Source organism: Halobacteriovorax sp. RZ-2, from assembly GCF_043196685.1.
Taxonomy (GTDB): domain Bacteria; phylum Bdellovibrionota; class Bacteriovoracia; order Bacteriovoracales; family Bacteriovoracaceae; genus Halobacteriovorax_A.
The window spans coordinates 346,029-403,166 of record NZ_JBEBMR010000003.1 but is presented as its reverse complement, the minus strand read 5'-3'; the positions used below and the strand labels follow the sequence as shown (position 1 = coordinate 403,166).

Below are 57,138 nucleotides of genomic sequence, written 5' to 3'. Positions count from 1 at the left end.
GAATTTCCATATCTTCACGGATTTGATAAGGCCGAACAAGATCGACTGCGAGCTCAGGCCCGCTTTGCAGAACAAACTGTTTACAAAGATGTGAATCTTTCAAGAGTAAAAGAATTAATTGAGATTGGTAGTGGCGTTGGTGCTCAAACAGAAATCCTTTTAAGAAGATTTCCTGATATGCATATTACTTGTGTTGATCGAAGTGAACATCAGCTTGCCTCGGCCAAAGAGTTTCTTGGAAACACTCTTAATGGTGCATTTAAAGATCGATTTGAACTTCATCAAATGGATGCGACAAATCTTACTTTTGATTCACGAAAATTTGATGGAGCATTTCTTTGCTGGATTCTTGAGCACGTGCCAGAGCCGGCCAAAGTTCTGTCTGAAGCAAGAAGAGTTCTAAGACCTGGTGGGCGCATTTATATCACAGAGGTTATGAACTCAAGTTTCCTACTTGATCCATACTCACCTAGTACTTGGAAGTATTGGCAGGCCTTTAACGACTACCAATACGATATGGGCGGAGATCCTTTTATTGGTGCAAAACTTGGAAACCTACTTATGCAACAAGGCTTTAGAAATATAAAGGTGGAATCTAAAACATGGCACCTTGATAATCGCAGGCCTGATAAGAGAAAAGAATTTATCGATTATTGGTGCGAGCTTCTTTTGTCTGCGGCCCCTCAGCTTGTAAAAGAAGGACGAGTGGAGCAGGAAACTGTTGATGAGATGAGGGTTGAACTTAGAAAGGTTTCTAATGATCCTAACGCTGTATTCTACTATAGCTTTGTTCAGGCCAGTGCCAACGCTAATTAATTCAATACTTTATGGCCGTCTACTTAATAGTCGGCCATAACATTCTTTCATTTCTTAACTCTACTGACTTAATTTAGCGTAATTTTATAAAATATGAAATTACGTTTATGTGCCAAACTATTCACAACACTCTTGGTGAGCTTATTTATAAGTTCTGCTCTTGCTAGTAATGAAGCAGGTGCTCTTGAGTTTCGTCAATTAAGTAAGGCCCATAGGGATCAATTTCTTTCTCTGACTAATTGGAAGAGAAGTATTCGAACGATTCGCTACGGCGATGTCAGAAAGAGGCAAGTCATCTATAAGTCTCTTAATCTCGAATCAGATTTTAAATCACCTGCTATGGAATTTACTTCCGTTTTAAAAAGTTTCTATCTTGATGGAAATTTCAAGTGTGAGCGTTTTGCTGTTTATGAATTTATGGCAGACGTTACAGGTATGAGGCCTGCGCCAAGTAAATGTGACAATCATTTCTCGACATTTATTTTTAATCAAACAGGCCTTGTGGAAATAAGTTTTTATACGAATCGTATTACGAAGCTTTCGTATTTAATGGCCTCTAATGGAAGAAGTGCCATGAGCCGTTTTGGTCACAGCATGTTCTATGTAGCTGCTTGTAAGGTTGATAAAGAGAATTGTCCGCTAAGACAACAAGTTGAGTTTGTTCTAGGTGTGGCCGCAGATGTCGATGATTTATCTCCTGGCCTCTTTAAGGGAATCTTTGGCGGATACGCTGCAAAGATTGATTTCATGTCTTTGTCACAAGTGAAACAAAAATATAATTATGAAGAATTTAGAGACCTTTATCAGTATGACTTAAAAATTGATGGGATAGAAAGAAGGAAGTTTATTTCTCACGCCCTCTCTTTATATGAGACAAAAGATATGGGACGCTATAAATTCTTTTCAGCAAATTGTGCAACTGAGTCCTATAAAATTCTAAGGGCAGCTCTTGGCCATAAGGATTTACGTGACAAGATCTCAACACCTAAGGGACTCCTAAAAGAACTTCTTGATGCTGGGCTTATCAATGAAAAAGAAAACCGAGTCTTGAAAGAGAAATCAAATAGAGTTCAAGAAAATTTAAGACAGCTTTCTGTCGAAAGCTTTGAAGACTACCTTCAGATAGATCCAGACAAGAGATCAGCGATGGCCAATCTGTATCACCATAAGGCATCACGAAAAAATCGTGAAGATACAGCTGTGTTGCATGCATTTGTTTTCTTAGAGTCTATGGCCTTTTCAAAAGAGAATATGAATCTTTTAAATATTGCTGCAAAGAATAAGGATGCATCAATTGCAAAAGAATTTAGCAACCTAGCAACTGAGTACAAAGGTTGGTACAGGACGAATAATTCTCTTATTAGGGAGGGAAAAGCTCCTATTGAGAGTCGTATTTTAAATCGTATTGATAGTTTTTATCGCCAAAATTTTTCTTTAGAAATTGAGCGTATTAACTCAATTGCTATGAATATCAAATCAACAAAAGACTTAATCAAAGAAATCAATAAACGAAATCGTTTGGAAAAGGAGAGTTTATGAAAAATATTGCACTTATTGTTTTAACAATTCTTAGTCTTAATGCACATTCTGAAGGAATGTCTGAAAGAGAGTTATCAACGATTCTAACAATCTCACCATTTGTGACGACTACTGAGGCCATCACTGATGCTTTTACAACAGATGAGTTTGAAGAAGCTGGTCAGATCATTGCCGACGGTGTTGTGACTGAAGAAGAGCGTCAAGAAATGTCGATTGAACTTAAAGGAAGACTAGAGGAATGTATTGAGTCAGATGGAGCTGAATTTGAATCTCCAGAGACTGATTGCCTAAAGCTTCTTGCTAGCTACGATTACTAATTCGATTTATACTTTGGGCCAGCTTCTTAGTTGGCCCAAATATAGCGTCTAACTTTCTTAATCCCTTCTTCTTGGAATCTCTCCATTGCTTTAGAACTTACTTCACTAATCAACTTAAGTGATGGGTAGTGCTCTTTTGTTTCTTCCTTATTAATGGCATAAGGAGGGCCAAAGTCACGTGAGCCATCATGATCCATTGTAATCAGTAGAGTCTTTGTTTCTTCTTGGACTAATCTCTTAATTGTAGGGTAATACTTCTCTTCTCTCATGCACATTGGAAGGGCGACGTTTGAAGCACGGTCGTAAAGATAGTCAATTCTTCCTAAGTCTTCGATCTTAAAAAAGTCTTTGTTATGGATTTCGATCTTGCCATCTTTTGATGTATAGACATAATCACCTAAGTCAAAATCAACTTTATTCTCTTGAAAGAACTGCTCCACTGGATCTTTAACGACTTCAACGCCAATAACTTTTGCGCCCTGGCCTGCAAGATAGATCATGTCAAGGGACTTACCACATAGAGGAATTAGAACTGTTTTGTCTTTTAGATCGATATCTTTGAAGTAATCAATCATGGCCTGGTTGTATTCACTTTGATGAAATCCAGTGAATCCTTTATCCCAACCTTCTTGCCAAAACTTGGCGTTATCTTGTTTTTGATTTGTTTCAATTTTCATAGTGATACTCTAAATGTAGTGAGGGGCCAAATCCCTTGGCCCCTCTTTCTAGCACTTCGATTCAACCGGAGTTGGATCAAATTTAATTTTTATGTAACTTCTAGCTTCCACACATTTGGCAATCTTCTGGATTGTCGATTGAACAAACCATTGCTGCCGCTTCTTGCTCAAGCTGCTCAGGAGTTTTCTTTCCTTCGTTCTTTACTGTGAACTGAACAGCGTTAACTGCAGCACGTGAACGTAGGTAGTACATTCCTGTCTTAAGCCCTTTCTTCCAAGCATAGAAGTGCATTGAAGAAAGTTTCCCGAAGTTAGGGTTTTCTAGGTGGATATTAAGTGACTGACCTTGGTCAATATAAGGCCCACGTCCAGCAGACATATCAATAACTGCTTTTTGCTTAACTTCCCATACTGTTTTGTATAGAGCTTTTAAATCCTCAGGGATTCTTTCAATTGTTTGAATTGAACCATTATTAGCAATGATTTCATTTCTTAAAGTATCATCCCAAAGTCCGCGATCAATTAGGTCACGTACTAAGAATTTATTAACAACTGCAAATTCACCAGAAAGAACACGTCTTACATAGATATTTGAAGTGATTGGCTCAAAACACTCGTTATTACCTAGGATTTGAGAAGTTGATGCCGTTGGCATTGGAGCAACTAGTAGTGAGTTTCTTACACCATGCTTAGCTACTTCTGCTTTTAGTGCATCCCAGTCCCAACGTCCTGAGTGAGCTGAGTGTCCCCACATGTCAAATTGGAATTGTCCTTGTGACATTGGTGAACCTTCATAAGTTGAGTATGGCCCATCGATGATTGCATCATCTTTTGAAGCAGTAACTGCTGCAAAGTAGATTGTTTCAAAGATGTCATTGTTTAGCTGAAGCGCTTGTTCAGACTCAAATGGCATTCTCATCATGAAGAAAGTATCCTGAAGACCTTGTACTCCAAGACCAATTGGACGGTGTCTCATATTAGAATTCTTCGCTTCAACAACAGGGTAGTAGTTGATGTCGATGATTCTGTTTAGGTTCTTCGTCATACGGTAAACAACTTCGTAAAGGTGCTTGTGGTCGTATGTTACATTTCCTTCCTTGTCAGTCTTAACGAATTTGTTAAGAGCAACAGAAGCAAGGTTACAAACTGCAACTTCATCAGGTGCAGTATATTCAAGAATTTCAGTACAAAGGTTTGAAGACTTGATTGTACCTAGGTTCTTTTGGTTTGATTTTTCGTTAGCTGCATCTTTGTAAAGCATGTACGGAGAACCAGTTTCAGTTTGTGATTCAAGTACTGCAAACCAAAGGTCTTGGGCACGAATTGTTTTCTTTGCTTTACCTTCTGCTTCGTAGCGAGTGTAAAGAGCTTCGAATTCAGCACCATAGCATTCAGCTAGGCCTGGACACTCGTGTGGACAAAATAGTGACCACTGTCCATCTTCTTCAACACGCTTCATGAATAAGTCTGGTGTCCAAAGTGCGTAGAAAAGGTCACGCGCTCTTTGCTCATCTTTACCAGTATTCTTCTTCATTTCTAGGAATTCGAAGATATCTGCGTGCCATGGCTCAAGATAGATTGCAAATGAACCTTTACGCTTTCCACCACCTTGATCAACGTAGCGAGCAGTATCATTGAAAACTTTTAGCATTGGAACGATTCCGTTCGACGTACCATTTGTTCCCTTAATGAATGAACCTTTTGCGCGGATATTGTGGATTGATAGACCGATCCCACCAGCAGACTGAGAAATAAGAGCAGTTTGCTTAAGAGTATCGTAGATTCCATCAATTGAATCATCTTTCATTGTTAGTAGGAAACAAGAAGAAAGCTGTGGCTTAGTTGTTCCCGAATTAAATAGAGTCGGAGTTGCGTGTGTAAAGAACTTCTGGCTCATTAGGTTATATGTTTCTACCGCTGCTTCCATGTCATTCATATGGATACCAACTGAAACTCTAAGAAGCATTTGTCCTGGTCTTTCAACAATTTTACCATCCATTCTCAGAAGGTAAGACTTCTCTAGAGTTTTAAATCCAAAGTAGTCGTAGTTGAAGTCACGCTTATCAACGATTGTCTTATCTAGTAGCTCAGCATTTGCCATTACTGTTTCATATAATTCTTTTGAAACAAGTGGCGCGTGCTCACCAGTTGCAGCGTTTACGTAGTGGTACATTTCCTTAACGTTTTCAGAGAAACAACCTCTTGTTTCTTTGTGAAGGTTAGAAACTGCAATACGTCCCGCTAGAACATTATAGTCTGGGTGCTTTGTAGCAAGGTATGCTGCTGTCTCAGCTGCAAGGCCATCTAGTTCAGTTGTTGTGATACCGTCGTAGATACCTTCAATTACTTTTTGAGTAATAAGTGTTGGATCAACATTACCTTCTAGTCCGAAAGCAAGTGTGTTGATTCTATCTGTAATTTTATCGAATTTAATTGGCTCTCTCTCGCCGCTTCTTGTCTGTACGTACATTTCTTAAAACTCCGCGTCTAGTGTGAACGTATTTTCTGATTTCTCAGAAAGGATTCCTGGTCTTTGGTATTCAGAAACTCTTTTCTCGAAGAAGTTTGTTTTACCTTCTAGAGAAATAAGCTCCATCCAATCAAATGGATTTACTGAACCGTAGTGTGCTTCAAGACCAAATTGTTGCATCCAGAAGTCAGCAACAAATTCAATATATTGCTTCATAAGATCAGCATTCATACCAATTAAAGAAACTGGAATTGCATCAGTGATGAATTCTTTTTCAATCTCAACTGCTTCAGTAAGGATCTCTTTGATCTTTTCTTTGCTACATTGCTCTTCTTTATCAAGAAGTGAGTGAAGAAGAACCGCAAATTCACAGTGTAGACCTTCGTCACGAGAAATGAATTCGTTAGAAGTACATAGACCTGGCATTAGGCCTCTTTTCTTAAGCCAGAAGATTGCACAGAATGAACCAGAGAAGAAGATTCCTTCGATGGCAGCAAATGCAACAAGTCTTTCAGCGAATGTATTTTTCGAGTAAAGCCACTTCATTGCCCAGTCAGCTTTTTTCTTAACTGGCTCAAAGTGATCTACTGCGTGGAAAAGACGATCTTTTTCTTTAGCGTCTTTTACATATGTATCAATTAGTAGAGAGTAAGTTTCTGAGTGGATATTTTCCATTGCAATTTGGAATCCGTAGAAACATCTAGCTTCTGGGTTTTGTACGTCATTGTAGAAACGTACTGCTAGGTTTTCATTAACAATCCCATCACTTGCTGCAAAGAATGCAAGAACGTGAGTAATGAAGTGTCTCTCATTGTCATTTAACTTTTCCCAGTCAGTAATATCTTGGGCCAAGTCGATTTCTTCAGCAGTCCAGAAAACTGCCATGTGTCTTTTGTACATTTCCCAAATTGAATTGTATTCGATTGGGAAAAGGACGAATCTATCGTCATTTTGTGCTAGAATTGGTGAAGTCACAAGTTCCTCCTTAACTTTTGCAATAGCGTGTGTGTGCTAAATACATGCAACTTAATTTAGTTAAAAAAATATTAAATCTCTTAAATGTTTTTTAATAAGATTGTGTTGTGTTGTTCTTATTCAGTGTATGACCCGTAACTTTTTATTTCAATACACAAGACTCCATAGATTTTTCTTTTTTTTGGAGGGCCGCTAATTTTTATACTTGATTAGGTTGGTGTGTCTTTGTAGACCCATTAGACAAGGGGTTTGGGCACTTTTTCAAGTTTTATTTTTAGAAAAAAAATGCTGTCTTAAAAATTCTGTCATCTAATTTTTAGTGCTAACAGGAGAGTTTGATGCGACGTGCTTATACCATATGTTGTGGCCGTAATTTTTTTGACACTACTATATCTTGATAAAATATACGAACGATGAGCTGCGTTGACGAGATTTAGGCCTATTCCCAGTTTAATTTTAAGGTAGGTGACTCTTTAATTTTATTTCTTCTCTTATCGTATTCGCCTGTCGTCTTTACTGAAGCGTGTCCCACTTCAATGGCTATGGTGTAAATATCAACACCGATTTCGAGTAACTCACCAATAAATGTGGCCCTTGCTGAGTGAGGAGTAACCTTAAAACCAATACCCGCTTTCTGGGCATACTTGTCTAGTAATTCGTTAATTGTTCGAGGGTTTATTGGTTTATTTAAATTTGTTGGATCACTTGGATTTCTCGTTGGCTGAAAGAGCCAATCATTTTCTCCTGTCTCTCTTTCGCACTCATTCATCCATTGAATATACTCGTCGAGTGCCTTGATTGCGATAGGGTTTAAGACCTTCTTTCCAAGCTTGCCACCCTTGGCACGATATTGAAGAATCTTATTATTACCTTGCTCCTGATAGTCTTTAAATCTTAGATTTAAGATTTCGCTCTTTCTAAGACCTGTCGTAAAAAACGTCGTAAAGAGGGCCAGGTGTAGGTATTTACTCTTTTCATTCTGTCCCATGTGGTAAAGCAGCTCTAGTACTTGCTGCTTATTTAAAGCATTTGTAGGGGACTTCACTTCGCTTCGTGGCCTTCTAACACTGGCAACAGGATTGGCCTTTAGAAGGTTCTTTTCAACAAGGTATTTGAAGAATGCACTTAAGCTTGCAAGCTTGCGATTAATAGTTTTTGGCGTCGAAGGATTTTGATTGTGGCCACCAAACTCTGAAAGATAATTTCTATATTTGATGACATGAATGCGCTCGATAGAGTCAAATGAAGTGAGTTTATAATAGTCACTAATCCAGCACAGAAATTGGTTAATATCATTTAGATAAGATTTTCTTGTATGAGATGAAGTGAAGTTTTCAAAAAACTCTTCATCGAGAATAAAGTCGTGGCCAATATCTTCTTGCTTTAAATCGAACATAGATCAATTTTAGCAAGGTTTTTATCTGGGGTAAGTTAGGGGAAAAAAAGGCACAAGTGAATGTGCCTTTAACAGGTATATAAGCTTCGTTTATGCCTGAATTCTTGCTTGAATTAACTCAGGACGTGTCCTCTTAAGATTCCACGTTAGGCCTACGAAGTTTAAAGATCGAATTAACCATTTTGTTGGATCAAAGTGGTACCACTTGATTCCATTTCGGTAGTCTGTTTGAAATGTATGGTGAAAATTATGATAACCCTCTCCGTATGTGAATAAGGCCATCACCCAGCTATCACGTGCTGTTTGTCCTTTGTCATAAGGACGTGTTCCAACAACATGGCAAAGTGAATTGATAAAGAATGTACAGTGGTGGACGAATACAATTCTTGCAACACCAGCAACAAATAAACCACCTAGCCATGATCCGGCCCAAAGGTATCCAATAAGGGCAGGCAGTGCAAAGCTAAACAGCGCAACAAAGCCAAGATAGAACTTATGCTGGAACATAACCATTGGGTCTTTTAAGAGGTCTTTAGAATATTTGTACTCATTTTGATCTTCAAGAAGAAGGATCCATCCCATGTGAGCATAGAAGAAGCCCTCATTAATATTGTATGGATCTAGTTCAGTATCAACCTTTCCATGGTGAACTCTGTGGTCGTTACACCATTTTAATGCTGAGTTTTGAACAGCTGCGGCCCCAAAAATAAGCAGAAGAAGCCTTACTGGCCAACTTGCTTGATACGATCTGTGGGCAAATAGGCGGTGGTAGCCGGCCGTAATCCCAAGTCCTGTCGCAATATAGAAGATTAGGGACAAGGCCAGGATTCTCCAATCAAAACCATCTACTTTTAGCCATGCAATTGTTCCTGCGATGGCAATTAGTGGTGTGATTAGAAGAAAGAGTGTGTTTGTTTTATTTAAGTTTTTTAATGAATAAGTCTTTGTGCACATAGGTGTCTCTCGTGTTTGTGTTTAACTAATCTTAACAATTCACGAGCAATTTCATTGTAAAACAAATGTAAATCTTGACGATAAGTAAGTCATAAAAGGTATAAAACTGACAAATTGTAATTTAATTTGTTTATTACGAATGAGGTGAGTATGGCCTATCTTGGTCGCGGGGTTAGCCCACGTAAGTTATTTTGGTGGTTTTTCTTTATTTCCAATGCTGCCACAATATTTGCTGGAGTTTTCTTTAATGAATTCTTCTACTATCAATACTTGGTGCTTGGGCCAATCTATTTACTAGGTTTTTATGATCTTATGCAAAGTGAGCATACGCTAAAAAGTAATTACCCTGTGGTTGGGCGCTTTCGTTATGTGATGGAAGATCTGCGTCCTAAGATCTATCAATATTTTATCGAATCAGATGAAGATGGAACACCTATTCCTCGAACAACGAGAAATGTTATCTATCAAAGAGCGAAGCTTGCTCTTAGTACAAAGCCCTTTGGTACTCAAAAAGATGTTTATGAAACAGGTTATGAGTGGATTAATCACTCAATGTACCCGAAGGAATTTCACGAGGTCCAAAAAGACTTAAGAGTTCTTGTGGGAAGTAAGCATTGTGAGCATAAGTATAATCTTTCAATTTTTAATATCTCGGCCATGAGCTTTGGTGCCCTAAGTTCCCGCGCCGTTGAGGCCCTGAACTTAGGTGCAAAGTTAAATAACTTCGCTCATAACACAGGTGAAGGTGGAATTAGTGATTATCATATGAAAGGTGGTGGTGATCTCATTTGGCAAATTGGGACAGGCTACTTTGGGGCGCGAACACCTGAGGGACGCTTCTGTGAAAGAACGTTTAAAGTAAAGGCCGGCCATGATCAAGTGAAGATGATTGAGCTTAAACTTTCACAAGGCGCAAAGCCAGGACACGGTGGAATACTTCCTGCCAGAAAGAATACCGCTGAAATTGCACGTATTCGAGGTGTGAAGCAAGGAACAGAAGTTGATTCTCCACCATCTCATAAAGAATTTCGAGACACGACAGAGATGGTTGCCTTTATTCAGCGCCTAAGAGAGTTAAGTGGAGGCAAGCCCGTGGGCATCAAATTATGCTTTGGCCGAAAAGATGAATTTATTGAAATGGTTGAAACTTTTAAAGACCTTGATAACTATCCTGACTATATTGCAGTTGATGGTGCCGAGGGTGGTACCGGTGCCGCTCCTTTAGAATTTTCAGACTCAATTGGAACACCTTTAATTGAAGGGCTAACGACTGTTGTTAATATTTTAGAGGAGCATGGCCTAAAAGATGAAATTAAGGTTATCGCTGCAGGAAAACTCTTTACTGCATTTGATATCGTTAAGGCCGTGGCATTAGGAGCAGATGCTTGTTATGGGGCACGTTCCATGATGCTTGCCATAGGCTGTATCCAGGCGTTAACTTGTAATTCAAATAAGTGTCCTGTTGGTATCACGACACAAAATCCAGACCTTGTTAAAGGGCTTAATGTTGATCAAAAAGGAAAGCGTGTGGCAAATTTTCATCACGCTACAGTTGAGGCCGTGCGTGAGATTGTTGCAGCAGCAGGCTATGAAAATGTAAAAGATCTAAAGCGCAAAGATATTTTTAAGCGCGATAGTAATCACGGTGTTCACTCGTATGAGGATATTTATCCATCATATAAAGCGGGATAGTTTGGGGTATTAGAAGATGAGTTTAGCACAAAAGATAAATTACGATGATCTTTCACAACAATTAATTCGCTCCATTCGAGGTGAGAAAAGCCAAGAATGGGTGAATCAGAAATTAGGGGCGAGCTCTAATATCATTCATCGTTGGGAGAAGGGGCATTCTAAGGCATCATGGGAAGACTTTTTAAAGTTTTGCTCGATTTTTAATATCGATGTCGAAGCGATTCTTATGTCTTATTTACGCTTTAATGATGATGTGACAAAAACAGATAAGCTTCTAGAACATATCTTTAGTCATAAGTCCCTAAGTGATATCTCTAATTCGTGTCAAATCTCAGCATCTAAATTAAGGCGTTTAAAAAGTGGTGAAACGGCGCTGTGTTTAAATGACTTTTTACAAATTATTTTTGGCCTTGATGAGATGGAGTCCATGGCCCTTGTTTTTGAATTTTCATCAAATCGCTCTATTGAAGTATTGGATCAGTATAATCAAATGCGCCTTGCGATCACGAAGCACTATTTTGAGAATCCAAATATTGGCCATGTACTAGTTTGTTTGGATCTACCAGGCTATAAAAAGTTAAGCTTTCATCAAGACTCCTTTGTCGCAAAGGCCACGGGCCTTAGTATAAAGGAAGTAAATGAGATCATTGAAATTTGTGAGAAGAATAATCTAATTGAGAAAGTTAACGGGATTTATCAGGCCGGAAAAATTAAGCTAAGCGATCGAGGAAGCGTAAAGCAGATGACTGATGTGCGTCGATTTTGGTTAAATAAAGCAATTGCAAACCTTGAGCACAAATCTGGCCTTGATGCCTATGGATCAATGGTTTTTAATACGAGTCAAAATGCTAGGCAAGAGATCATAGCTCTATACTTAAGATTCTTTGAGGATTTTAAAAAGATCGTTACTGAAGATAAGGACAAAGATAACGATGTTGTTACACTTGTGCTAAATTTTAACCTCTTTAATCCTGGTAGTGATGATATTAATGAGTAAGAATTCTTGCTTGTGTCTAATTTTGTGAATCTTGTTACAAATTCGGGGAGAGTTTCTTAAAAAATTGCTGCTTTGAATATATTCTTATCATACCAATCTTTATACCGTATCCCTAAAGAGTAATTAGGGAGATTCATATGAAAAACTTATTAATGGTACTTGCATTTGTAACAATCAGTCTTTGTTCTTATGCAAATTCAACTGCGAGATTTCAACTTAACTTTGAAATGACAAATATTATGACTAATGAAGTTGTTGTCATGGCCGAATGTGAAGTAACGCAAGTTCTCGAGTGGCGTAATGCAATCAATGTTTTTAACTGTATTTCTGACGAGAAGAAATTCTTATTGAAGAATGTAAGCAATGGCCTTGGCTATGATTACACTAAATCGAGTGCTTTCACTCATTACTTTCTCGATAGTTCAAAAGGTATCGCTGCTCAGTTATTTTCAAATCTTGGCCTTAGTTACGAGATTGAAAAAGCTGGAGTTCTTGAAGTTGTCTATCGCAATGATAGTCCTGAAGTTGTTTCAAATGACACTATTGTCGAAACAGACAGTGATGTTCTTTTATTTTCTGTAACGAAGATCGAGTACCTATAATTGAAAAGGGAGCCTATGCTCCCTTCTTTCATTTGATTATGCTGCTAATTCAAATTGCATTTTTTCTTTTGTAAGGTTCGTTAGTTTATCAAAGTCATAAGTATACCTTTCTCTTAATAACTTATTTTCTTTAATGGTATTTACTAATGCCATTAAATGATGTCCCTTGCGATAGTCGGCTTCATCTTTATTCGACTTTTCTCTGTTGCAAGTTGGACAAAGAACCTGAAGGTTGTCGATCATAAACTCTAAGTGTGGGTGAATCGATTTAGGTTTAATATGATCAATATGCATATTGTCGTGTTCGATTCCACACTTAAGACACTTCGTGCCTTGGATACGAAAGACTTGCTTACGTAAGTACTTCCAATTTTTCTCATTCCCAAATGCCACTTGGGATTTTCTTGTGTGAATAAATTTGGCAATCTCCATTTGCGTTCTAAACTCTGCTTGCTCGGCCTGCGCTAGACCAAATTTTGGTCTGATAACAAAAACAAATAGCGATAACATCAACGAGAGTGAGCCAATATACCATACTAGTGTCATGGCCAATTCACGATAGAAACCAAACGATAATCCATTCATCGCGATTGCATTCATTGCGTTTTCCTCCGTCAAAATGTCTGTGTAATGTGCGTGTGTTGTGTGTGCCTTATTTAAGGACTTCTTCACCTCCTTAGCTATATAAAAGCAAGGGACGTGCCAAAAAACATAACAATATTAGATGGTTATTATCTAAAAAAAAGAATGAACAGGTGACACAAAGTAACTGTCTAAATAGCTCGGGATCAGAGCGGCGCCACAATTAATGATCTTTAAACAGTAATATATGTTTAATGAATAGGTTTTATTTGTCGATAAATAGATAAATTAATTAATAATTGGGAAGTTCTAATTGAAAAAAAATATTATGAAATACTTTGTTGTCTTCTTATTGTGTAGTTATTCAGTTTTTGCATACAAATCTATTTATATAAAAAAGGAAAAAATAGTATATACATGTAAGGTGACATACGGTTTATATGCCGATGAATTTTTTCTTTGCGAAGATAAGGATGTTTTGAAGCTTGTCAGAAACAAAGAAAGTCAAAAGTTATTAAAAGAAAGGTTGGAAACAAATAAGAAAATATTTGATAAACTTGTAATAGACAAGCCTGAGTTGAAGGTTGGCGAAGTGACTTTTACAAATATAAAAATACCTTCAGATGAATATTTTTTTGCGTTGTATTCACGTCTTATAACTTACAAAAGTAATTACGTAAGCTATAGAAGAAAGCAAGATGTAAATCACTATTCTTCTTCTTTTGCATATGTTTTAGAAGCGGTTCGTAGTCATAATTTCGAAAGTTTAAAAATATTATTTAATCATTACAACTCAGACTTTTTAAAGTTTTTGGCGTTACGTTTAAGTTATTTTTATAATGGAAATGTCGATGAAATAACGAAAGTTGTTGGGAATGATACCTTATTAAAGGCATCAATGTATGATGACTACTTTTTTCCAATTTTATCGAAATATAAATTTAGCGATAAGGCAAGAAAGTCATACATGACTGATTTGATGAGTATAGAACCATACAAAAGAAAAAATAAATACAATAATATCTTTACCATGATCAAAGAAGATCAGAAGTTATTTGATAAAACTAAAGTACTTGCTAAAGCTGGTTTTACTGTTAATGAGTCTCTAATGCTTGTTACGAATAATTACAAGACTAGCTTTTCCTTAGATAAAAATAGCATTAGCGATTTATATAAATCAGGATATTCATTTGTAGAGAGATTTGAAAACTCTAATGGAGAAGAAGTTATACCTCTTCTTTATATCCTGGAGTTTTCTAATCGCAAGGATATTGGTGAAAATCTTTATGAGCTTGCTCCATTTATTGCTAAAATTAAAGACACAGATCTTAATGATAAGATTATCAAAGCCGCTTTAAGGAATCCAAATATTAAGGATTATAATAATTTTGGTATTAATTCATTAACGAAACTAGCAAGTGGGGTTACAGCTATTGAATACGCATGGGAGAATCGCTTATATAATGCATTCTTCGCTCTTTCTAGTGGAATGATTCCTTCTCAAAGAATTCAGCAAAGAAAAATTGAAGATGAAGAATTACCTATTTTGATTTCTCAATTTTTAAAGTCTTGTGGTGATTTTGTTCGCTTCGAAAAATATTATGAATTTTCGAACTTTATTTATAAAGAATTTTTGAATCTGGAAGATGAATATAAGAAAAGATTCAATAAAGAATTTAAATATAATCGGAATCAAGATGTAACACTTGGCAAGATAATAGAACAATCCCGCGTCTATGAGAAAAGTGTTAGCGATGCTTATGTTAAGTTATCTGCTTTTATAAAAAATAGAAAGATTCTAAGAAATGACAATGTCAGGTTTAGTCTTAATAAAGAGGAATTGGATATAGTATCTCTAAGATATAAGAAATATAGTTTTCGTCATATAAATAATGAAAATGTTTTAAAAAAACCGTTTGATTTGGCATGTCTTGATGATCGTTTAAAACCTATTGATTTATTCATTGCATCTGTTGGGCCAAAAGGGGATTATGTTGTGGACACGGATATAATTTCCTATAAATCACTCGTAAATAATATTTCCACAGATTCATGTGCATATCTTCTTAAAGTTTCAGAAATTCAAACTCTGTATAATCTTACTCAGCTTAATGTTGGTGAGTATGAAAAAGAGTATGTTCTAAAAGATAAGAAGAAGATTACACTTTATAATAAAGATAATTCAGAGATTGGTATCAAACTTAATGAGTCAAATAAGGCAGTAATCTATACAAAAAAACATGGGAGTAAGGAACGAGATTATATTTCCTACGAATGTGAAAAATCTTCTTTAAGTGATGACTATGTTGTATGTGACAGAAGAGTATTCGTTAGTTCCTATGGTGATATCAATAATGATGGTATCGAAGATATTGTTGTTAGAGTATATCCTAGGTATAGGATGTTTAATTTGCAATACCCTACATCTGAGTCGTGGACTAAAACTTTTGTAACTGCAATATTTTATTCTGATAAGGATCGTGGATATAACATGAATATGGTACAATAACGGATTTCATAAATGAAAAAAATAAATAATATATTAATGTTAAAGATTTTGGTTTGTTTCATCTTTACTACTCAGGCCAATGCGATAGGTTTATTACTCTATGGGATCATTGAGAAAATGAGATCAACTCCACCTATACATGTACTATTAAATCAGGATCTAAGTGATACGCTTAGAGGAGTTGATAAAAATGGTGATGGGATTAGAGACGATGTGTTTGATTATGTAATGGCAAATTTAAAGAATGATAATGAGGAGGAGAGGAAGATAGCTTCTTTGTATTTGAGAAACTTTGAAAGAATATTTGAATTAGAGAATATGTATCATACTCAGGTTGAGCGTGAAATTCAGCTCTATAATAATTTAAGGTTTTGTATTTATGATAATCTTAAGTTTGATGATTATTATTTAAAACGAAAGTTGTATGCGCTCTACTTTAATACTCCACAAAGAAGAAATTATTATAATAATTTCTTTTCTAGTCTTAGAGATAAGTTTAAAAGTCCTCAGTATGATCGTTTTAAATTTACTGCATATTTTAAATATTGCTCTGGTTTTAAAGGAGTTGACTTATTCCCATACCAATTCGAGTTGTATCGTGAATACTTCGATAATGATCTAACCAAGGCAAAGCGTTTTACGCAATTAACTTACTCAGAGCTTATGGATGCTCGTATAGAAGTAGAAGATTTTCAATATATGAAAATCTTCTATAAAGAATTAGATCGTCGTTATAGGGCCGGCCAATTTCAAGATTATAAAGGTTGGTAATTAATTAAAAACCGATGATAGTTTTAACATAACCTCGTCCACACTTGGTAGATCATGAATGGCACCCGAGGCCTGGCCTACTTCTAATTCGCCTTCGTCTATATCACCATCAAGCATACCAAGCTTGGCGCGTCCTTTTCCTAAATGTTCTACTAGCTTTTCAACTGGTGCACATTCGAGTTCGAGTTTAAGTGATTCCATGGCAAATTTATTTTTTAAAAGTCTCACTGGAACATAGGGCTTCATTTGAAGGCGAGTATCTCCTGGCCCAGCTTTTAAGATCATTTCTTTATAATTTTGGTGGGCGCTACTTTCTTTGGTCATAAGAAAGCGTGTTCCAAGTTGGACACCGCTTGCTCCAAGGCATAGGCCTGCGGCAATTGTACGCTCATCAAAGATTCCACCTGCTGCAATGACAGGGATCTTAACTGTATCGCAAACTTGTGGGATAAGGCACATTGTTGTGATTTCATCTCGACCATTATGGCCACCGGCCTCAAAACCTTCTGCGACTATGGCATCAACACCTGCGTCTTCACATTTCTTGGCAAGGGCAGGACTTGAGGTAACATGGACAACTGTGCATCCTTGGTCTTTTAAAAACTTTGTATATTTCTTAGGTGAGCCTGCTGAAGTAAAAAAGATTTTTATTCCTTCATCAAGGCAAGTTTGGATTTGTTCTTCAGCAAGACGATACAGAAGAGGAACGTTAACTCCTATATGCTTACCTTCATCTAAAAGTGATTTAGCTTTTCTTAAATGCTCCCTTAAAAGATCCGGCTTCATTGAACCGGCCCCTATAAGGCCTAGGCCTCCAGCATTGCTTACTGCAGCTGCTAGTTTTGAACCAGAAACCCAAACCATCCCACCTTGAATGATAGGGAACTTAATATTAAAGAGCTTACAAATTATATTTTCTTGTGTGTTAAAAGTATTAAAGTTCATTTAAATCCTTATCTGAAAAAGGGGGAGTCTTAGAGCGCGAAAGTTCGGCCTCTAATTTCTCATCTTTGTACTGGCCGTTAGTGTAAGCACGAGTGGCCGTTCTCTTATTAGCAAAACCTTTCATATTGGTAACGTGAAAGCCTGCTTCTAACATGGCCTTTCTAATTTTGACTGAAGCACTATATGTTGTCATTACTGAATTATTATCACATATACTACGCAGATTCCTGAACCATTCTTTAGTCCATAAAGAAGGATTTTTAGTAGGCGAAAACGCGTCTTGATAAATACAGTCGACCTTAATATCTTCTAGGATAAGTTTCTTTATAGTTTCTCTGGCATCACCAATGAGTATTTCAACTTCAAATTTATCACTTAAATCGAATGAAATTCTATCGTTGTCGACTTGATTATTAGAGAATTTATTTTGCTTGCAAACCCATTGAACTAATTCTGGGTCGATCTCTGTTGAGATGAATTTGATTTTATGTTGACAGTTTTTTGTCTCATTGAATGTTGCCAGAATTCCTAGGCCTACCCCAAGTCCAATTTCTAGGATGACTATAGGCGAGCTATTTGCTCGGTCTATTGTTTCACAGCCGTATACGTAGTTATGGAGAGTTTCCTTGTAAGCTCCGGCCGTTGAATGACAATTCTCATCGTAGAGGCCACTGTGTAGTGTAAGATGGCCATCTGCGGTTTCTACAGCTTGGTATTCGCCTAATTTTGTTTTGAATTTCATAGGTAAAATTTAACATTTGAGCTATTTCACGGCCATGGAAATTTAAGTTTACTTAAGTGTATCCGAGAAGAATATTGATGAATAAGGTTTTAAAATCAAAATTCTTTCATATTTTTATGGCCATCACCGCTTCACTTGTGATGTCTTCATGTGGTGAATACGGTGGTGGTCCTGCACCTATTTCAAGTGCTCGTGTTGGAAGTATTATTGAAGTTCAGCCATCTCTTGATGAACTTTCTCTCTCTAATGCTCGTTCGGCCTGTTCTCGCTTAAGAGCGATGAGAATGAATTTAGCAAGTACTGATGATATAAGCTCGATTAAGTTTGACGTTCGTTTCGGTTCTTGTAATGGAAATCCCGATGTGATGTCGGCCAGAGCAACTGTTGATTCTGTATTTAATAATCAAATTACCTTATCGGTTACGACATTATCTCAATATGATATTCCTGGAAAGCTTCTTGAAGAATCTGTGAACACAGATGAAAACGGTATCATGCAACAATTTTGTCAGGCATTCTTTAATAATGGTGACCCTAACCAAGTTTACTCAAATTTTCTCGGCCTAGGAGTTGTCTATGCTTTCCCAAATTCAAATACAATTGTTAGAAGCGTCGTTACTAAGAATACTACTAACGAAACGATTTTGTCACAAAAGAAAACCTATACTGTCGAAGCAAACTCAGCTGCGACTAGAAACGCGATGATTGAAAAGATTGAATACGAAACACAATGCTCTAATGGCAATGTGAAATATGATTATCAAAATATTGAAGAATATTCTCTAAAATAAAAAAAGGGCCTTGTTAGAGGCCCTTTAAATTATCTTATATCCCAGTCATTATAAATTGCAGTAAGTCTTGGCATGACAAGCCTTAGGTAACGTGAGAATAAATCATAGCGTTCCTTATCGATTGATGCATGATTTGCAAGAACACGTAAGGTTTCAAGATATGATAATCCTTGGCAGATTGTTTCTGCATGAATCATAAGCTTATCAACATTTTCTTCATTCATCCATGCCTTTGGATTAGCAAGATCAGAAAGACTGTCAGGCTTAAGACATTTAATAATTAACTTCACTAGACTTTTCTTAAAAGTGTACTGAGTTGAAGTTAGCTCTTTTTGTTCTTTGCTCTCTGCACTTACCCAATTGAATGCAGGGTGCTTAATAAAGAGGTTTTTAAAGTACTTGTCAGGATTTTTAGCGATATACTTAATCATATCCTTTAGTGCCATAAGGGCCTGGATCTGACTTGTTCCTTCGTATAGTAATGGCCCAAATGAATCGCGGTGATAGCGGCTCATTGGATACTCTTCCATAAATCCATATCCACCAAGAACTTGAATGGCCTTAGTTGATAGGTATGTATAAGCTTCACAAGAATAGTATTTTACAAGTGGTGTACGCTTTCTTGTCCAGATAGAAGCGTTCTTAAATTGTGCTTCTTCTTCACTAGAAAGTTCACCAGTCATTTTCTTTTTAAGGTCTAATTTTTGAAAAATATCATACGAAGAAATTGTATCAACAAGAAGTGCTCTTAGGGCATCTCTTTCTGTTTCAAAGTCTTCAAGATTTCTCTTCATCAGTGGAAGCTCTGAAATTGGCTTATCAAATTGCATTCGCTCATCTGCATACTTTCTTGCATAACCAATACAGCCTTCGATTCCACCCAGGGCCTGCATTCCTACAGCAATACGTGCCTCATTCATTAGGTGAAGCATGTACTTGAATCCTTGGCCTTCTTCGCCAATTAGGCGAGCAATTGAGTTTTCATAAACAACTTCGCAAGTAAAAGAGCCGTGCATTCCCATTTTATGTTCGTTCTTTGCAACGATAAAGTTTGGCCCTTCAATACCTTCTTCATCTTGTTCACAAAGGAAAAGTGAAAGTCCAGGAAGACCTTCAGGGGCCCCTTTTATACGTGCTAGAACAAATCCAACACCGCCACCACCGTTTGTGATGAAGATTTTTGATCCATTAAGTTTGTATGTTCCATCTCCAACAGGTGTTGCTGAAGTTTTAATCATTCCAAGGTCAGAACCACAACCTGGCTCTGTTAAATTCATTGAACCTGAAAGTTCCCCTGAGATAATCTTTGGAACAATTCTTTGTGCTGTTTCATGATCACAAAAACGATGAACCATATCTGCAATCGAACTAAAGAAGGCCAGTTGTGTACATTGTGAGTTACAGGCACGAGATAGTTGCTCTAGTAAAACCATAAGTGCCACCGCAGGTAGTCCCATTCCACCAAAGTCAGTAGGAAGACTTACACCAAATGCTCCTAGCTCTTTTGCTTCTTTGTAAAAAGCACTAAGCTCTGGCCCTGGAATCGTTCGTCCATCTTTTACTTCACCGGCGCCATTTTGATCAATAGCTTCAGCTCTTCCATAAACTGCGTCGGCCGCCCAACTCCCTGTTTGAGTTAGAAGCTCTTCCATAAAGCCTAGGATTTCTTCTTCATTATTAAAGCCATCTTCAGTAGGGAAGTTTGGATAGTACATTGGAATGATCGTTTTCCAATCAATCGCGTTTCTAAGCATCCACTTCCATTCACTTTCATCACTAAAATAATTCATTTTTTACCTTTCCTTTATTTTAAAATCGAATAAATGCACTAATTATGATAAATCAAACCTATGTCAAAGTCACGTCGAGATACAAGAGATTCCCGTTGTCCAAATTGTCGCATCAATACTCATTGGTGCTTTTGCGACGTTTTAAAACCGTTCGCTAACCAAACTAAAGTGATTATACCGATGCACTTCACCGAGCGTTGGCTAACGAGTAATACGGCCTATTTCGCAACAAAAGTACTTAAGAATTGTGAAATTATGGAACGTGGTAACCTTGAAGCGCCTTTTGATGTTGATTCTTTTGACTTTGAAACATTTGATTATATCTATCTTTTCCCAACTGAAGACTCATTGCCTATAAATGAATATCGCTCGTCTGATAAAACGCCTTGCTTAGTTGTGCCGGATGGTTCTTGGTCGAAGGCAAAGAAATTCCATAAGCGTGAAGAGGTCTTGGCGAAAATGCCAAAGTATCACTTAATCGATGTTGGCCATAGTATTTACGAGCTAAGAAAGTCACCTGGAGAAAATTTTCTTTGTACTTATGAGGCCATTGCCCACGCATTGGCAGTACTTGATGGAGAACCTGTGAAGCATCATATGATTGACATCTTCAAGGTCATTGTTGAGCGTATAAAGAAAAGCCGAAAGGGAGACTTTCGGCTTTAATATATTTTTATTCTAGCATTGCTCTTAATTGCCAATTTTCTTTTTCTAGCCAAGCAACTTTCTCGTCAGCATAAGCAACTGTTGTTGCATCGTTCTCATCACTAGCTGTAGCGGATAACTCTTTGAAGGCTTCTAAGAAGTACTGGTTATCTTTTAAGATAAGCTCAAGTGCTTGAGTGCTTGTAAAAGATGACTCGTTAGTCTCTTTAATGCGACTAATTTCAAGTGCACTTGCCATCGTTAGAACTGGCTTTTGATGAAGTTGTAATTGTCTTTCTGCAAGATCATCAAAAACGATCGCAAACTCATTATATAAAGTTTCAGTTAATAGGTGAATCGGTTGAAACATCATCCCTGTAACATTCCAGTGAATATTGTGTAACTTCATGAAGTATACTTGGGCATCTGCTTGAATTAGTTTTAATTGATTAATTGTATTCATACGGTCTCCTTTATTTTCTAAAGTATAACAATAATAATTATACGAATCCAATAAAGAATGTATGTCAGCTCATAGTAAAAATCTATTGAAGATTAAGACAAATTAGACATATGCATACACTGCATAAAAGTGAGATGTCGTTCCTAGTAGAACGCAAACATGCCAGATAGCATGCCCTAAGTAGAGACTTTCACGTAAGTAAAATAGAACTCCGCTCATATAGCATGCCCCTCCGATGACAATCCACTTAAGACAGTCAAAGCTAAGACTTGCAATCATTTCAGTTCTGATGGCAATAACCATCCAACCCATGATGAGACATAGGACAACAGTAAGGACTTCTGAGCGATTAAAGGCAAAAACTTTGATCAGAATACCAATAAAGGCCAAGGCCCAAATATTGATCATCATCCACATGCCAGTTTCACCCTTAATGGCCAGCATGAGAAATGGTGTATATGAGCCAGCGATTAAAAGGTAAATTCCTATATGATCCATCTTACGAAAGATATTCTTAAGTTTTTTGTGGGCCGTCCCGTGATAGAGAGTGGACATTGTGTAGAGAAATGTAATGGAAAGTCCAAATACGGTGTAGGCGAATGTATGCAGTCCTGTTTTGGCCTTCATAATCATCATTATTGTTCCAACAACTCCAAGAATAATTCCGAGACTGTGAGTCGTTGAGTTGATGATTTCTTCGAATTTGGAATAGAGTTCGCCATTACGTTCGTGCATACTGAAATTATATCAGAAGTTAAGAAATTATATAGATACGGCAAAGTTTCTCTTAACTGGTTTTAGGCCCTAAATGTCAATGCACATGTGAAGTGGCTGATTTTGCAAACCAGCATGGCAAGCGCTTGTCGAGGTTTTTTATTGAGATGTCATCACCGCTATACTCTAGAAGTGCCCCATTTTTGATGATATCCATACGACATTGGAGAGTTGGGTAGCTATCAAGGGTTTTCTCCACAACTGTAGGGTCAGAATCTGAGATTCTTGTTTGCTTACTTGGGTCAGAGCTCATGTGTGCAATGGCCTTTGGAAAGTCTTGAGCAACTTGCATCGTCTCGAAACAAAGCTCTTGGTTGAAGCTGTCGGCCGTAAATTTTTCTCGACATAGTGAGGCCACAAATGGATCTAACTCAATTGGCGAGTCAAAATAATTAGGGTTGTTAATAACAAATTTCTTATAGCAACTGGCCGCCGCAAAGAAGTCTGATTGACCTTCTGTGCTCATCTGAGAAAAGTGCTTATTTTCCATACGTGGTGCCTTACCGAGCACGTGGCCAATTTCATGACAGGCCGTAAAGGCATAGGCCCTTTTAGTCATATTTGGCATACGTGCAAAACCACCCCAGAAGTTGATATTGTAGTGATCAGCGTCTTCATCATACAAGGCCCAGGCGCTAAAATATGGTGTTTGCCAATCCAATGTCTTAACTGAAATTCCACGCTTCTGCTTAATTGCTTCGTCTTGATATAGTCTTAGCGCTTCCACGACGACAAAGTAGAAGTCTTGCTCTTTTACTTCTGAGCCTAGCTCTTCATGGGCCAAAATCTGGTACTCATGAGGATTTCGCTCATTAGCAAATGTTGTCGTAAGTGTTAATAGCAAGGTGAGCAAGATTTTCATATGGCCAATTTATAGTACAAAAGGGGATTTTGAGGTATATTGTTGAAAATAATACAACCATTTCTTAAAGGTAATTTACCGAAATTATTTAATATGAATAAAGAAACTATAATCAGTACATTAATTGAAAATTTAGAAACAGAGTTAACTAAGGCCAAGGCCGCGTTTGAGACAACTCGAACAATGTCCCAAGAGCCAGATATGGCCCAAGAAGGAAAGTATGACACTCGCGCAATTGAGGCCGGCTATCTTGCTGGTGCTCAAAAAAAGCGTGTCGATGAATTAGAGATCGATATCAATATGATTAAAGAACTCTCTGAAGACCTTCCAAATGGTGATAAAATTGCTCTTGGATCACTTGTTGAGCTGAAATTCAATGAGCAAACTAGACACTACTTCATTACACCTACTGCTGGTGGAACGATGTTAAATCTTGATGGGAATCCACTTCTTGTAATCTCTGTCTTTTCGCCAATTGGAAATGAGGCACTCGGTATGGAAGTTGGTGATATCTTTGATGTGGAAACAGGTGATATTACTCGTGAGTATGAAGTCGTCTCAATTTCTTAATGACTTAAAAAATTAGGCCCATTCGTAATCATAATGTTCTTGATACGGATGGGTGAGAATCTCATATGCATCTTGTGTCTTGAGATTTTTTGGATTAAGCCAATCATCTAAAGATTCTTCTTTTAAAAAGATTGGGCAACGATCATGGCCCATGACTTCAATTTCTTTAGGTGGATCAGTCGTTATAATAGCGAATGATTTAAAACTTACTTGCTTGTCATTTGAAGTCCATTCATCCCATAGGCAGGGGGCAAGAATCAGCTTGCCATCTTCTGGATGAAATTTAATAAGTGTTTTTTTACCATTTCTTTCAACCCATTCATAGAAAGCATCGAATGCCACTACCGCGTGATTTCTCATAAATAAAGGGGACCATGTTTGTCGCTTTTCAAGTGAATCAAGCCTAGCATTGAAAACATTAAACTTCGTCGGAATCTCTTCTTGAGAGCCTCGTGGGCGCACTCTATAGCGCATTGGCGAGATCGTCCTTTCTTTGCCCTCTTGGGTAATGACATTAGTGAAGTAATTTGGAAAAATACGTCCTTCTTTATCTGCAGTTTTAAAGACATCGCTACTAGGCTTTCTCTTTAGGCCAAGAATTTTCTTCAGCTGTTGCGGGTCTATTGAGGCTTCGAATTCTTGTAACATGCGAAAGGATTCGTAAGCCTTCGTGTTTAAAGGAGTATTAAGCTTTTGTGAAAGCTCTTTTAAATTTGTTTGCGCTTGTATCGAAAAACACATGCTAATATCTTAACATATAATTTAACAAAAATTGCATCTTCACTTACTAAGAGCATGCTAGGATGATTTTATGATTAATAGAAGATACCGCGTCGAGGGCGTTGTTCAAGGTGTTTGGTTTCGTCGAAGTACTTATGAGTATGTTCTCAAACATACACCGACAATTACTGGTTACGTTAAAAATCTTAGGGATGGCAGTGTCGAAGTATTGGCCAGCGGTGAACTCGATGATATTACTAATCTAGAAGAATTTTTAAAGGTCGGCCCAGAGACGGCCAAGGTCACGAATGTGACAATTATTGAAGAGCTACCAGTCTCAAATTTTACAGAGTTTCAGATTGGTTAGTCCTTTCTGATAATTGTACAAAGCTGATCAATTTTTTCATCAATGAGTTTTGTGTCTTGTGATTGAATTGCTTTAGCCACACAACCCCTTAAGTGATTTTCCATGACAGAACTTTCAAATCCACGAAGGGCGCCGCGAATTGTTTTTGAGCGGTGAACGATATTGATACAATACTTACCATCTTCAACTAAGTTAATTAGTGATTCAAGCTGACCTTGAATTCTCTTTAGACGGTTTAAGTGTGAGCGATGATCTGCTCCTGGAGTATTGATAAATTTCTCTAGATCGATTTCATTCATGGCGCCATACTAGCGAAGGGGCCATAATTCGTCCATATAAAGTGATCAGAAATATAGGGGATGGGGTATTCTTAAGACATTTAACTCATTGAAATTATATAGTCTTAAGAGCTTTTCATGTAATCTATTCAAGTTTTAACTGCGGTGCGTCTGTGTGTGGTAAAAACCGTGGCATGAAATATAACACAACAGTAAGAACTCTTATTTTATCTCAACTCACTTTTATGGCAACAATGGCAGCTCCATGTCCCACAAATAAAGTCGTAACAGATGGGAATTGGCAAACCACTTATCAGTGTAAAGACAATAAGCTTTCTGCTTCTTTTGAAACTTATTTGAAAACAGGAGCAAAAACAGGTGCCAGCACTTATGACCAACAAGGCAGAATTCTAACAAGTGACTCTTGGAGCACCGATGGTATTTACACATACCATGCCGAGTATAGCTATTTAGAAAATGGACAGCGTTTAAAGAGCGTTTTTGTCATTGATGATAACGGTGTTATTACAGATAAAGTAAAGGAGAAGGCCCTTGTTGAAGGTGACCTTGATGATCCAACGATTTTAAAACAATGGGTCATCTCGCAAAGCTCATACAGGCAAATTGGTATTAAACACTATCGTTATGACGACACAAATGATGACGACTTCGATTTCTTTGCGCCAAAACCATATCGAATCGACGTTCTTACTCCTAACGGAGAGGTCTCAAAATATTATGAGGTCGTTTATAATATGAAAGCACCTCTGGCCAATCTTGTGATCGAATTTAAGGCCTTCACTCCTGATGGCAAGTTAATTGGCCAGTATAATGAAGAAGCTCCATTTAGTGTTAGTGAGCAGCTTAAAAAATTTAATCTAACTGATAAAGAATATCAACGAAGACTAAGTGTCTTTGAGGATAAGACTCGTGAGCCTGTCGTTATCATTGATACAGGCTTTGATATTATGCACCCTTCATTAACACATAAATTATATAATTCACCATTTGATATTGCGGGTGATGGTATTGATAATGATGGCAATGGGAGAGTTGATGATTCTTGGGGATGGCAAAGACAAGACGATGCTGGCTTAAGCCTTTTAAGAGACGATAATAATATTCGTGAAACTCACTCTCTTATTCATACACCTTATCCTGTTTCTCACGGAACTCACGTTGCGGCCTTGGCACTTAAGGATTTGGATAAGTATGGACTAGTTGGCTTTGCAGGAGACGTCGCGATTTCAGATCACCTTGAAAAGGCCGCTGAATACATTAAAGAAAAGAAAGTGAAATTTGTTAACATGAGTTTTGCTATTGGCTTTCCAGGGGCCCCAATGTCGGCACCTCGTGAATCCTTTTATTATCTAGAAAATACCTTTGTTGAGAATCCTGAAACGGTCTTTGTCGTTGCTGCAGGAAACGCTCGTGGTAATCTTGATCTCGACTTAAAGGGCAATGATAATTATCCGGCAAGTTATGATTACGCCAATATGATCAAGGTCGGGGCCTTAAATACAGCAACTCTTGAAAAAGATAAGATGGATACTTATAGGCCAGCTAGCTTTTCAAAATTTGGAAATAAGAAAGTTCAAATCTTTGCCCCTGGACAAGGTGTAGTCTCTGCACAGTCTGGTGGTGGAACGATTCCTCTAAATGGAACATCGATGGCGGCTCCTTTTATAACAAACGTATTACTTAAAGGTCATAAACTTAATCCAGAATTAGCACCTTTAAAGCTAAAGGAGCTTCTTCTTGCAACGGCCTATATCCCAAAGAGTGGTAGGCTTCCTTGTGAAAGTGGTGGAATTGTTAATCCTGAAGCCTTTTATAAGGCCGTACTTGAAACTAAGTCTAATTAGCACGACCTTTTGAAGCTTGTGAGAGCTGGCGTGACAGCTCTCTAATTTCTTCTAAGCTTTGATTTGAATAATCAGTATTCTTAATGGCCTCTTTCAAGGCCTTGGCCTTTGGCTCGATTGATTTAATTAAGCTTCTTCTCTCATTATTCTTTGCAACAACTTCTCTTAAGACAGTCTTTAGCTCACTTGCGATGGCATTCATGTCATTCGTTTGTGCTGCTTGATCTGCATTTCTGATGAAATTTCTTAGCACGTCTTTTGATCGTCCTGAGGCCATTGGCACTGAGTGCTCGATGTCACCATCTCTAAGAGAAATTGAGAAATAGTTGTTATTATCTCTGACAATCCTAACAAAACTGTCGCTTCCAACATTAATTCGATATGAGCCCTGTTCTCGAATTGGTTTACTCAATTGAGAAGGAAGAATTCTCGACATCAAGTTTAAATTTAGAGAATCATTTTGGACTTTAAATCCTCTTGAAATATTAATGATCGTGTCGGCCTTTGCTGAAACCTTCGCTAGGGTAAGACCAATTTGAGGATCCTTTTTTATTTTGCGAGTAACACTGTGAATATCCTGTGCATGATTATAAACTTCTTCCATTGAAAAGTAGTTTGTATAAGTTTTCCCATCATGAAGTTTTCCATCTGGTTTTAAGTGTTGGACACGTAGATCATAAGCAGATTCTTTCCCAATTGAGCGATTATACTCGAATTTAGCATGTCTGAACTCGTGTGGAACAGTATTAGCATATCCTCCGTCCACAAGTTCTCTTAAGTTGGAGAAGTTGAATGAAACGGCCCTTGTTGCACGATTTGAAGACCCTTGTGCTGGCTTTAGATCATCAGGGTAGAAAATAATCTTCTGTCTAAAGTCGTCATTTCTAAAACGATTTAGTCTAAGGACTGCTGGGTTATTTTGATCAGCTGCAAAGCGATTAAATTGTAGGGCCTTTTTCTTTATAACTTCGTCTGTGCCTTTTTTAACGGCCTGTCTCTCGATAACACGAACTGAGAACCCTTGATCGTTCAATTCCTTTGCAAGTCGAATGACATTATCATCGGAAGAATTAATCATTGTTGCTTCAATCGCTGCGGATGCTTTATTTTGTGAAAGATTATTTTTTTCATTCAAACGTAGTAAGTTTGCAAAACCTGTACTCGAGACAAATGTAGCATTATCTGTTGCGATTAGGGTTGTATTTCTTTGATACATTTCTTGCGGAGAGATAACGATTTGGTTTCTTCCACTTTGTTTCATATAGGCAAGTAGCTCTTTGGCCGCTTGAGAGTTTGAAGATGCTAAATCACTTTCAGTTAGAAGTATTCGCTTTGACTTCTTTCCATCAATCTCAATCATATGGACACTATGTGGAAGATCGACTTTCTTGACGACTTGTAATAGCGCATCCACTTGTGCATTTGCAATATCTGTAATTTGTTCAGGCTTTTCAAATGCTCTTCTTGCTAAAGAGAGGTCCAGTCTGGCCAAGAAGCTTGATTCTTCCGAATAAGGCCCCTTCGTGTCAACAACATCTTCATCAATATCTCTTTTCTCATGTATATCCGCTTCTAGCTCATTTTTTGCAAAGTCTTTACGGGTATAGTGCTTAACACCTTTTCCTGTCTTTAGAAGAAACTTTGCAACCTTTGCAATCACAACTGTAGGTGGAATCACATAAGAGCCTGCGAATTGACAGATCGCCTTGGTCCTCGCTGCAGGAGAAAGGCATGCATAGTTTGCTTGGGACGAATAATAAGCATCTTGAAGCATATTAAATATGATTGTCCCCATTGTTTTTGAAAAGTGTTTTGCGGCATTAATATAGTGCATAGGACCTAGGCCATCAGTTTCACTGAGTGAACGAGACCATTCCATTGCAAGCATATGCTTTGCACTTTGGAGTGTATTTAGAAGTTCTTCGTTCTTTTCTCCGCGGTACTCATCATCAATAATATAATCGATGACAGAGCCTATGAATTTCATGAATTCAACAGCTGAACCCCAAAGACCTTTTAGGCATGAAATAAAGTCAACGGCAATATTACTTTCAACAATCAGCTTAGGGTCACATCTTCTTTTATCAATTGCTTCAACATCATCACAGGCAGGTGAGTTAACAACAATCTCACAAAGCTTTTGAGAGTTTGAATCATCTAGAATATCAAAATTTCCAATTTCAAGACACTGCGTATGAGCAACACTTAGGTCCAGTTCATAATTACTCATTGGAACAAATGCATGGACTGACATGCTTAATATAACGACAAGGACTGTGCATAGTCTTCTCATTATCTTTGCTCCGTAACAAATTGAAATTTAGAATTTAAATCTTTTATGTCTGTTTTAGTGAGTTTCTTTTCTGAGCTTAACATTGTGATGACAGTGCGGTCTTTGTAAAGACGATGAATTTCTGCAAGATAGATTTTTTTAGCTCTTGAATTTTGATAGCTTCCAAGCTTGTAGAGCTGAATATAATCTTTCTTTTTTGTGAACTCTAAAGAGTCTGTTTGAAAATTCGAGAAGTCACTATACTTGAGTACTTTATTTCGTTGGGCTAAGTATTTTCTTATTTTTTCTTTAGTGTATTTTTCAATTTTATTATTTGCTTTTTTATCTTCGACGCTAAGTCTCTTGTGTGAGTTTTTCCATACCTGAATATTATCAAAACTAAAATCGTGAACCCACTTTAAATTCTGATTATTACTGGCGTAAGCAAGATGGCCAAAAAGTAAAAACATTGTCAGTAAAATCGCTCTTCTCATACTATATATTATCGGTTGGTTAATTTAGTGCTTTACTTATTTTAGCTGCTTTTTCATCCGTAGACAGAGATTTTGACCAGAGTTATGCTATTTGCATGAGAAAAGTATTATCAAAGATCGATCATTCTCTTAGTAGTGTATATGGAACAGTCATACTGCTTGTTGTTTTTGTCATATATTTAGTCATAGGCTCAACTGTTGATTACTTCTATGGCCCAAAGATTGCGGACACTCTTGTTTTTAATGGACCTTTCTTTGCTTTTTTTCTTTCGGTAATTACTCTCTCATTGATTCTAGGTCTATTAAAAAGGCGGCCTTTTCGTAAGAAGCTCTTGGGAGTCTATCTCTTTCATGTGGGTTTAATTATTTTACTAGTCGCTACAATTTTCTCTTCTATTGTCTCTAAGAGTGGCCATATTAATTTAACAAGTGGATTAGAAACAAATACTATGGAACTGAATAAGAACCAGGCCCAAATTAGAAATCGACAAACTGGAGAGACCTTCTATGTTGATTTAAATTTTTCAATTAGACCTCAGGGATTAAATTTGGATTTTGGCCCAGTCTATCTCATTTCATACTTGCCGTTTAGCCGAAAGTATCATGCTAATTATGATAGTCGTGGTGAAAATAGTGTTAAGATTTTGAGACAATCTCGTTATCTTTCTAACACGAAAGCACAAACACTCTACCTTTCAACAAATCAGGAAGATTATAAAAGTAGGATAGTCGATGGTAATTTAGAGATTTTGCTCTTTAATCAATTAATGTTGAAGTGTCTTAATAAATTATCGACTGTTAATCCTGATTGTTCTGTTTTTCTTCGACGAAAATCAGTTGCTGAACTTAAGGCGGAATTTTGTGTGAGTAACAAATACTTAGTTAAGGAAGATGGTTTCTACTCTCTTGGCAATGGCTGTCGATTAGACCGGGTGAAATTAGAGCTAGTAGGAGATTCTTTTAAGTATCGCTTATTAGACTTTAGAAGGGACACTGCGCTTAAGTTAGAGTATCGCTATAGTAGTAATTATCAAAATAATAATTCAGATATTTTAAAATATTATGAGAAGGGAAATACGCAGAAAATTTATCAAATGAGGCTTGGAGAAAAGAGAGAGATTATTGATTATGATGGCCGCTTCTATGATCTAAAGTTTCAAAAAAAGCCCTTTAAACTTCCATTTGATATTCGTCTAAAAGGTATTGAAGATAAAAGTGTAGCGACTATTCTTATTAATGGGCACAAAGAAAGGGTAAAGTTAAATGATAAGCTTTATCGTGAGTCATGGTTGATTCATTTCGATTCTGTTTCAGGTCCAAGTAACCAAAACTCTCTCAATTTAAGTCTTCATTACGACCCTTTGCGTATCGTGAAGGTTATCGGATTTGCTATTTTTTGTTTTTCTCTTATTCTTATTGGTCTTAGTATTCTTTCTCGCAAATTTCGCTAAAATACCGAAATCTCCAACAAAATTCTCCAGATAATGTAAAGTTAAGACTTTTTTTATAATTTAACGTTTAACTTTACCTTTCTTAAACTGACCAGGTTGGGCGCATTAGCTATAAGTTTCATCAAGAAAAAAACATTATTTTTTAACAATTGAAAAACAGAGGGGAAACCTATGAAACATTTAGTTCTTATTTTATGTGCAGTATTTTCACTATCATCTTTTGCAAAGCTTCAATCTGCTAGTATCGAAATCGATCGTTATGACACAGAGGAACAAGCAAAGAAAGCATGTCTTGATGCAGAAGTTGAATATGATGAAATCAAGGATATCAAAGTTGAGGGAATTGACTTTGAATTCGTAACAAGAAAGAAAGGAAGCAGCTACTTATGCGAAATCAGAACAACTCTTGATAGCTACGAGCAAGTTCTTTCTAAGAAGCAAATTAAGCAAAAAATCACGAATAACTACGACAAGTCGTACACAGAGTGTATGAAAATGAGAAACAGAATCATCAACACAACTATTGGTTATGTATTTGGTGATGTGGATTTCTACAAGAAAGGTATGTTCGGCGGTGGAAAATACGTTTGTGAATTCAACTTTATTGTTGTCGAATAATCAAGAAATCTTAGGGGTTTGCTGATTGTTCCAGCATATATTGGGGGCTTTGTGAGGAGGCCCCCTTTAATTATTTCACAATCATTTAAATTCGATAGATTTTGTTCTATAAAGCAAAAATGAAAAAACTAACGATCATCTTTCTTGTCCTAATTTCAAATACTTTTGCACTTAACTTAAGTGATAAGGTAACGGTCTCAGGTATCTCCTCAGGGGGATTCTTTGCACATCAATTCCACATCGCAAATAGTAGTCTTGTGGAAGGAGCGGCGATTTTTGCAGCAGGTCCTTATTATTGTGCAAAGGGCTCAGTGGCCTTGGCAACTAATACCTGTATGAAAGGAAATGGAATCTGGGGAAGCGGTTATCAGTCTTATGTATTCGCTAGTGGCCTAGCAGTGATGGGACTTATCGATCCGACTGCAAATCTCAAAGACGATAGAGTTTTTATTTTTTCAGGGCAAAACGATGAAACAGTTGTTTCAAATGTGAGTGAAGAGCTTAGAGACCTGTACGCCTTCTTTGGTGTTAAGAAACTCGAGTATGAAGGAACATTAGCTGCTGGACATACATATCCTACTGAAAATAAGGGTGTAGAGTGTGAGGTATCGAAAGTACCTTATATTGGAAATTGCAATTATAATGGTGCGCTTAAGTCGTTAACATCACTCTACCCAGATAAGAAGCAAAGACGATTTACTTTCAAGGGAAAAACTGAAGAAGTCGATCAAACAAATTATTATTCAGCATTTGATGTAGGAGCATTTACGCCACTGCTACAAGACAAGGCCTACTTATATATACCTTCACGTTGTAAGGGCAATAGAAAGTGTGACCTTCATGTAGCTTTTCATGGATGTAAGCAAACAGTAGATCATATTGGTACGAGCTATATGGATGATACTGGCATTAAAGAAGCCGCTGATAAGCTTGATATTGTTGTTCTATTTCCACAAGCGAAGAAGTCTGTGATTCCTGGCCGTAATCCACATGGGTGCTGGGACTGGTGGGGACACTCAGGCGCTAATTATCACCTTAAGGATGGCCAGCAAATGCGAATCATTAAGGCCATGGTCTTAGATATTTTACAAAAATCTTAGTGCTTCATTGAAACAAGAGATTTTCATGGTAAATAAAGAGTGTTGTGAGAAATTATGCAAAGTTAATATTCATTTTAATATACAGCTCCTCTATATTTGCAGGTGAGGTTGTTGTTGATTTCTTCGAATATTCAACTTACTCAAATGACCATATTATTGATCATATATCTGAAGTGAGAGGGCAACTCGCAGCAACCACGAGAGGAAGTTTCTTCAATAAGAAATGCTTTAAAGAATATTACTCTAACTACCCAGACAAACCGACAACTGTTTCCTACCTTTTAAAAGAAAATATTGTCTTTCCAATAATTGGTAAGAAGCGAATCAGTCTTGGTGAGCTTAGAAAGACCTATAACGACGCAAAGAGTGAACTCTTGCTTAGACTTGGAAAGGAGTGTAAGACTAGTGATTACCTTCTTGTTCTTATAAAAGGTAAGACCAAAAAAGGTCACTCATTTAAATCAGACTTCTATATCGAATTTGATAAAGATAAGCTTACTCTTATTTCTGGTATTGAAAAATACGAACTTAGTGATTCTTCACCAAACGAATCAAGGCTAACACCTACGACTCTACTGAAAGGGGATTGGGATAGTGTTTGGCGTGAACTTGAATTCAAAGAAAGTGGCTACGAAACAAATTTCTAACTTGGCCCATACCTTGCATTTTATTACCCTGAATAAGTAATTTGTTAAAGAATTTAGCACTTTATAGGCAATAGAGCGTTCATTTTTTGAACAGCTGGCCTTTAAGTATACGATTCTGAAAGGGTAATACTATGAAACAGACTATATCTATTATCGCACTTCTTATGCTCCATTGGACAAGTATGGCAGCGATCTCTATCGCAGACCAGGCCATGGATAGTGTTGAGTACCAGGAGATTCGTTTACATGAATATGGCGATCGCGCAGACTTAAGCCTACGTGCGCAGGGAGAGTCTAAAGTTGAAGGAAAACTCTTTGCTGAGACAAAGGCGAAATTTTCAGCAACAAAGAAGGCCAAGGCCAACGCGACTTATAGTATTAAGAGAATTTGTGACAATAATGAGAGAATTGATTTCAGCAATACTGATTGTTATATCGCAGGTGATATGGCCTATTGTTCAGTGGATGCAGATGTAGAATGTATTGGAGTGAATAAGAAGGAACTCATCATTCAAAAAGTTAAGGCAGGTCTAATTGATCCATCTCCGGCATGTGTTGATTATCTTAAGGAAGATTATAATATCGATGATAAAGTCGTCGAATACTGTAATAAGATTACAACTGAAACTCAATTTTCTTGTGTGACTTATGCTACGAGCTATTCTTCTTTTAAAGTTGCAAGCATCGCTGCTTGCTCCGCCTATACATCTAATTCTGAAGAAGAGTCTCAGATTGGATTATCTGTTCTAAGAAATTATGTTGGAAAAGGTGAGCTTGATATGAAATACCCTGCACCTAATCTTTCAATGGTTCTCTTAACGGCCGCAATTAACACTAAAGAAGAGAAAAATTGTGTAGAGAATTATTTAAAAACTGGAACAATTAAATTAGATGAACTTGAAAAAGCATGTATTCAGGACGAGCCTATTGAATTAGATGCTAGAGAATATGAAGTATTCGGCTTCGTTATCTCTCCACGCACAGTTGAATATGGACTTAAAAAACCTGTTAGCGATTCGGCACGTGGAATTTTAGATCGCCTTGGCGATATTCTAGGTCTTTAGAAGAAGGTTATATGAGCACGATACCAAGCTTAAAAACATTACCAATTATCGGCAGTATTGGAGAGTTAAACTTCAAAGATTGTCTTTTTAAACAACTTAATGAAAAAAGTAATGAACTTGGTGATTCATATCGTTTTAAAATTTTTAACAAAGATATTGTGGTTATTGGAAATTATGATCTCTATAAAGATGTTATTGTTAAGAAGAGAAATACATTCTTAAAAGGAAGCACCCTTAACGAGATTAAACATATTAATAAAGGCAGGGCCTCAATACTTGATGCTGATGGTAAACAATGGCAAGACTTAAGAGGGGAGTTAGTCCACTTTTTTACTCCCAAAGTACTTGAGAACCTCTATTCAATTACAAATCGTAGGCTTGAAAAAGATCTTCCTCTATTTGGAGAAAACTCTCTTGTTGATGATGTTGAAGTCTTAATGGGAAAGATCGCACTGGCTATCACAAGTGAATTCTTTATCGAACACGATTTTAAAATTCAAAAAGAAGAAGTCACTAATTCTAAAGCTGACTGTGATAGCTTTTATTACTTTCAAAAATTTCTGATTGCCGAACTAACAAAACGTATGAATTATGGGCCAATGTGGAAGTACCTACCAACATTGAGTAATCTTCGTTTTTCTAAATTTATCAAAGAAGGTAAACAATTTGTTCGTCAAAAAGTTGAAAAAGGGACATCTAGCTATACCCTAATTACTCACTTAAAGAATCAAGGCCTTGATACAGAAGCAATTATTGGACAAATTTATGGACTGGTTGGAGCATCATTTGAGTCAACAGCAGTTTCTCTTACGTGGGCCCTTTACTTTCTTGCACAAAACGAAGAACTTCAAAATGAATTATATAAAGAATTGAGTACATTAGATCTGAGCAATTCAGACTCTATCATTAAAAATCAGCTACTAGAAAACTATGTGGCAGAGACATTGCGTTTAAGGCCGGCCTTCCCTATCTTATTTAGAGAGGCCGCAGAAGATGAAGAGTTAATCGATGGAGATATAAGCTTTAAGGTAAAAAAAGGAACAATTGTCTTTTCTCTACTTGGTAAAATCCTTAATAATCAAGAGATTTGGGGAGAGGATCATAACCAATTTAATCCTCACCGATTTAATAATTTATCTAGTGAACAAAGAAAGGCCTATATACCGTATTCGACTGGAACGCGCACTTGTCTTGGACGCGAGATGGCCAGTATTGAAGTAAAGCTCATTCTTGCTCATATTTTAAGAAGTTATCGTATAAAAGCGGCCTGTGATCTAAGCAAAGTGAAGCCAAAGCAGAAATTTGTATTTAGTAGTGACCGCGAAATTTCTTTAGAATTTATCCGTCGATAATTTTATTTTATGTTAAGATTAAGGAGTGAAATACTTCCTAATTACCTTACTATTTCTCAATTCATTTGCGGCCCAGAATCTGAGTCGAAAAGAAATTGATATCAATAAAGATGGCAAAGTCGATCGTATTGATATTCGTCGTGGAAAAGAACTTATTGAAATCCAAGAAGACCGAAATGGTGACGGTAAATTTGAATTTATTACTAAGTTCAAACTAAAAGGTATCTACAAGCAAACTCTTCAAGATATCAATGGTGATGGAAAAATCGATCGAAAGGTTAGCTATCGAAAGCTAAATGATTCACAATTTCAGGCAACAATCGAGGTTGATAAGGACTTCGATGGAGTCTTCGAAATCAAATATAAAAACACACAAAGCCTTATTCAAAAACAAGAATGTCACTTCCCCCAAGCAAAGTCTGTTATAGGTGAACTATCTTCTCTTGTTAATAAAGTGAGCGCAAGCTTTGATGACGGTTTCCTCCCAACTGATTTTGGGTATCGAATTGAAAATGCTTGTCTTTCAAAATGGGGACAGGACTTTCCAAATTTTTTAAGGAGCTCAATTGATGACGGCATTGCTTGTTTAAAGAAATTAGGTAAGGACCTAAAGAAGCCTGTCGGTTCAACTCGTATTGCTTATGAACTTGAAGAGCTACTAAAGAATAATGAAGTCACGATTATGTGCACCGATAAGTCAGATGATCCAGCTTACTGGGAAGGCACCCTTGCCTATGCTTCAGTTTCAGAAGAAACGCAAGCGACCTTCGGTGGCAAAGTAAAGCATCCTTATATGGCCATTAACCCAAGTCAGCCATCTTCTTTAGAATTCACTCCAGAAGGAGACGCTGAAAGAAAGGAGCTTAGAAAAACACTCTTTCATGAACAGCTCCATAACCTAGGTTACTCTCATGGAGAAGGATTCGAGTTTTCGTATGCTTGTGAAGACTGTTGCTTGTCTTATAAGGGAGACGAGGAGAATGCACGAGTGGATGCCGCTTGTCGTGTTTGTCAGGGTGATTATGTTAATGAAAACGATATTCGCTATGTAAGAGACTTTTTGGATTATTCAAAACAGGCCTATTTAACAAGAAATGGAATAAGAGCAACAATCAATTATATTAAAGAAAATCCAGGAAGCTTAGAGGCCCAGGCCCTATTAGCAAGTTCGCAAGGTGAGTACTTTAATCCTATAGGTCTACACTTATCGACTCTCATTATTTCTGATTGGGACAAGAAAATGTATGGCAATGAAATGGCAAATGATCTTATTGATAAAATTGAAGCGGATAGCTCTGCTGATTACGTGGCCTACCCTTCTGGCCGTGTTGTTGCATCGATTTTTCATGAAGCGTATATCAAACAAGATCCTCAACAAACGCTTAATCTCTTAAAAGATAATATTGAGTCGATCAAAAAAAATCTAAGTAAAAGAATGAATGACACTGATTTGTACAATGATTATTATGCATCTAATGTAAAAGATTCTTTAAGTATCATTATCGATGATCTATACTTAAATGATCACCTAGGACTTGGGACTAAGCATACTCTTGAGCTCCAAAAAATTCGTGACTCTCTAAAAAATGAAGAAGATTATTACTAATGTCACAAAATAAAATACTAATCTCGTTGTCAGCTGTATTCATTATTATCATTGCTGTGGCCATTGGCTTTGGTAAATATAAAGAATACGTAGACTCTCAGCTACTTGATCTCAATATTTTTAAAGATTCTGATGAAAATCAAATTGCAGACTATGCACAAAGGCCATTGGAAGAGCTATTAAAGGAAGCTTCAGCTATGGATATCAGTGCAGAATCTAAATTACTTTTAAAGTCTTCACTTAAAAAAGTAATCGCTTCAATTGAGGACTTATACACAAAGGATAATGAGCAAACAAATACTGATTCTGTTAAGGCCTTGCGATGCTTTTACCGTGAGCTTATGTATATGCAAAAAGAATATCAATTAGATATGTACTCACTTATGCCTTTAAAGAAGCAATGGGATGAGATTCAATACCCAAATGGAGCGTCAAAGACATTTCTTCAAAAGAAGATTGGAAGGATCGGTGTTAAGGCAAAAATTAATAATCAATTCTGTTTTAATCATGGATTTGCTTCTAAGCTCAGAGCTGAACCAGAGTCTAAGAACTTTAAAGGCCTATTTAATGGGTTAAATATTCTTAAAAGAGTTCTTTAACCGTTGTCTAAATTCTTTCGTGCCCGATGAGTTTCTTATGATTAAGTATCTCACTCTCCTTATATTTATGACTTCTTTTATCTTGGTTTCGGCCTTCTCATGCTCGAGTAATGAGAAAGAAAAGGCGGAGGAAACGGCCAATGAAATAAAAAGAAACCCCAGCTCCGAAGAGCTCTCTGATTATGAAAGACTTGATCAAAACTGGCGTGATAGGGGAATTGAGGCCCGCGATAATCTTGGGATGATTGAGAATCGCTTTGGGCAACAAGATATGTGTATCAAGGATTTTGAAAGAGCATTTTACTACTTTGCAATTCCAGAGCATGCTTATGTGTTAAAAGCAAAGCAGGCCACAGGTATGGTCTATACCTTCAATATTTTACATGGAAGCGAGCTTCGCGATGATCCAACATTTCTAAAGATGACGATGGTAAATTTCTACTACGATACCAAGGGTGCTTTAATAAAAGTCGATGTGCCCATCTTGGCCCGTGGTTGGAGAATGCAAATGTCTTCTAAAACTCCCAATGGTTTTATGATTGATAATTCGAAATGTTATTACTTTATCAATATAAATGATCCTTTTGAGTCTGGTGTTCTTTCGGTTAAAAAAGAAGGTAAGGATATATAGATTCTTTAGGCTTCTAATAATATACGCAGTTATAAATTAAGAATTCTTAAATACTGACAATGTCCTCAATTGGCTAGGCTTTTTGAATGAAAGCTCAACTCTTAATATTTCTTGTTAGTTTTAGTACCTTTGCTCTGGAAGTCGATAGCTTCACTCATCGCCAACAGGCCTATGAGAAGGCCGATGCCTTAGACAAAGTTAACGCCTATGTTAATGATAGAATCAGGGACGCTGTGGCCGAGGCCAATCATGCAGATAGGATTTTTAATCAAACATGTAGCTCCTATACCATGCGACGTAAGGTTAAGAAAAAACTAGTGGCAAGCTTTAAGGGATTCTTTGTTAGTGCACCCATTCAACGCTATATCGACAAGGGAAGAATTGGAAAAGAGTACTTGGTAAAAACCAAAAAAAGTGAATCGATCTTTCGCTACATTCCTCTTATCTATAAGCCAATTTTAAACTTAACGCCTTACTCTCCGTTACTTAAGGTCAATGATGCTCTTATTGGAAGTGATAAATTTAGTCATCTGTTTAATGTTGGTTATCTCTACTTTCGAAAACTCGAGCATGGCCTATCTATTAAAGAGATTATTCACTATGGAAAGAATGCGGAAAATATCATTTGGGGTGGCTTCTTTAATGGAATTATTTCTAACGGTGATCTGGTCGCAAATTTCCAAGGTATGCGCTTTTATCAAGTTCTCTTTGGCAAGGGAGTCGATCCTTTGACTCAAGAAGATCTAGAAGGCACGGCCGTTATTAAATGTATCGATGGAAAATTTGAGGCAACTCGTGAAATTGATATGGCCGACTTTGTTGATGATGGTATGGATGAAGGAGTAAATTGCAATACTTATACTTCAAAATTTATGCGCAAGAATATCAAGAAGGCCATGGATCAAATTCCGATGTCGTGTCCTGTTGTAAGTGATCAATGTCTTGCTGTAGGCGAAAAGTATGCGGCCTTTAGTAAGTACCTTGTTTACGATGAGTGTCGCTAAATATTGGCAGAATTTTTTTAGATAACGAATTTCTAGAATTAAGAGAAGCTTTGGCCATCTCATCTAACTATCCTAATTTTAGAATGAAGTCGCTACTTTGCAAATTTTAACAAAACACAATTTTGAATAAAGTCTTTCTCATTTAATAATTGTTTATGTAGGGAGAATTTATGAATAAAGCACAAAGACCGACCAATGTTCTTATGTCGGGTATTGGTGGAGTATTTGGTTTTGTCTGTGCAAAGTATCTTGGCCTCACGCCAATGATTCCGTTCTTGCTAATGATTCTTTCATTTGTCTTGATTGTCTTCATACATAATAGGCTTGAGCCAAATGAAGCCGAAAGATCTGATAAAAATCAAATCACAAAATGGCGCTTAATATGTGCTTCAATATTAACTGGCCATTCACTTTGGGCGGCTATCGCATTTATCATTTTATTTTTTCAAGGGATGAAGCCTAGTTTTGAGTTCTTTGTCTCTGTCGTCATGATAGCAGTTTATATGAGTTTATGTGTATGTCTTGTTAAGTTTAGAAGGCCACGCATAACGACCGCCATGACAATATTAGCAGCATTAGTTTTTATGGCCTTAAACCTGACAAGTCTCAATGAGCTCCGTTATCAAGCATTCGCACCGTTAATTTATCTCCACAGCTTTGTGCGAGTCGTTTTAATCATCTCAGGAATCAGGCTTATGTGGTTATTAGATGTTGATGAGCGCATGAATCAGCACCAGAAAAGTTCAGATGATAAATTTAATGTCGCTTAAAAATATTTACCGTGACAAATTTTGATCTCGAAAACATGACATGTTTTTATGTTTAAGGTAACATGTTTTGTATCTGGGCATAATTGGAGTTATGCCTACATATAAAAAAATAAAATTCGACGTGGGGAAAAATTGATATATGACCCATGTGAATGATAAAATTAAAATAAGCAAGGAGCGCTTATGAAACAGCTTAGATCCCTGTCAGGAAGGACATCTCAAGCATCGACACCTTTAATCGATAATACAAAACCGACATATGATGAATACGATATGATTGTTCTCTCAAGTGGGGCCAATCAAAGTGAGTACGCGCACAAGCATACAAATGACGACGTTATTCACAAGACACTGATGATTAAGTCAAAGTATATCTCTTGGGCCTATGATCTTGTGGCCTCAAAAGTTACGAGAAAGAAGCCTGGTCTTGGAACAATCTTAAAAGCATTAGTTGAGCAATATGATAAGGAGCTAACTCGTAAGAAGAGGCTACTGACAAAACTTAGAAACCTCTTTGATCTTATTATTGATGATACAGAGCTCTTGATCTCTAATAAGAAACATGGCCGTATCTCACAGGCCCAGCACTACCAAGATCGTGTGCTTAAAGGGCGCCATATCTTTAAGAGACTTCACTTTGAATTTATGTTTGATGAGGATGATCTTCTAGAGGCCTTTACAAAGAAAGAATTGGCCCAAATTAACACTTGGGTTATCTCGCCTAAGGAGAACCTTCTAGAAGCACTCGAGTCATGGTCTAAGAGCTATAAGCATACAGTGGATAAAGGATCATTTCAGTAATGGTTGGGGTAAGCTATTCAAGATCAAGGGCCATAAGGCCAGCTAGGTCTAATGCTAAAATTAATGATATCTTTGAAGACTTTCTAACCAAGTCTAATTCGGCCCACACTAGAGATGCCTATAGACGTGATCTTAAGAAGTTTCTAACGTTTCTAAAAGGATTTGAGAGCTTCTCAAGCCTATCTGATGTTTCCCAGAGGCATATCTCGGCCTACCGAGACCATCTTCTAAAAAACGAAGAATTAAAAGATGCCACCGTGGCAAGACATCTGTCGTCCATAAAGCGCTTCTTTGATTTCTTAGTTGAAAAAGAGCTTTGCTACAAAAATCCTGCAACTGGAGTCTTTCGCCCAAAGGTCGTCATGGAAGTTAAAACCAATGATCTTAGTGCATCTGAAGTTATGGACCTCTTTGAAAGTGTGAATCAAAACAACCGCGATGGTAGCTATAATCTAAGTGGTGTTCTTCACTATACGATTTTAAGAGTGATGTTCTATACCTTACTTAGGAAGTCGGAATTAATTGCACTTAAAGTAGGGGACTTTGCTAGTGATAATATTGGCAACTATCTTCATGTACGAAGTAAGGGTGGCAAGAAGCAGAAGGTTTATATCTCTGATGAAACCTTCGGTGATATCAAGCACTATATGGAAGTCTTTAGAGTTCGCCGTGAATTTCTTGAAAATGAGCCTTTGTTTACCTCTGGCCGTAAGTCTCAGGAACTTAAACCTCTTAATCGAAATACTATTGATCAAATCTTTCAAAAATATGCCAAGCTTGCAGGAATCAAGCATAGGATTTCGCCCCACTCATCACGTGCGACAGGCATTGGTAATCTCTATGAGAACGGAGCAAGCCTTGAGGATCAGGCAACGTATGCGAGGCACTCAGACCCGCGTATGACTTTTTTGTATAATAAGCGTCGAAAAGAAAAGATTAATGAAATTGCAAATATTGTGAATTATCTCGATGATAAACAAGAAGACGAAGAAGCCTCGAACTAAAGTCGAGGCCTTTAATTTATTAATTATTTTTCGTAACCGCGTGCTTCAATTTCTGCTCTTACGATCTTTTTAAAATCATATGCATCAATTACTCCGCCGTAAACAACTGTGAAGTATCTTGGATTTGATTGTAACTCTCTAAATGTTACAGGATCTCTTTTTCCGTTTAGAGCTGCTTGAAGAAATGTTTTATAACCTCTTGACTCAAGGTACGCAATACCTTCCTCAGTTAAAACTGTATTTCTCTTATACCCTTCACAAAGTGACCTGCTTTCATTTAGGTCCCTTAATACATCAAGGAATTCTTCATTCGAAATTTTAAAACGTCTTGCAACTGAGCGTTTAAATTTTTTAAAATCTTTTTTATGGTCTTCACTATTTTCATTCATTGTTGATACAAATCTCTTATAGAACTTATAAGTTCCTTTGTAATGAATCGACTTGTAAAGAACAATTGGTGATACCAATACTGCAGCAAGTGGCGATACAATAATTGAGTATGCATCTCCACTTGCCAATAGAAATTCGAACATATCTTTATACTCACTGCCCATAACTGCTAAGACATTCTTAGAAGCTTTTTCATTGTGTTGAATTGTGATGTTTTCATAAATTCCTACACAATTTGCTGAAACAGATGCTGAAAGTGTTGATACTAGTGCAAGTGCTAATAATAATTTTCTCATGTTTTTCTCCTCGTTTTTATAATCATGTTTTGTTTTGTTTGTTTTTGCGTGAGGACAAAGTAATCGATAGTTGGATTTTACTCATTTACATGAGGTGACGTTTTGAAAAAGTGTGTAAGCTTTACACTTTTTTAAGAATTTTTAAGTACTTAGATGTTTATAAGATCCCGATAAATCCTTCATGTCATACCTAGATCTATGTAGTGAATACAAGAAATCACGTGAGCTCTTCTTCAAGACTCACGACGATGCCTCTCATTTTGCAACAATCCTATTTAAAGGTTTTAAAAATCATTTAGGAATTGCTGAGAATGAGTATGACTTAATCAAGCTTGTCCCAACGATTCAGTTTAGTGAAGAAGACGAAGGAGAATATTTTTCACCTATTGATGAGGACGTTTCCTATACACCTCACGGGGCCGTAAAGCTTGCTGAAAATGGTTATTGGATTTTTTCTATCCTACTTAGACTTCACATGGATGGTAATAAAAGCATACAACCTGCAGAGAATATTAAGTTCGACTTTAGCTATAAGAAAGTACAGGAGACGATTTACTTTAAGTATGTGCAAGATAAGCCTGATATGCAGATCAAGTCCCAAGAGTTAGAAAGCTTCTTAGCGGAGAGTGTGTATCCAGAAATGGAGAAAACAGTGGTGGACTTCTATCGTAGCCAAGTAAAGTTTTTTCAACATGACAGAAGTCTAGAACGAAAGATTGGGCTTATCCCATGAGTGAAACTTAGAAAATTGGCAGCTTTTTCCGCTTTAGTCGCTATCAAAGACAACTCTCCTGTAACACAAAATTTAAGGCCAATAAATATTCCAATTACTTAGCTTCGTAACTTTAAAAGAAGCTAAAGCCGTCTTATTATCATTATGAATTGATACTCTAGAACTCTAAACGAGGTTAAGATTAAGTTATTGTTTTATTAAGGGGGAGTTCTTGAAATATACAAGATTATTTGTATTTGTTGCGATTATTATCTTAGGACTTAGCTCATGCTCAAATCCATCTCGTAGGCCACTTGAAGTTTTAGATCACGAAAGACTTATTAATGTAACTGCTTATCGATCTTTTTCTATTGATTATTTTAGAATGTTGGCCAATGTGAAAAATCAGTATTCGCAAATCCCTGTTTCAAAATACCCCGAGCTTAAAAATAACCCGGCCTATTTATATTATAGTACTTTGGATGCCGATAAATTATATGCAAAGTATAAGCAAAATCTCAAGTCAAAAACGAAAAGGGATGAGACTTATAGTTTCGCTTATAAGCTAAGTGATTACCCTGCTTGGAAGAATTATGATCATAAACGAAACTTCTATAATAACGTGAATACGAATGAGATTGTTAACAGCTTCAAGAAAGTTGATCAAAAGGCAAACAAGAAAAAAATTGCATATGCAAAAAAAATCCAAGAACTAGAGCTTTCTTTTAGTGTTGCTGATGAAATGCTAAAAAGAATGACTGATAAGATTCCTGAATACGAAACAAAAACATTTCTAAAGATTAACTTCTCTAGCATGATGAAGGTTTCGAGAGAAATTTCGTTACCGTATTACTTTCTTGTCATCAAAAATATCAAAGATGAAGACATAGAGAAAATTATCAAAATCTATGAAGGTCCAGAGTTTAAACTCTACAAGAAGGTTTTAATTGATACGATCATAACTGACCTGGATGAATATAAGAAAAAGGGACAAAGAAATGAAGTCTAAGCTGCTACTTTTTATCATATTATTTTCATCACTATCTTGTGCAACAAAGAAGCTGAGCGCTGAAAATGAGGCCCGCTATAAACGCGATAAGAGTCGCTATGCAAAGATTTTGGTCATCCCACGCTATTATAATGGCAATGCTGATGGGAAACGTAGTACGAAGCCTCTTGGTGTTTCGCTAGGACTTAATCCGGTCGAGCTTAAGGACTTTGAAATCTGTAGCTTAAAAAGTTGTAAGAATAGAAAGGAAAGTCGCAGGCTTAAGATCACAATAGAGGTCTATCAAGAGGCCGGTCCTGCTTCATTCTTATCTGCTATGACTTTAACAGTTATACCGGCCAAGGAAACCATATGGCTTAGGGCCACTACAATCGTTGAAGATGCTAAGGGCAATGAAATTGATCGCTTTAGTGTTGCCGACGGACTCGAAACTTATTTTCAGCTGTTCTTCGCTTTCGCTATGCCGTTTCAAATCAACCCGTCTGGTGAGGTTGTGAACAATCTAGTCGAGCGCAGTCTAAAGGTTGCGTATGATAAGAAGCTTATTTAGTTAAAGGGGGCGCCCCTAAAGTAAAAACTTACCGATTAAGACCTGTCCGAAGATTTGGTTATTAATACTAAGTTGAATGACTCTATTATTAATAAGGCGACATTCATCACATGCGTAAAGAGCTTGCTGAGTAAGCAGGGATATAAAAATAGGTAATATTAATTGTCTCATAAATCTTGTGTAATTGTGTTGTTCTAATTCTCTATAGTTAGATCGAAAATGTAAATGAAAAAGCATCTAGCTGTACGAGTAGTTATGTTAAAATATAGGAATGAAAAAAGTATTATTTATTTGTTTCGTTTTCTTTTTCAATGACAACGCTTTTGCAACAGCATCTGGGCCAGACTTCCTTGAGGTTGAAATCAAAGGCAAGAAACAGGTCGTGAAGAATCTTGGGTGCTATAAAAAGATCTGTAAGGTTTTATATAAAGATAAAGAGTACACTTTTCCCATATCAAAGACACGAGAGGCCACAGGGCCAATGGCCCCTACATTTGACTGTCAAAAAGCGACGTATAAGGCCGAAACTCTAATTTGTGAAAAAAGCGAACTTGCTAATCTTGATCGTCATATGGCCATCGTCTACAAGGATTCAATCCGAGTCGTGAAAGGTCTTGATATTGACTCTAAGTCCGAACTAAGGAGACTTAAGGCCATGCAAAGGGGCTGGGTCAAAGGACGTAATGATTGTTGGAAAGCAAGGGATCTCTATTCTTGTATTGAGCATAATTACAAATATAGAATCTCTTATCTTCAAACCAAATGGGAGCTTCTAAAACCTCATGAAGCCTATGGCCTTATTTGTGAGAAAAACCTCGCTGAAGTCGTCATAAATAGCTATAAAACGAGCTACAATAATTCGATTAAGGCCGAATATGGTGACAAGTCTTTTGTTCTAATTGAGAGTAAAACCAAGAATGAATATATTGGCGATGGAAAGGCCATCACTGTTGATTCAAGAAATGGTTTGATTTCAAAATCGAGCTTCGTTCAATGCAAGGATTGGACAAGGGTTAAAGTCACAAAATAATAAAATCGTACGCTTATCAAGTGATTCTCTAACATTCCTTAATATAGCGTTATTGCTTACAATTGAGGTCGTTTAGACCGATATGGTGCTTACAAATATTAAGGGAGAGTTATGAAAATTATGAAATTAATGACAATTGGCGTTTTAGTATTAACTGCTATTTCTTGCTCATCAATTCAACGTGTAAGTTCTAACACTTATAAGTGTGAGGCAAATGCTATTTTTGGATCATGTGAAGAGAAAATGAAACAAAGCTGTCCAGATGGTTATAAAGTTGAATCGCAGGATACATCATATGGTTTTGGTGGACACAAGGATACAATCTATTACAGTTGTCTTAAGTCATAAAAAATGGCCACAAAAGTGGCCATTCTTTTTATATTTAAAAACTGTTTAAAGTTTACTAAAGTTTCTTTGCTGTACAAGTAAAGCTAGCTTTCTTATTGTTTTTGTAAGTTAGTTTAACAGTATCAACGTCCATCTCAACCGTAACTTTTTCGATTAAGCTCTTTCCAAGTCCTAACATATTCCCACACTCAGTTTCTTTGTATTCAAGTTTGTTGTTTTTGAAAGTTGTTTTATATCTATATGAGCAACCACCAAATACACCACGCTCTTTTACTTTTTTCTCTCCATCATTGATAAAATTGAAAGTCGTGCTATTAAGTTCTTCTTCGTTTTCATCAAATGATGTTAGATAAACGCTCTTTAAGTATGGGTTGTATGTCCATTCATCAGCTTCGCTAGGTCCGCTAAATTCAAAAGATGCAATGTTGCAATTTGATCCAGAAACAACTTCGTACTTACCAATTAGATCGTTTAGTCCTTCGTTTGCAAAAGTTGATACAGATGCAACTAATAGAATGCTTGTAAAAATAGTTTTCATAATTCTCCTTAAGTATATTTGTTTTTTTGGGATAATTAGCAACAAGCATTCTCATTGGCACTTGTAATAATTTAAATGGATAATTTTTACAAGCTCAAGTAAATATTAAATATTTTGAATTAAATAACCGGCTTAAATCTTACTTCATCAAGAACTTTGTTTAACTCTCCAGTAATGAAATCTTGATTTAGTGTACTTTCAAAAAGGATGTAATCCTTAGGTTTAAATTCAACTTTATTGTTAATCTTAACTTCTTTCGTCTCGACAGCGCCGCCTTCGTATGACATCTTCTTCACTTTAAAAGCGAAATCGAGTGAAAGAATATTATCAATACAAGACATTCCTAGATTCATGGTCTGAATACTTGTCCAGTCTTTGATGTCAGGCGGAGTGATTTTTGCTTGAATCATTCCGGCCTTATTTTTAAGGGGCTTAAATTTGAATTTAAGAAAATTTTCAAAGATTTCAATGAAGCTCAAAATATTCTTATTTGGAAGGATATCAAGTTGAAGATGCCCACACTCAAATGGTGTATCAATATCTCCACAGATAACATAAAGGGAAGTGGCCTTCTCAGTAATAAGGCAGTTTTCAGCTAGTTTAAAGTTAAAACTTGTCTGCTCTCCGCTTGCTTCAACTGTTTCAATAACTTTAAATGCCGCTTCGTCCTTGGCCTTAAACTTCTTTATATTCACTTCACACAGGTGGATGCCTATTTTTAATAGATTGGCTTCACCATGGGCCTTAATCGTAAGCTCTCCATTAATCTGGTCGCCCTGGGGCCAGCTCTCGCCAGCAAGCTCTAAATTCAACTCTAATGGTTTTAAGAAGAAAGTCCCTCTCATAATATATGCCTTTTCTTTATGTAGGTTAAAAATACTATTCTACTGTATATAGAAGGTAGACGCCACCTGAATACAAATTGTTATATCCAATTATGTTTGTTGTAAATTTTAATGTGAATGGTTATAGTAAGATTGATTTTATCAGGGTGGTGCTTTTATGAATATAAAAAGAATAAATAATGAAAACTTTGAATCTGTCGTATCTAGTGAAAGAGGCGTTTTCGTTATCAAGTTTTATTCTGATACCTGTGGCCCATGTAAATCAATGGCACCTGTCTTTGAAGCCTTAAATGAAAAAAATCCAGAAGTGAATGTTTATGAAGTAAATACCATGGAGAGTCCTGAGATTGCGGATCACTTTGGTGTTCGTGGAGTTCCATACACGGCCATTTGTGAAAACCGAGAAGTTCTTTATGACTTCACAGGACTTACACCCCTAGGGGAAATTCAATACGTGATAAACAATATCAACGATTCACACTTTCGTTTAACAGGTGAGTTTAAAGTACCGGAGACAAAGAAGAACTACTTCTTTGAAGCAATCGTAATTAGTTTACTAGCAGTCTTTGCTTTAGCTATCTTTTTTGCGTAATTTATAAGGAGCGAAGGTAAATCTTATTTTACGTATTTACGGTGGGTTAATGTTTTTCTCAAATTAATTGATAAAATTAAGCTGAAATATCTCTCTTGATTGTGTTAAAATTCATAAGGTGAGGCAGTGCTACGAACACTGCCCCCAAAGACTAGTTAATCCATTCAAGAATCAGAACGACAAGTTCTAAAACGAGAATGATTAATCTAATCACCCTTATGAAGTCCTCCATAACTTCTCCTTTAACCTAAAGGGCCTCCTTCATTAGAGGCTGAGAAACACGGTGGACTTCATTTATCTAATTGAATCAAGACGAAAATCGAAATTAAATGTTGTTGTAACTGAAGACTAATTCATTTATGGAATTATGCTCTTAGAAGGAATAGAGGCATTTTCTTTATGCACGGTCAATGAAAAGTCGCATGGAATCAATAATTAAAATAAGATGATTAGGGGAATATAAACTTTTCATTAAGTTTACTAAGCAACGAGAAGTTTGCTACTTATTGCTTATGAAATCTATCATTTTCACCTTTTTCTCCATTCTTTTGGCCACGCATTCGTTTGCTGCAAATGATTGTACTGATCTAAGTGACGACTGTGCGTATTACAGCTGTATAGAAAAAGAGCGAGTATGTGGAAAGCGTGGTTATCCCTTGGCCTTTGGGCAAAAATATTGCAATAAATTCGATTCTAGGGTTGAGAAGTTTTCTGAAGATGGTAGGAAGTGGATTCAGGATGTTAAGGCCTGCCTAATCTCGGGCATGAATGACATTTCTTCTGAGTCTAGTTGTCGAGAGTTTAAGAAAACTGCCATCTCTCACCACGTTCCTTGTTATCTGAGTGCAGGCTACTGTGAGCTTAGCAAAGAAGATAAGAAGCAGGTTATAAAAATTGTCAGAGCATCGGCCTGGAGACTTGATATCATTCTTGCTGGCTACCAAGTTATTTCAAGCTGTTTAAATGATTGATAATTGCTCTTTTAAGCACTTAATCCACGCCTGTGCATTTCGTGAAAGAAAGTGATTCTTCTTTGTGACAAGCTTAAGAGGGAAGTGAAATGTCCCCTTTGGATATAATCTTTTAAGCTCTTTTGCCTTGATTTCTTTTTCAACCATAATTGACGGAAGGATTGAAACCCCAAGGCCTTGTAAGACCATTTCCTTGTGTGACGTTAAGCTGTTTGATGAGATTGTAATCTTAACGTTTTTATAGTCCTTATTCATCTTAGAAATTGTCGGGTATTTCTTCGTTGTCACATCATCTACTTCACGTGAGCCAATGAATGATCGTATAACGTCCAAATTCTTATGTTCAGAGGCCTTAATAACTAAATCATAGGGGATTGATGCAATTTCCTCCAATTCAAGTTTGTGGGCGTATTTGGCCATCTCTGGCGTATGAAAAAAGAGTCCAAATTCAAACTCTCCGTCTTCAATCTTATTAAATAAATCAGATGAGAAACTTGTAAAACACGCTGGTTGTACCTGCGGATATTCACTAAGGAATTCTTTTAAGATTCCTGGGACAAAATGTGCTGAGATCGGCTCACTAGCACAAAATTTTAAAGGGCCTGAACATTCAAATTTTCCGTCACTTGCGATATTTTCGATATCTTCAACTGTTTTAAAAATAAGGTCACATTTGGCATAGATCTCTTGGCCAATATCAGTAAGGGTCGTCTTTCTCTTTTCACGGTTTAAGAGTTTCACACCAAGCTGATCTTCTAATAGGGCCACTGTTTTACTAATCGATGGTTGCTGGACGTAGAGCTTCTTAGACGCCTTTGTGAAGCCTCCATACTTAGCGACATAGTAGAAATGTTTCAAATGACCTAATTCCATAAGACTTCCTATTATTCATATTAAGAATGATAATTATGTTTATTATATATTATATCTATTGAGTGGTTTCAACTATAAATACTTCAACTTGTAACTAATAGGAGAGTTTATGAAGGTTTTGGCCGCTTTATTTATTGTAAATTTAATAACTTTTACGAATGCATATGCATCAGGCTGTTTTGGTTATAATGAGTATATAGTTTCAATTAGACCAGCGTATCTCACAACGGCCAAAGTCTATCGTGAAAGCCTGCTGATCAAGAGCGTCTACACTAATGTTTCAAATATCGTATTTTGGGCACAAGTTAATGATGAAAAGGTCTTCTTTCAGTCGAAATTTATGGAGCCTTCGTTAGCGCAAAAAGCTTATGATTTCATCACTAACAGATTAAATGAATCACTGGAGTTGATTGCACAATTTAATGAAGTAGAATTTGAAATCTATGATGACTGTGATGATTACCGCGAATATGTCACACGAAACCAATACGTAATGAATATAGATTTCAATGGATATACTGCCATTGAGTTTAAGAATTTGTAGGGGAGACAGGCCGTTAAATATATAGACATAGCTAAAAACATTACAAATATGGCCTTTGGTCAGACTACGAGAAATATCGTTCGATTGATGTGTGTAAGTAGAAAGAAATTAAATTTTAAACGATATATTTAAGGCAGAGATTTTTCTCTGCTTTTTTTATCACTAATAAAGCGCTCTTGGTAAGGAGAGTGGTCGTATATTAATTAAACAACACCAGTAAAAGCTTCAATAGATATCATTGTAATCAAGTAATACGCTATTATTTAACAAAATTGAGGAAGTTATATGTCTAAGTTGTTAAAAATTCTACCATTACTTACGCTTGCTATTTTAAGTACTGGCTGTGGAAAAGATAGCGTCAATACTAATTTAAATCAAATTATTGAAGGTAATAGTGTTATAGGTAAGGATGATAGAAGAGTAAGTGCAAATAATCTCCCCCGCAGTTTAAGCAATAGAGTTGGCCAGTTAGTTTCAACAATTCCCTTAAGGAATTCTATTAGTACTTCTACATGTACAGGTTCTCTCATTGCAGATGATTATGTTATTACGGCCGCTCATTGTATTATGAGTCTGAAAATATACATTAAGACTGATACTATTTTTTATCCAGGGCAGCTAACGAGTGAAAGTACGCCCGAAGGTGGCTTCATTGTTACTCAAGCCTATATTCTAAAGGAATATTTCGAAGAAGATTTAGAAACAGTAAATCCTAATACTGATATTGCGATCTTAAAAATCAAAAAGAACTCTCGGGGCGAATCTGCTGGTAGGCTACTTGGTGAATTTCAGATGACAGCTGATGGACCCACAAAAAAGACTGATGAAATTCTGACAATTGGTTATCCTGGTGATCTAATAATAGGAACTCAGTACTTTCAAAAAGATTGTAAGGTTAATAATCGTTTCTTTAATAGAAGTAGTATTAAGTTTGAGTGTGATACTTATTTAGGTCAATCTGGAGGGCCACTTCTTAGATATAACCAAAATTCTCATGATTATGAAGTATTTGGTATCGTTAGCTCAGAGTTGCCTTCGATTAATCTTGGTGCAAAGATCACAAACTCTAGACTCGAAGACTTTCAAACAATCATAAATGGTGGAGTTCCTGATAAAAAATGGATGAAGTTCACTATCAAAGGAAAGTAATTATTATAGGTCGTATTTATCTACTTCAATAAAAATAGTATCACTCTCTAAATGTTTATCATTAGGAGAGTGTTTCATGAAAATTATGCAATTTTCTATAGTTACAATTTCATTACTGTTTTCGATGCGTATCGTAGCACAAGACAGTTGTTCAAGTGTAAACGAGGTAACGCAGGAACAATTTGATTGCTCAATTGAGATCCTTAAAAACACAACAAGTAACACGAAACTTTCCCAAGTAAAGGCGCTAAATCTTTGCCGAGAATATTCACTAGATATTGAAAATATAAAGTGTGGGGTAGATCTATCACCACGAGATATTAAAGCGGGTATTGAATTATGCTTAAATTACACACGTGATCAACTAGAGTGCGGAAAAGACCTGAATAAAAAAGTTTCTAATTTAAATATCAAAGAAGCTGTAAGCTACTGTGCAAGCGAGGGCCAAGAAGATATTAATTGTTCATTAGATTTATCTGATAATAACTCAATATGGATACCTAATTCATTTAAGGATAATTTAGCAACTTGTAAGAAGTATTCAGGTGAAACTATTGAATGTGCAGTTACGACGAGCTCACTTCTTTCGACTTACGGTTTTAATTACAATCTAATGTTGTGTCATGAGTATGATTATGAAACAGTGAAGTGTGTCGGAAATATCTCTAACGAATCATCATTTGGAAAACTTATTACTCAATTTTTTGATACTGCAGCTCTTTGTAAATCACAAGGAGAGAAAGTTACCCGCTGTGCAGTTAAATATGCTGAAGATAATTCTTCGGTAACAGATTTAGTTAGTACAACAAGATTGAAAGAGAATCTGAAGAAAGGGTTTGTTCAATGCAATATGGTTACTCAGGTTCTATGATTAAAGATAAGAAGCTTTTTAAATTTTTGTTAATTACTTTTATTAGTGGTTTTCTTTGTCAGGGATTATTTCTTTATTATAAGAATAGTTTATTCCTAATTATAGCGATGTGGACTCCTGCGATTGGCCTACTGGGAGTTGGTGAAGAAGCTAAAGACGTTATTAAAAATCTAAGAGTTTTTTCTTTTAAATATATGGCACTCACGCCTATCGTTGCACTGACGCCATACATCCTGTCACAGCTAAGTTTTTATATGCTTGATTTAGGGTCATGGAATAGCGAAAGCTTTGTTTTGAGTCCCGATTTTTCCAGAATAGCTGAAGTTAAAAAGATTGGTTTAATGCTAGGGACAGGTGAGCAGTCATATTCATTCCTTGCTTTGAATCTATTTATAACAATTCTAATTGGAACTATTCCAACAACAATTATGGCCACTCTTGGAGAAGAGATTGGATGGAGAGGGTATTTACAAGATACTTTAACTAATAAGTACGGCTTTTTAAAGGGAACGATTCTCGTTGGATTGATTTGGGCATATTGGCATATTCCTGCAAACCTAGGAGGTGTAAATGGTGCAGAGAACGTTTTTCTGACTACTTTTATTACTTTCCCTTTAATTATTATTTTTATGAGCTTTGCCCTGGGGTGGTTTAAAATAAAGTCTAATTCAATTTGGGTTTGTGCTGTTTTACACGGAATAAACAATACGGTCTCAGGTATTTATCTAATAAGGCCATCTAATCCAAAAACTGGTGAGTACATTGAAATGATATTTAGCATTTTGGTTGGGCTAACATTTATAGTTATAACAATTATGCAAAATAAGAAGTCAAGCAAACAACATAGGCAAGGCCAAAGAGTTCAGTTATAGAGATTCTGCGGTAAGGGTTGTTGAATTCAAGGACTTGTAAATGAATTAAAACATTCTCTCTGCATCTTTAATCTTTTCTACAGTATGTAATCGTTCCTGATAAAAAATGGATGAAGTTCACTATCAAAGGACGGGAGTGAGACTTTAATTCAGTTAAAGGGGGCGCCCCTAAAGCAAATTTTCAAGGCGAAATATAAACTAAATTATACTCTTAGTTTTTGAATCTCTTAAAAAGCGTTGGTATTCTTTCATTATTCATACAATCAAGCGAGGTGATATGGATGACTCAAAGGACATCCTATACAAAAAACTAACATGCTTATACGAAGAACATAAACTTATGTTTACAGATGAGAAAGACTTCTGTGCTGAAATTTTCAGTGTAGCTGAATATATTCTTAGATTAAGAAAACAAAAGAAAAATTACTCAGCTGCTACTGAAAATTTAAATAATTTGAAAGAAGAAATTTCCTCTAAGTATATTGTAAATAGAGATGGGACTATATTTAGTAAAAGAAGGTCTAAGCTCTTGAGTTCGTGGATAACAAGAGCTGGATATGAGCAGTGTTCCCTAAGTCTAACAAATAATCAAAGTAAGACCATGTATGTACATCGACTAGTTGCTTTATTTCATGTAGAAAACTCTGGTAACTTTGACAGTGTAAATCACATTGATGGTAACAGGGCCAATAATTTCTACGAGAATCTAGAATGGGTATCACATAAGCAAAATCATTTAAGAAGAAGTCAGCGAAATTCTGGCGATACTTTTGGAAGTAATTTTTGTACAAGACAAAAAAAGTGGAAGGCTTGTTTACAAATTCATGGAGGCTCTTTTAAGAAACAAAAAGACGCAGATAAAAAATATAATGAATTACATAGAATAATTTATGGATATAAAGCTTTTAGAGAGTGACTTTTTCAGACGGGCTTAAGTGCTATAGGGGAAAATATTTTATATCATATAATATCAGTTATATGGGGTAAGGCCATATTATAACTTATGATAATGATTATAACCCCAATCTTTGCTGTGTTCACCTAGGCAATTTTTAACACAAGAAACGCGACAACTTGGTCGCGTAATTTATTTGAAGCTCTTAGAATCCATTTTAGAACGTCACTTTTTTCGTATTATTTCTAGCGACAGAAATTTGTTAGTTGATATAACTTCTCACATGCTCTGGCCGCTGAAAAACAATCTGACATATCACGTGAGATAAACATCTGTGATCCACATGAAAATTGGCCTAGGTCTTCAACGAAGATTTCGTGTGTTTTTTCTTCAACTAAACGGCCTTTGAAATATGCGCTCATTTTTATGATATTTTTGCCCGTGTGTAGCACAGGTTTTTTTCGCAAGTTTTTCTGCCAAAGATTCAGTGATTTTTTGGTACGTTGACTAGTCATATCGTAACGGAGAGTTTTTGATTTTTTTCTGCCTTTTTCGTCCGTGTATGACACGACGATTTTATCGGCCTCTAAATTTTGCCCCACAATGAAGTCTTCAAATCTTACGGGATATAGATGTCGTGTTTTACATCCGAAGGCCTTTACGGCCTGATTTGAGCCGTTGTCGCATTTGATGCCAACACCACCAATTAATGTCGCAGCTTCATAGGTATTTTGCACCGTATTTTCAAAATTTAGCGCGTATGAGTAACAGCTAAAAATAGCTGACAAAATGATTAGGGAAAGTTTCATGAAAAATCCTTCTTTTATAAAACAATAAGTAAGCAAAAATTATTTCATAAAAGAAGGGGATTTTTCAATCACTATTTTAGACACCAATTACGATATCATCGTCACCAGGTGCTTGTTTGATTTCAAAACATTCGACGCGGTACAGGTGGTCGTTTGACTCTCCTAGCGATTTGCGATTTTTAGCGCGGTCATAATGTCTTTGACTATATAGAACACGGGCCGAAATAGGCCATCTAGCATCTAATATATCAATTGCATGATCATCGGTTTCAACAACAGACCATTTCAAATAGCCATTTCCACCAATAATAACGTTAGAAAAAAGTGCGCGGCCATTGCCATAATCCATTAGCATTTTAAGGTCTGGACCCATGATATTATTATATTGCTCGTGAAATACTGAGTTAATTAGACGTCCAGCATAAGCACGATATGAGACTGGATTGACCTTCTTTTCAAAGATGTCTACTTGGCAACGAAATGCAATGTGATTTGTCGTTCCAAAGTCTACGGTTGCTGCGATTGTTGAAACTGCTGAAATAAGCGTTAATGCAATAGAGATTTTCGTTAAAATCTTCATTTGTCCCCCAACTGTAAATAATATTTAACAATTATTATGCAATTGGAGGCGAACTTAATAGTTAAGAAAACTTAAGATTTACTTATCTGTTGGGTTTAAATTTAGGTATAGATTCCCACGAAATAGGGTCATGGCACCACTAAGCGTATCCCCTACCTGATACTTACAATTAGTCCCTACGTAGCGCACACCTCTAAGCATAAGCTCACTCTCAGATAGCGGGTTTAAGTAGCTTCCCATCCATACATCGGGGTATTTCGTGCGAATATGACAGCCGAAATCTGTTGCTGTTACTTCGGTGATCTCAGCGACTCCTTGGGCCTCTTCATATTCATAGTCATACTGATATTCATAGCGCTCAGCTTGATATGACTTAAACCAACAATTTGGTCTTGGCTGATTTAGAAGTCCTGCTTTTAGTGTGTCCACACGGCACTGACTTTGTGGGTAATCATTAAAGATTGTCACTTTTGAAACATGATCTGACTTAGAATTGATATTGCTTCCAGGATAAATGACAGAAGCATCTCTAATGGCACTTAGGCCTCTTAGGCATGATTTATCTTGTTTGCACTCAGAAAGGTTCTCAGCGCTAATACCGGCCCTCTCAAAGTTATCAGAGCTATTTGAGGCAAAGTATTTCTTTAAGCATTCATTAGTCGCAAAATAATCCGATTGGGCCTCACTTGAGTATTTTTGAGTTGGCATCACTTTCGGATGACCACCGATAATATGGCCAACC

General features: G+C 36.6%; 61 protein-coding genes (2 of these 61 running past the window's edge). 38 read left to right on the top strand and 23 right to left on the bottom strand.

Annotation, left to right across the window (positions count from 1 at the left end):
• The 3 genes from ABMA78_RS13490 to ABMA78_RS13480 all read left to right on the top strand — a co-directional run.
• Positions 1-816, top strand: the 3' portion of a protein-coding gene (locus ABMA78_RS13490) for a methyltransferase domain-containing protein (protein ID WP_392860774.1). It extends 39 nt beyond the left edge of the window; only the last 816 of its 855 coding nucleotides appear in the window; its start codon lies off the left edge, out of view; the stop codon is at positions 814-816.
• Between the two features lie 93 nt (positions 817-909).
• Positions 910-2,355, top strand: coding sequence for a DUF4105 domain-containing protein (locus tag ABMA78_RS13485; RefSeq protein WP_392860772.1), 1,446 nt, complete (start codon positions 910-912; stop codon positions 2,353-2,355).
• Complete coding sequence (locus tag ABMA78_RS13480; protein ID WP_392860770.1) at positions 2,352-2,672, top strand: hypothetical protein; 321 nt, start codon at positions 2,352-2,354, stop codon at positions 2,670-2,672. Before ABMA78_RS13485 ends, ABMA78_RS13480 begins: the two co-directional genes overlap by 4 nt.
• Before the next feature lie 26 nt (positions 2,673-2,698).
• On the opposite strand, the gene ABMA78_RS13475 is transcribed toward ABMA78_RS13480, so the two are convergent.
• The 5 genes from ABMA78_RS13475 to ABMA78_RS13455 form a co-directional block, all read right to left on the bottom strand.
• Positions 2,699-3,349 (bottom strand): thiopurine S-methyltransferase, encoded by a 651-nt coding sequence (locus ABMA78_RS13475; protein WP_392860768.1) that lies wholly within the window; start codon positions 3,347-3,349, stop codon positions 2,699-2,701.
• Positions 3,350-3,449: 100 nt separating this feature from the next.
• Positions 3,450-5,819, bottom strand: coding sequence for a ribonucleoside-diphosphate reductase subunit alpha (locus ABMA78_RS13470; RefSeq protein ID WP_392860766.1), 2,370 nt, complete (start codon positions 5,817-5,819; stop codon positions 3,450-3,452).
• A gap of 3 nt (positions 5,820-5,822) precedes the next feature.
• On the bottom strand, positions 5,823-6,794 hold the full coding sequence (locus ABMA78_RS13465) for a ribonucleotide-diphosphate reductase subunit beta (RefSeq protein WP_392860765.1): 972 nt from the start codon (positions 6,792-6,794) through the stop codon (positions 5,823-5,825).
• Positions 6,795-7,233: 439 nt separating this feature from the next.
• Complete coding sequence (locus tag ABMA78_RS13460) at positions 7,234-8,190, bottom strand: tyrosine-type recombinase/integrase (protein ID WP_392860763.1); 957 nt, start codon at positions 8,188-8,190, stop codon at positions 7,234-7,236.
• Between the two features lie 90 nt (positions 8,191-8,280).
• Positions 8,281-9,144 (bottom strand): acyl-CoA desaturase, encoded by an 864-nt coding sequence (locus tag ABMA78_RS13455; protein WP_392860761.1) that lies wholly within the window; start codon positions 9,142-9,144, stop codon positions 8,281-8,283.
• Between the two features lie 150 nt (positions 9,145-9,294).
• On the opposite strand from ABMA78_RS13455, the gene ABMA78_RS13450 reads away from it, so the two are divergent.
• The 3 genes from ABMA78_RS13450 to ABMA78_RS13440 all read left to right on the top strand — a co-directional run bounded on the left by ABMA78_RS13450 (position 9,295) and on the right by ABMA78_RS13440 (position 12,435).
• The gene (locus tag ABMA78_RS13450) at positions 9,295-10,836 is read left to right on the top strand and encodes an FMN-binding glutamate synthase family protein (RefSeq protein WP_392860760.1); all 1,542 of its coding nucleotides are present in this window, start codon (positions 9,295-9,297) and stop codon (positions 10,834-10,836) included.
• Positions 10,837-10,852: 16 nt separating this feature from the next.
• On the top strand, positions 10,853-11,833 hold the full coding sequence (locus tag ABMA78_RS13445) for a hypothetical protein (protein WP_392860758.1): 981 nt from the start codon (positions 10,853-10,855) through the stop codon (positions 11,831-11,833).
• Between the two features lie 137 nt (positions 11,834-11,970).
• Positions 11,971-12,435, top strand: coding sequence for a hypothetical protein (locus tag ABMA78_RS13440; RefSeq protein ID WP_392860756.1), 465 nt, complete (start codon positions 11,971-11,973; stop codon positions 12,433-12,435).
• 36 nt (positions 12,436-12,471) lie between these two features.
• Here the strand turns inward: ABMA78_RS13440 and ABMA78_RS13435 are convergent, their stop codons facing one another.
• The gene (locus ABMA78_RS13435) at positions 12,472-13,035 is read right to left on the bottom strand and encodes an HNH endonuclease (protein WP_392860755.1); all 564 of its coding nucleotides are present in this window, start codon (positions 13,033-13,035) and stop codon (positions 12,472-12,474) included.
• Between the two features lie 295 nt (positions 13,036-13,330).
• On the opposite strand from ABMA78_RS13435, the gene ABMA78_RS13430 reads away from it, so the two are divergent.
• Positions 13,331-15,526 (top strand): hypothetical protein, encoded by a 2,196-nt coding sequence (locus ABMA78_RS13430; RefSeq protein WP_392860753.1) that lies wholly within the window; start codon positions 13,331-13,333, stop codon positions 15,524-15,526.
• 36 nt (positions 15,527-15,562) lie between these two features.
• Positions 15,563-16,297, top strand: coding sequence for a hypothetical protein (locus ABMA78_RS13425; RefSeq protein ID WP_392860752.1), 735 nt, complete (start codon positions 15,563-15,565; stop codon positions 16,295-16,297).
• Here the strand turns inward: ABMA78_RS13425 and ABMA78_RS13420 are convergent, their stop codons facing one another.
• Positions 16,298-17,242, bottom strand: coding sequence for an NAD(P)H-dependent flavin oxidoreductase (locus ABMA78_RS13420; protein WP_392860751.1), 945 nt, complete (start codon positions 17,240-17,242; stop codon positions 16,298-16,300).
• Positions 17,232-17,984, bottom strand: a complete 753-nt coding sequence (gene mnmD / locus ABMA78_RS13415; protein ID WP_392860749.1) for a tRNA (5-methylaminomethyl-2-thiouridine)(34)-methyltransferase MnmD — start codon at positions 17,982-17,984, stop codon at positions 17,232-17,234. Before mnmD ends, ABMA78_RS13420 begins: the two co-directional genes overlap by 11 nt.
• 77 nt (positions 17,985-18,061) lie before the next feature.
• On the opposite strand from mnmD, the gene ABMA78_RS13410 reads away from it, so the two are divergent.
• Positions 18,062-18,775: a hypothetical protein gene (locus tag ABMA78_RS13410; RefSeq protein ID WP_392860748.1), complete on the top strand. Its 714-nt coding sequence runs from the start codon at positions 18,062-18,064 to the stop codon at positions 18,773-18,775.
• Positions 18,776-18,804: 29 nt separating this feature from the next.
• On the opposite strand, the gene ABMA78_RS13405 is transcribed toward ABMA78_RS13410, so the two are convergent.
• Positions 18,805-20,565, bottom strand: coding sequence for an acyl-CoA dehydrogenase family protein (locus ABMA78_RS13405; RefSeq protein WP_392860746.1), 1,761 nt, complete (start codon positions 20,563-20,565; stop codon positions 18,805-18,807).
• A 60-nt stretch (positions 20,566-20,625) separates the two neighbouring features.
• On the opposite strand from ABMA78_RS13405, the gene ABMA78_RS13400 reads away from it, so the two are divergent.
• Positions 20,626-21,231: a tRNA-uridine aminocarboxypropyltransferase gene (locus ABMA78_RS13400; RefSeq protein WP_392860745.1), complete on the top strand. Its 606-nt coding sequence runs from the start codon at positions 20,626-20,628 to the stop codon at positions 21,229-21,231.
• Positions 21,232-21,238: 7 nt separating this feature from the next.
• Here the strand turns inward: ABMA78_RS13400 and ABMA78_RS13395 are convergent, their stop codons facing one another.
• The 3 genes from ABMA78_RS13395 to ABMA78_RS13385 all read right to left on the bottom strand — a co-directional run bounded on the left by ABMA78_RS13395 (position 21,239) and on the right by ABMA78_RS13385 (position 23,309).
• Positions 21,239-21,673, bottom strand: coding sequence for a DNA starvation/stationary phase protection protein (locus ABMA78_RS13395; protein ID WP_392860744.1), 435 nt, complete (start codon positions 21,671-21,673; stop codon positions 21,239-21,241).
• A gap of 102 nt (positions 21,674-21,775) precedes the next feature.
• Positions 21,776-22,408 (bottom strand): hemolysin III family protein, encoded by a 633-nt coding sequence (locus tag ABMA78_RS13390; RefSeq protein ID WP_392860742.1) that lies wholly within the window; start codon positions 22,406-22,408, stop codon positions 21,776-21,778.
• A 76-nt stretch (positions 22,409-22,484) separates the two neighbouring features.
• On the bottom strand, positions 22,485-23,309 hold the full coding sequence (locus tag ABMA78_RS13385) for a hypothetical protein (protein ID WP_392860741.1): 825 nt from the start codon (positions 23,307-23,309) through the stop codon (positions 22,485-22,487).
• A gap of 93 nt (positions 23,310-23,402) precedes the next feature.
• On the opposite strand from ABMA78_RS13385, the gene ABMA78_RS13380 reads away from it, so the two are divergent.
• Complete coding sequence (locus tag ABMA78_RS13380; RefSeq protein ID WP_392860740.1) at positions 23,403-23,879, top strand: GreA/GreB family elongation factor; 477 nt, start codon at positions 23,403-23,405, stop codon at positions 23,877-23,879.
• A gap of 12 nt (positions 23,880-23,891) precedes the next feature.
• Here the strand turns inward: ABMA78_RS13380 and ABMA78_RS13375 are convergent, their stop codons facing one another.
• Positions 23,892-24,620, bottom strand: a complete 729-nt coding sequence (locus ABMA78_RS13375; protein WP_392860739.1) for an SOS response-associated peptidase family protein — start codon at positions 24,618-24,620, stop codon at positions 23,892-23,894.
• Positions 24,621-24,690: 70 nt separating this feature from the next.
• Here ABMA78_RS13375 and ABMA78_RS13370 point away from each other — a divergent pair, with 70 nt between their 5' ends.
• On the top strand, positions 24,691-24,966 hold the full coding sequence (locus ABMA78_RS13370; protein ID WP_392860737.1) for an acylphosphatase: 276 nt from the start codon (positions 24,691-24,693) through the stop codon (positions 24,964-24,966).
• Here the strand turns inward: ABMA78_RS13370 and ABMA78_RS13365 are convergent.
• Positions 24,963-25,265 (bottom strand): metal-sensitive transcriptional regulator, encoded by a 303-nt coding sequence (locus tag ABMA78_RS13365; protein WP_392860735.1) that lies wholly within the window; start codon positions 25,263-25,265, stop codon positions 24,963-24,965. The two genes, ABMA78_RS13370 and ABMA78_RS13365, sit on opposite strands and share 4 nt — an antisense overlap.
• A 173-nt stretch (positions 25,266-25,438) precedes the next feature.
• Between ABMA78_RS13365 and ABMA78_RS13360 the strand changes: the two genes are divergently transcribed.
• Entirely contained in the window at positions 25,439-27,109 is a 1,671-nt protein-coding gene (locus tag ABMA78_RS13360) for a S8 family serine peptidase (protein WP_392860733.1), read from the top strand.
• Here ABMA78_RS13360 and ABMA78_RS13355 read toward each other — a convergent pair.
• Positions 27,102-29,402, bottom strand: coding sequence for a hypothetical protein (locus tag ABMA78_RS13355; protein ID WP_392860731.1), 2,301 nt, complete (start codon positions 29,400-29,402; stop codon positions 27,102-27,104). The genes ABMA78_RS13360 and ABMA78_RS13355 overlap by 8 nt on opposite strands.
• Complete coding sequence (locus ABMA78_RS13350; RefSeq protein ID WP_392860729.1) at positions 29,402-29,875, bottom strand: hypothetical protein; 474 nt, start codon at positions 29,873-29,875, stop codon at positions 29,402-29,404. The genes ABMA78_RS13355 and ABMA78_RS13350 overlap by 1 nt, the downstream gene beginning before the upstream one ends.
• A 95-nt stretch (positions 29,876-29,970) precedes the next feature.
• Between ABMA78_RS13350 and ABMA78_RS13345 the strand changes: the two genes are divergently transcribed.
• From ABMA78_RS13345 to ABMA78_RS13285, 13 genes are all read left to right on the top strand, one after another.
• Complete coding sequence (locus ABMA78_RS13345; RefSeq protein WP_392860728.1) at positions 29,971-31,326, top strand: hypothetical protein; 1,356 nt, start codon at positions 29,971-29,973, stop codon at positions 31,324-31,326.
• A gap of 171 nt (positions 31,327-31,497) precedes the next feature.
• Positions 31,498-31,944, top strand: coding sequence for a hypothetical protein (locus ABMA78_RS13340; RefSeq protein WP_392860727.1), 447 nt, complete (start codon positions 31,498-31,500; stop codon positions 31,942-31,944).
• 119 nt (positions 31,945-32,063) lie between these two features.
• A complete protein-coding gene (locus ABMA78_RS13335; RefSeq protein WP_392860726.1) occupies positions 32,064-33,044 on the top strand; it encodes a PHB depolymerase family esterase in 981 nt (326 codons plus the stop codon).
• A 44-nt stretch (positions 33,045-33,088) separates the two neighbouring features.
• Complete coding sequence (locus ABMA78_RS13330) at positions 33,089-33,691, top strand: hypothetical protein (RefSeq protein ID WP_392860725.1); 603 nt, start codon at positions 33,089-33,091, stop codon at positions 33,689-33,691.
• 131 nt (positions 33,692-33,822) lie between these two features.
• Complete coding sequence (locus tag ABMA78_RS13325; protein WP_392860723.1) at positions 33,823-34,755, top strand: hypothetical protein; 933 nt, start codon at positions 33,823-33,825, stop codon at positions 34,753-34,755.
• Between the two features lie 11 nt (positions 34,756-34,766).
• Positions 34,767-36,107, top strand: coding sequence for a cytochrome P450 (locus ABMA78_RS13320; RefSeq protein ID WP_392860722.1), 1,341 nt, complete (start codon positions 34,767-34,769; stop codon positions 36,105-36,107).
• 25 nt (positions 36,108-36,132) lie between these two features.
• Positions 36,133-37,713, top strand: coding sequence for an FG-GAP repeat domain-containing protein (locus tag ABMA78_RS13315; protein ID WP_392860721.1), 1,581 nt, complete (start codon positions 36,133-36,135; stop codon positions 37,711-37,713).
• Positions 37,713-38,312 carry a hypothetical protein gene (locus tag ABMA78_RS13310; protein ID WP_392860720.1) on the top strand — a complete coding sequence of 200 codons (600 nt, stop codon included), beginning with the start codon at positions 37,713-37,715 and terminating at the stop codon, positions 38,310-38,312. Before ABMA78_RS13315 ends, ABMA78_RS13310 begins: the two co-directional genes overlap by 1 nt.
• 37 nt (positions 38,313-38,349) lie before the next feature.
• Positions 38,350-38,943, top strand: a complete 594-nt coding sequence (locus ABMA78_RS13305; RefSeq protein WP_392860718.1) for a hypothetical protein — start codon at positions 38,350-38,352, stop codon at positions 38,941-38,943.
• 86 nt (positions 38,944-39,029) lie between these two features.
• A complete protein-coding gene (locus ABMA78_RS13300; RefSeq protein ID WP_392860716.1) occupies positions 39,030-39,947 on the top strand; it encodes a hypothetical protein in 918 nt (305 codons plus the stop codon).
• A gap of 170 nt (positions 39,948-40,117) precedes the next feature.
• The gene (locus ABMA78_RS13295) at positions 40,118-40,717 is read left to right on the top strand and encodes a hypothetical protein (RefSeq protein ID WP_392860714.1); all 600 of its coding nucleotides are present in this window, start codon (positions 40,118-40,120) and stop codon (positions 40,715-40,717) included.
• A 183-nt stretch (positions 40,718-40,900) separates the two neighbouring features.
• Complete coding sequence (locus ABMA78_RS13290; protein ID WP_392860713.1) at positions 40,901-41,518, top strand: hypothetical protein; 618 nt, start codon at positions 40,901-40,903, stop codon at positions 41,516-41,518.
• Positions 41,518-42,522: a tyrosine-type recombinase/integrase gene (locus ABMA78_RS13285; protein ID WP_392860712.1), complete on the top strand. Its 1,005-nt coding sequence runs from the start codon at positions 41,518-41,520 to the stop codon at positions 42,520-42,522. The genes ABMA78_RS13290 and ABMA78_RS13285 overlap by 1 nt, the downstream gene beginning before the upstream one ends.
• Positions 42,523-42,545: 23 nt before the next feature.
• Here ABMA78_RS13285 and ABMA78_RS13280 read toward each other — a convergent pair whose 3' ends face one another.
• Positions 42,546-43,208, bottom strand: coding sequence for a hypothetical protein (locus ABMA78_RS13280; protein ID WP_392860711.1), 663 nt, complete (start codon positions 43,206-43,208; stop codon positions 42,546-42,548).
• Between the two features lie 181 nt (positions 43,209-43,389).
• Between ABMA78_RS13280 and ABMA78_RS13275 the strand changes: the two genes are divergently transcribed.
• The 5 genes from ABMA78_RS13275 (at position 43,390) to ABMA78_RS13255 (ending at position 46,857) form a co-directional block, all read left to right on the top strand.
• Complete coding sequence (locus tag ABMA78_RS13275; RefSeq protein WP_392860709.1) at positions 43,390-43,941, top strand: hypothetical protein; 552 nt, start codon at positions 43,390-43,392, stop codon at positions 43,939-43,941.
• A gap of 211 nt (positions 43,942-44,152) precedes the next feature.
• Positions 44,153-44,929 carry a hypothetical protein gene (locus ABMA78_RS13270; RefSeq protein WP_392860708.1) on the top strand — a complete coding sequence of 259 codons (777 nt, stop codon included), beginning with the start codon at positions 44,153-44,155 and terminating at the stop codon, positions 44,927-44,929.
• Positions 44,919-45,479, top strand: coding sequence for a hypothetical protein (locus tag ABMA78_RS13265; RefSeq protein WP_392860707.1), 561 nt, complete (start codon positions 44,919-44,921; stop codon positions 45,477-45,479). Before ABMA78_RS13270 ends, ABMA78_RS13265 begins: the two co-directional genes overlap by 11 nt.
• 271 nt (positions 45,480-45,750) lie before the next feature.
• Positions 45,751-46,509: a lysozyme inhibitor LprI family protein gene (locus ABMA78_RS13260; RefSeq protein WP_392860706.1), complete on the top strand. Its 759-nt coding sequence runs from the start codon at positions 45,751-45,753 to the stop codon at positions 46,507-46,509.
• A 111-nt stretch (positions 46,510-46,620) separates the two neighbouring features.
• Positions 46,621-46,857 carry a hypothetical protein gene (locus tag ABMA78_RS13255; protein WP_392860704.1) on the top strand — a complete coding sequence of 79 codons (237 nt, stop codon included), beginning with the start codon at positions 46,621-46,623 and terminating at the stop codon, positions 46,855-46,857.
• 55 nt (positions 46,858-46,912) lie between these two features.
• On the opposite strand, the gene ABMA78_RS13250 is transcribed toward ABMA78_RS13255, so the two are convergent.
• Together ABMA78_RS13250 and ABMA78_RS13245 are read right to left on the bottom strand one after the other, a co-directional pair.
• Positions 46,913-47,395, bottom strand: coding sequence for a hypothetical protein (locus ABMA78_RS13250; protein WP_392860702.1), 483 nt, complete (start codon positions 47,393-47,395; stop codon positions 46,913-46,915).
• Positions 47,396-47,514: 119 nt separating this feature from the next.
• Positions 47,515-48,240, bottom strand: coding sequence for a hypothetical protein (locus ABMA78_RS13245; RefSeq protein ID WP_392860701.1), 726 nt, complete (start codon positions 48,238-48,240; stop codon positions 47,515-47,517).
• Positions 48,241-48,397: 157 nt separating this feature from the next.
• On the opposite strand from ABMA78_RS13245, the gene ABMA78_RS13240 reads away from it, so the two are divergent.
• A complete protein-coding gene (locus ABMA78_RS13240; RefSeq protein WP_392860700.1) occupies positions 48,398-48,832 on the top strand; it encodes a thioredoxin family protein in 435 nt (144 codons plus the stop codon).
• Between the two features lie 512 nt (positions 48,833-49,344).
• Complete coding sequence (locus tag ABMA78_RS13235; protein WP_392860699.1) at positions 49,345-49,803, top strand: hypothetical protein; 459 nt, start codon at positions 49,345-49,347, stop codon at positions 49,801-49,803.
• On the opposite strand, the gene ABMA78_RS13230 is transcribed toward ABMA78_RS13235, so the two are convergent.
• The gene (locus ABMA78_RS13230) at positions 49,792-50,676 is read right to left on the bottom strand and encodes a LysR family transcriptional regulator (protein ID WP_392860698.1); all 885 of its coding nucleotides are present in this window, start codon (positions 50,674-50,676) and stop codon (positions 49,792-49,794) included. The two genes, ABMA78_RS13235 and ABMA78_RS13230, sit on opposite strands and share 12 nt — an antisense overlap.
• Positions 50,677-50,785: 109 nt before the next feature.
• On the opposite strand from ABMA78_RS13230, the gene ABMA78_RS13225 reads away from it, so the two are divergent.
• From ABMA78_RS13225 to ABMA78_RS13205, 5 genes are all read left to right on the top strand, one after another.
• Positions 50,786-51,220, top strand: a complete 435-nt coding sequence (locus ABMA78_RS13225) for a hypothetical protein (RefSeq protein ID WP_392860697.1) — start codon at positions 50,786-50,788, stop codon at positions 51,218-51,220.
• 285 nt (positions 51,221-51,505) lie between these two features.
• Positions 51,506-52,369, top strand: a complete 864-nt coding sequence (locus ABMA78_RS13220; protein ID WP_392860695.1) for a trypsin-like serine peptidase — start codon at positions 51,506-51,508, stop codon at positions 52,367-52,369.
• Between the two features lie 76 nt (positions 52,370-52,445).
• Positions 52,446-53,240, top strand: coding sequence for a hypothetical protein (locus ABMA78_RS13215; protein WP_392860694.1), 795 nt, complete (start codon positions 52,446-52,448; stop codon positions 53,238-53,240).
• Positions 53,213-54,112, top strand: coding sequence for a CPBP family intramembrane glutamic endopeptidase (locus tag ABMA78_RS13210; RefSeq protein ID WP_392860692.1), 900 nt, complete (start codon positions 53,213-53,215; stop codon positions 54,110-54,112). The genes ABMA78_RS13215 and ABMA78_RS13210 overlap by 28 nt, the downstream gene beginning before the upstream one ends.
• Before the next feature lie 277 nt (positions 54,113-54,389).
• The gene (locus tag ABMA78_RS13205; RefSeq protein ID WP_392860690.1) at positions 54,390-55,028 is read left to right on the top strand and encodes an HNH endonuclease signature motif containing protein; all 639 of its coding nucleotides are present in this window, start codon (positions 54,390-54,392) and stop codon (positions 55,026-55,028) included.
• A 224-nt stretch (positions 55,029-55,252) separates the two neighbouring features.
• On the opposite strand, the gene ABMA78_RS13200 is transcribed toward ABMA78_RS13205, so the two are convergent.
• The 3 genes from ABMA78_RS13200 to ABMA78_RS13190 form a co-directional block, all read right to left on the bottom strand.
• Entirely contained in the window at positions 55,253-55,816 is a 564-nt protein-coding gene (locus tag ABMA78_RS13200) for a hypothetical protein (protein WP_392860689.1), read from the bottom strand.
• Between the two features lie 76 nt (positions 55,817-55,892).
• Entirely contained in the window at positions 55,893-56,396 is a 504-nt protein-coding gene (locus ABMA78_RS13195) for a hypothetical protein (RefSeq protein WP_392860688.1), read from the bottom strand.
• Between the two features lie 78 nt (positions 56,397-56,474).
• Positions 56,475-57,138, bottom strand: partial view of a hypothetical protein gene (locus ABMA78_RS13190; protein WP_392860686.1) — the 3' portion only. The gene runs 296 nt beyond the window's last position; 664 of the gene's 960 nt are visible here — the last part of the coding sequence; its start codon lies beyond the right edge, outside the window; the stop codon is at positions 56,475-56,477.

Bases quoted from the DNA above. Each gene is read 5' to 3' on its own strand.
- ABMA78_RS13485 (WP_392860772.1), top strand. From the start codon at position 910: ATGAAATTACGTTTATGTGCCAAACTATTCACAACACTCTTGGTGAGC.
- ABMA78_RS13480 (WP_392860770.1), top strand. From the start codon at position 2,352: ATGAAAAATATTGCACTTATTGTTTTAACAATTCTTAGTCTTAATGCA.
- ABMA78_RS13475 (WP_392860768.1), bottom strand. From the start codon at position 3,349: ATGAAAATTGAAACAAATCAAAAACAAGATAACGCCAAGTTTTGGCAA.
- ABMA78_RS13470 (WP_392860766.1), bottom strand. From the start codon at position 5,819: ATGTACGTACAGACAAGAAGCGGCGAGAGAGAGCCAATTAAATTCGAT.
- ABMA78_RS13460 (WP_392860763.1), bottom strand. From the start codon at position 8,190: ATGTTCGATTTAAAGCAAGAAGATATTGGCCACGACTTTATTCTCGAT.
- ABMA78_RS13455 (WP_392860761.1), bottom strand. From the start codon at position 9,144: ATGTGCACAAAGACTTATTCATTAAAAAACTTAAATAAAACAAACACA.
- ABMA78_RS13450 (WP_392860760.1), top strand. From the start codon at position 9,295: ATGGCCTATCTTGGTCGCGGGGTTAGCCCACGTAAGTTATTTTGGTGG.
- ABMA78_RS13445 (WP_392860758.1), top strand. From the start codon at position 10,853: ATGAGTTTAGCACAAAAGATAAATTACGATGATCTTTCACAACAATTA.
- ABMA78_RS13440 (WP_392860756.1), top strand. From the start codon at position 11,971: ATGAAAAACTTATTAATGGTACTTGCATTTGTAACAATCAGTCTTTGT.
- ABMA78_RS13435 (WP_392860755.1), bottom strand. From the start codon at position 13,035: ATGAATGCAATCGCGATGAATGGATTATCGTTTGGTTTCTATCGTGAA.
- ABMA78_RS13425 (WP_392860752.1), top strand. From the start codon at position 15,563: ATGTTAAAGATTTTGGTTTGTTTCATCTTTACTACTCAGGCCAATGCG.
- ABMA78_RS13420 (WP_392860751.1), bottom strand. From the start codon at position 17,242: ATGAACTTTAATACTTTTAACACACAAGAAAATATAATTTGTAAGCTC.
- mnmD (WP_392860749.1), bottom strand. From the start codon at position 17,984: ATGAAATTCAAAACAAAATTAGGCGAATACCAAGCTGTAGAAACCGCA.
- ABMA78_RS13410 (WP_392860748.1), top strand. From the start codon at position 18,062: ATGAATAAGGTTTTAAAATCAAAATTCTTTCATATTTTTATGGCCATC.
- ABMA78_RS13405 (WP_392860746.1), bottom strand. From the start codon at position 20,565: ATGAATTATTTTAGTGATGAAAGTGAATGGAAGTGGATGCTTAGAAAC.
- ABMA78_RS13400 (WP_392860745.1), top strand. From the start codon at position 20,626: ATGTCAAAGTCACGTCGAGATACAAGAGATTCCCGTTGTCCAAATTGT.
- ABMA78_RS13395 (WP_392860744.1), bottom strand. From the start codon at position 21,673: ATGAATACAATTAATCAATTAAAACTAATTCAAGCAGATGCCCAAGTA.
- ABMA78_RS13390 (WP_392860742.1), bottom strand. From the start codon at position 22,408: ATGCACGAACGTAATGGCGAACTCTATTCCAAATTCGAAGAAATCATC.
- ABMA78_RS13385 (WP_392860741.1), bottom strand. From the start codon at position 23,309: ATGAAAATCTTGCTCACCTTGCTATTAACACTTACGACAACATTTGCT.
- ABMA78_RS13380 (WP_392860740.1), top strand. From the start codon at position 23,403: ATGAATAAAGAAACTATAATCAGTACATTAATTGAAAATTTAGAAACA.
- ABMA78_RS13375 (WP_392860739.1), bottom strand. From the start codon at position 24,620: ATGTGTTTTTCGATACAAGCGCAAACAAATTTAAAAGAGCTTTCACAA.
- ABMA78_RS13370 (WP_392860737.1), top strand. From the start codon at position 24,691: ATGATTAATAGAAGATACCGCGTCGAGGGCGTTGTTCAAGGTGTTTGG.
- ABMA78_RS13365 (WP_392860735.1), bottom strand. From the start codon at position 25,265: ATGAATGAAATCGATCTAGAGAAATTTATCAATACTCCAGGAGCAGAT.
- ABMA78_RS13360 (WP_392860733.1), top strand. From the start codon at position 25,439: ATGAAATATAACACAACAGTAAGAACTCTTATTTTATCTCAACTCACT.
- ABMA78_RS13355 (WP_392860731.1), bottom strand. From the start codon at position 29,402: ATGAGAAGACTATGCACAGTCCTTGTCGTTATATTAAGCATGTCAGTC.
- ABMA78_RS13350 (WP_392860729.1), bottom strand. From the start codon at position 29,875: ATGAGAAGAGCGATTTTACTGACAATGTTTTTACTTTTTGGCCATCTT.
- ABMA78_RS13345 (WP_392860728.1), top strand. From the start codon at position 29,971: ATGAGAAAAGTATTATCAAAGATCGATCATTCTCTTAGTAGTGTATAT.
- ABMA78_RS13340 (WP_392860727.1), top strand. From the start codon at position 31,498: ATGAAACATTTAGTTCTTATTTTATGTGCAGTATTTTCACTATCATCT.
- ABMA78_RS13335 (WP_392860726.1), top strand. From the start codon at position 32,064: ATGAAAAAACTAACGATCATCTTTCTTGTCCTAATTTCAAATACTTTT.
- ABMA78_RS13325 (WP_392860723.1), top strand. From the start codon at position 33,823: ATGAAACAGACTATATCTATTATCGCACTTCTTATGCTCCATTGGACA.
- ABMA78_RS13320 (WP_392860722.1), top strand. From the start codon at position 34,767: ATGAGCACGATACCAAGCTTAAAAACATTACCAATTATCGGCAGTATT.
- ABMA78_RS13310 (WP_392860720.1), top strand. From the start codon at position 37,713: ATGTCACAAAATAAAATACTAATCTCGTTGTCAGCTGTATTCATTATT.
- ABMA78_RS13305 (WP_392860718.1), top strand. From the start codon at position 38,350: ATGATTAAGTATCTCACTCTCCTTATATTTATGACTTCTTTTATCTTG.
- ABMA78_RS13300 (WP_392860716.1), top strand. From the start codon at position 39,030: ATGAAAGCTCAACTCTTAATATTTCTTGTTAGTTTTAGTACCTTTGCT.
- ABMA78_RS13295 (WP_392860714.1), top strand. From the start codon at position 40,118: ATGAATAAAGCACAAAGACCGACCAATGTTCTTATGTCGGGTATTGGT.
- ABMA78_RS13290 (WP_392860713.1), top strand. From the start codon at position 40,901: ATGAAACAGCTTAGATCCCTGTCAGGAAGGACATCTCAAGCATCGACA.
- ABMA78_RS13285 (WP_392860712.1), top strand. From the start codon at position 41,518: ATGGTTGGGGTAAGCTATTCAAGATCAAGGGCCATAAGGCCAGCTAGG.
- ABMA78_RS13280 (WP_392860711.1), bottom strand. From the start codon at position 43,208: ATGAGAAAATTATTATTAGCACTTGCACTAGTATCAACACTTTCAGCA.
- ABMA78_RS13275 (WP_392860709.1), top strand. From the start codon at position 43,390: ATGTCATACCTAGATCTATGTAGTGAATACAAGAAATCACGTGAGCTC.
- ABMA78_RS13265 (WP_392860707.1), top strand. From the start codon at position 44,919: ATGAAGTCTAAGCTGCTACTTTTTATCATATTATTTTCATCACTATCT.
- ABMA78_RS13260 (WP_392860706.1), top strand. From the start codon at position 45,751: ATGAAAAAAGTATTATTTATTTGTTTCGTTTTCTTTTTCAATGACAAC.
- ABMA78_RS13255 (WP_392860704.1), top strand. From the start codon at position 46,621: ATGAAAATTATGAAATTAATGACAATTGGCGTTTTAGTATTAACTGCT.
- ABMA78_RS13250 (WP_392860702.1), bottom strand. From the start codon at position 47,395: ATGAAAACTATTTTTACAAGCATTCTATTAGTTGCATCTGTATCAACT.
- ABMA78_RS13245 (WP_392860701.1), bottom strand. From the start codon at position 48,240: ATGAGAGGGACTTTCTTCTTAAAACCATTAGAGTTGAATTTAGAGCTT.
- ABMA78_RS13240 (WP_392860700.1), top strand. From the start codon at position 48,398: ATGAATATAAAAAGAATAAATAATGAAAACTTTGAATCTGTCGTATCT.
- ABMA78_RS13235 (WP_392860699.1), top strand. From the start codon at position 49,345: ATGAAATCTATCATTTTCACCTTTTTCTCCATTCTTTTGGCCACGCAT.
- ABMA78_RS13230 (WP_392860698.1), bottom strand. From the start codon at position 50,676: ATGGAATTAGGTCATTTGAAACATTTCTACTATGTCGCTAAGTATGGA.
- ABMA78_RS13225 (WP_392860697.1), top strand. From the start codon at position 50,786: ATGAAGGTTTTGGCCGCTTTATTTATTGTAAATTTAATAACTTTTACG.
- ABMA78_RS13220 (WP_392860695.1), top strand. From the start codon at position 51,506: ATGTCTAAGTTGTTAAAAATTCTACCATTACTTACGCTTGCTATTTTA.
- ABMA78_RS13215 (WP_392860694.1), top strand. From the start codon at position 52,446: ATGAAAATTATGCAATTTTCTATAGTTACAATTTCATTACTGTTTTCG.
- ABMA78_RS13210 (WP_392860692.1), top strand. From the start codon at position 53,213: ATGCAATATGGTTACTCAGGTTCTATGATTAAAGATAAGAAGCTTTTT.
- ABMA78_RS13205 (WP_392860690.1), top strand. From the start codon at position 54,390: ATGGATGACTCAAAGGACATCCTATACAAAAAACTAACATGCTTATAC.
- ABMA78_RS13200 (WP_392860689.1), bottom strand. From the start codon at position 55,816: ATGAAACTTTCCCTAATCATTTTGTCAGCTATTTTTAGCTGTTACTCA.
- ABMA78_RS13195 (WP_392860688.1), bottom strand. From the start codon at position 56,396: ATGAAGATTTTAACGAAAATCTCTATTGCATTAACGCTTATTTCAGCA.